54 protein-coding genes and 1 riboswitch (2 of these 55 running past the window's edge) are annotated in these 55,415 nt (G+C 71.2%); of the genes, 33 read left to right on the top strand and 21 right to left on the bottom strand.

Going from position 1 to position 55,415, the window contains the following annotated elements; genetic code table 11:
- Positions 1-241 carry the final stretch of a CCA tRNA nucleotidyltransferase gene (locus ACH4TL_RS15500; RefSeq protein WP_398314276.1) on the top strand. Its footprint begins 1,250 nt before the window's first position, so only the last 241 of its 1,491 coding nucleotides appear in the window; its start codon lies off the left edge, out of view; it ends in the stop codon at positions 239-241.
- Between the two features lie 37 nt (positions 242-278).
- Here ACH4TL_RS15500 and ACH4TL_RS15495 read toward each other — a convergent pair whose 3' ends face one another.
- The 3 genes from ACH4TL_RS15495 to ACH4TL_RS15485 all read right to left on the bottom strand — a co-directional run bounded on the left by ACH4TL_RS15495 (position 279) and on the right by ACH4TL_RS15485 (position 3,569).
- Entirely contained in the window at positions 279-1,616 is a 1,338-nt protein-coding gene (locus ACH4TL_RS15495) for an MFS transporter (RefSeq protein WP_398314274.1), read from the bottom strand.
- 109 nt (positions 1,617-1,725) lie between these two features.
- A complete protein-coding gene (locus ACH4TL_RS15490) occupies positions 1,726-2,808 on the bottom strand; it encodes an inositol-3-phosphate synthase (RefSeq protein ID WP_398314272.1) in 1,083 nt (360 codons plus the stop codon).
- A 50-nt stretch (positions 2,809-2,858) separates the two neighbouring features.
- The gene (locus ACH4TL_RS15485; protein WP_398314270.1) at positions 2,859-3,569 is read right to left on the bottom strand and encodes a helix-turn-helix transcriptional regulator; all 711 of its coding nucleotides are present in this window, start codon (positions 3,567-3,569) and stop codon (positions 2,859-2,861) included.
- A 367-nt stretch (positions 3,570-3,936) separates the two neighbouring features.
- Between ACH4TL_RS15485 and ACH4TL_RS15480 the strand changes: the two genes are divergently transcribed.
- Together ACH4TL_RS15480 and ACH4TL_RS15475 are read left to right on the top strand one after the other, a co-directional pair.
- On the top strand, positions 3,937-6,609 hold the full coding sequence (locus ACH4TL_RS15480) for a transglycosylase domain-containing protein (RefSeq protein ID WP_398314268.1): 2,673 nt from the start codon (positions 3,937-3,939) through the stop codon (positions 6,607-6,609).
- A gap of 205 nt (positions 6,610-6,814) precedes the next feature.
- A complete protein-coding gene (locus ACH4TL_RS15475; protein WP_398314266.1) occupies positions 6,815-8,299 on the top strand; it encodes a glycosyltransferase family 87 protein in 1,485 nt (494 codons plus the stop codon).
- Between the two features lie 34 nt (positions 8,300-8,333).
- Here the strand turns inward: ACH4TL_RS15475 and ACH4TL_RS15470 are convergent, their stop codons facing one another.
- The 3 genes from ACH4TL_RS15470 to ACH4TL_RS15460 all read right to left on the bottom strand — a co-directional run bounded on the left by ACH4TL_RS15470 (position 8,334) and on the right by ACH4TL_RS15460 (position 10,997).
- Positions 8,334-9,365, bottom strand: a complete 1,032-nt coding sequence (locus ACH4TL_RS15470) for an alanine racemase (protein ID WP_398314264.1) — start codon at positions 9,363-9,365, stop codon at positions 8,334-8,336.
- Between the two features lie 78 nt (positions 9,366-9,443).
- Complete coding sequence (locus ACH4TL_RS15465) at positions 9,444-10,562, bottom strand: lipid II:glycine glycyltransferase FemX (RefSeq protein ID WP_398314263.1); 1,119 nt, start codon at positions 10,560-10,562, stop codon at positions 9,444-9,446.
- Between the two features lie 117 nt (positions 10,563-10,679).
- On the bottom strand, positions 10,680-10,997 hold the full coding sequence (locus ACH4TL_RS15460) for a hypothetical protein (protein WP_398314261.1): 318 nt from the start codon (positions 10,995-10,997) through the stop codon (positions 10,680-10,682).
- Between the two features lie 229 nt (positions 10,998-11,226).
- Here ACH4TL_RS15460 and rpsF point away from each other — a divergent pair, with 229 nt between their 5' ends.
- The 4 genes from rpsF (at position 11,227) to rplI (ending at position 12,986) form a co-directional block, all read left to right on the top strand.
- Positions 11,227-11,517: a 30S ribosomal protein S6 gene (rpsF, locus tag ACH4TL_RS15455; RefSeq protein WP_123106135.1), complete on the top strand. Its 291-nt coding sequence runs from the start codon at positions 11,227-11,229 to the stop codon at positions 11,515-11,517.
- A gap of 80 nt (positions 11,518-11,597) precedes the next feature.
- The gene (locus ACH4TL_RS15450; protein ID WP_009716509.1) at positions 11,598-12,188 is read left to right on the top strand and encodes a single-stranded DNA-binding protein; all 591 of its coding nucleotides are present in this window, start codon (positions 11,598-11,600) and stop codon (positions 12,186-12,188) included.
- A gap of 96 nt (positions 12,189-12,284) precedes the next feature.
- Positions 12,285-12,521: a 30S ribosomal protein S18 gene (gene rpsR, locus ACH4TL_RS15445; RefSeq protein WP_003978893.1), complete on the top strand. Its 237-nt coding sequence runs from the start codon at positions 12,285-12,287 to the stop codon at positions 12,519-12,521.
- Positions 12,522-12,539: 18 nt separating this feature from the next.
- On the top strand, positions 12,540-12,986 hold the full coding sequence (rplI, locus tag ACH4TL_RS15440; RefSeq protein WP_398314259.1) for a 50S ribosomal protein L9: 447 nt from the start codon (positions 12,540-12,542) through the stop codon (positions 12,984-12,986).
- Positions 12,987-13,132: 146 nt separating this feature from the next.
- Here rplI and ACH4TL_RS15435 read toward each other — a convergent pair whose 3' ends face one another.
- Complete coding sequence (locus ACH4TL_RS15435; protein ID WP_398314257.1) at positions 13,133-14,473, bottom strand: MATE family efflux transporter; 1,341 nt, start codon at positions 14,471-14,473, stop codon at positions 13,133-13,135.
- A 460-nt stretch (positions 14,474-14,933) separates the two neighbouring features.
- On the opposite strand from ACH4TL_RS15435, the gene dnaB reads away from it, so the two are divergent.
- A complete protein-coding gene (gene dnaB, locus ACH4TL_RS15430; protein ID WP_398314255.1) occupies positions 14,934-16,424 on the top strand; it encodes a replicative DNA helicase in 1,491 nt (496 codons plus the stop codon).
- 26 nt (positions 16,425-16,450) lie between these two features.
- Here dnaB and def read toward each other — a convergent pair whose 3' ends face one another.
- Entirely contained in the window at positions 16,451-17,068 is a 618-nt protein-coding gene (def, locus tag ACH4TL_RS15425; protein WP_398314253.1) for a peptide deformylase, read from the bottom strand.
- A gap of 215 nt (positions 17,069-17,283) precedes the next feature.
- On the opposite strand from def, the gene ACH4TL_RS15420 reads away from it, so the two are divergent.
- Together ACH4TL_RS15420 and ACH4TL_RS15415 are read left to right on the top strand one after the other, a co-directional pair.
- Positions 17,284-17,886 carry a class I SAM-dependent methyltransferase gene (locus ACH4TL_RS15420; protein WP_398314251.1) on the top strand — a complete coding sequence of 201 codons (603 nt, stop codon included), beginning with the start codon at positions 17,284-17,286 and terminating at the stop codon, positions 17,884-17,886.
- A gap of 42 nt (positions 17,887-17,928) precedes the next feature.
- Positions 17,929-18,582 carry a class I SAM-dependent DNA methyltransferase gene (locus ACH4TL_RS15415; RefSeq protein ID WP_398314249.1) on the top strand — a complete coding sequence of 218 codons (654 nt, stop codon included), beginning with the start codon at positions 17,929-17,931 and terminating at the stop codon, positions 18,580-18,582.
- Positions 18,583-18,604: 22 nt separating this feature from the next.
- Here ACH4TL_RS15415 and trxA read toward each other — a convergent pair whose 3' ends face one another.
- Entirely contained in the window at positions 18,605-18,943 is a 339-nt protein-coding gene (gene trxA, locus ACH4TL_RS15410) for a thioredoxin (protein ID WP_398314908.1), read from the bottom strand.
- Between the two features lie 5 nt (positions 18,944-18,948).
- Complete coding sequence (locus ACH4TL_RS15405; RefSeq protein WP_398314247.1) at positions 18,949-19,398, bottom strand: MerR family transcriptional regulator; 450 nt, start codon at positions 19,396-19,398, stop codon at positions 18,949-18,951.
- 89 nt (positions 19,399-19,487) lie between these two features.
- On the opposite strand from ACH4TL_RS15405, the gene ACH4TL_RS15400 reads away from it, so the two are divergent.
- Positions 19,488-20,897 (top strand): serine hydrolase domain-containing protein, encoded by a 1,410-nt coding sequence (locus tag ACH4TL_RS15400; protein ID WP_398314245.1) that lies wholly within the window; start codon positions 19,488-19,490, stop codon positions 20,895-20,897.
- Between the two features lie 18 nt (positions 20,898-20,915).
- Here ACH4TL_RS15400 and ACH4TL_RS15395 read toward each other — a convergent pair whose 3' ends face one another.
- Positions 20,916-21,371, bottom strand: a complete 456-nt coding sequence (locus ACH4TL_RS15395; RefSeq protein WP_398314243.1) for a GNAT family N-acetyltransferase — start codon at positions 21,369-21,371, stop codon at positions 20,916-20,918.
- Positions 21,368-21,925 (bottom strand): DUF2269 domain-containing protein, encoded by a 558-nt coding sequence (locus ACH4TL_RS15390; protein WP_398314241.1) that lies wholly within the window; start codon positions 21,923-21,925, stop codon positions 21,368-21,370. The genes ACH4TL_RS15395 and ACH4TL_RS15390 overlap by 4 nt, the downstream gene beginning before the upstream one ends.
- Positions 21,926-22,024: 99 nt before the next feature.
- On the opposite strand from ACH4TL_RS15390, the gene ACH4TL_RS15385 reads away from it, so the two are divergent.
- The 3 genes from ACH4TL_RS15385 (at position 22,025) to ACH4TL_RS15375 (ending at position 25,595) form a co-directional block, all read left to right on the top strand.
- Entirely contained in the window at positions 22,025-22,657 is a 633-nt protein-coding gene (locus ACH4TL_RS15385; RefSeq protein ID WP_398314239.1) for an HAD family hydrolase, read from the top strand.
- Between the two features lie 352 nt (positions 22,658-23,009).
- On the top strand, positions 23,010-24,515 hold the full coding sequence (locus ACH4TL_RS15380) for a globin domain-containing protein (RefSeq protein WP_398314237.1): 1,506 nt from the start codon (positions 23,010-23,012) through the stop codon (positions 24,513-24,515).
- A 192-nt stretch (positions 24,516-24,707) separates the two neighbouring features.
- Positions 24,708-25,595, top strand: a complete 888-nt coding sequence (locus ACH4TL_RS15375) for a pyridoxamine 5'-phosphate oxidase family protein (RefSeq protein ID WP_398314906.1) — start codon at positions 24,708-24,710, stop codon at positions 25,593-25,595.
- Positions 25,596-25,617: 22 nt separating this feature from the next.
- On the opposite strand, the gene ACH4TL_RS15370 is transcribed toward ACH4TL_RS15375, so the two are convergent.
- From ACH4TL_RS15370 to ACH4TL_RS15355, 4 genes are all read right to left on the bottom strand, one after another.
- Positions 25,618-26,106: an NUDIX domain-containing protein gene (locus ACH4TL_RS15370; protein ID WP_398314235.1), complete on the bottom strand. Its 489-nt coding sequence runs from the start codon at positions 26,104-26,106 to the stop codon at positions 25,618-25,620.
- 60 nt (positions 26,107-26,166) lie between these two features.
- Positions 26,167-27,063 carry a LysR family transcriptional regulator gene (locus ACH4TL_RS15365; protein WP_398314233.1) on the bottom strand — a complete coding sequence of 299 codons (897 nt, stop codon included), beginning with the start codon at positions 27,061-27,063 and terminating at the stop codon, positions 26,167-26,169.
- 222 nt (positions 27,064-27,285) lie between these two features.
- Positions 27,286-28,419 carry a cystathionine gamma-lyase gene (locus tag ACH4TL_RS15360; protein WP_398314231.1) on the bottom strand — a complete coding sequence of 378 codons (1,134 nt, stop codon included), beginning with the start codon at positions 28,417-28,419 and terminating at the stop codon, positions 27,286-27,288.
- 36 nt (positions 28,420-28,455) lie between these two features.
- A complete protein-coding gene (locus ACH4TL_RS15355; RefSeq protein WP_398314229.1) occupies positions 28,456-28,836 on the bottom strand; it encodes a phage holin family protein in 381 nt (126 codons plus the stop codon).
- 66 nt (positions 28,837-28,902) lie between these two features.
- Here ACH4TL_RS15355 and ACH4TL_RS15350 point away from each other — a divergent pair, with 66 nt between their 5' ends.
- The 3 genes from ACH4TL_RS15350 to ACH4TL_RS15340 all read left to right on the top strand — a co-directional run bounded on the left by ACH4TL_RS15350 (position 28,903) and on the right by ACH4TL_RS15340 (position 30,401).
- The gene (locus ACH4TL_RS15350) at positions 28,903-29,220 is read left to right on the top strand and encodes a cupin domain-containing protein (protein WP_398314228.1); all 318 of its coding nucleotides are present in this window, start codon (positions 28,903-28,905) and stop codon (positions 29,218-29,220) included.
- Positions 29,221-29,368: 148 nt separating this feature from the next.
- Complete coding sequence (locus ACH4TL_RS15345; protein WP_398314226.1) at positions 29,369-29,581, top strand: DUF5326 family protein; 213 nt, start codon at positions 29,369-29,371, stop codon at positions 29,579-29,581.
- Positions 29,582-29,966: 385 nt separating this feature from the next.
- On the top strand, positions 29,967-30,401 hold the full coding sequence (locus ACH4TL_RS15340) for an SsgA family sporulation/cell division regulator (RefSeq protein ID WP_398314224.1): 435 nt from the start codon (positions 29,967-29,969) through the stop codon (positions 30,399-30,401).
- 30 nt (positions 30,402-30,431) lie between these two features.
- Here ACH4TL_RS15340 and ACH4TL_RS15335 read toward each other — a convergent pair whose 3' ends face one another.
- Positions 30,432-31,844: a YibE/F family protein gene (locus ACH4TL_RS15335; protein ID WP_398314223.1), complete on the bottom strand. Its 1,413-nt coding sequence runs from the start codon at positions 31,842-31,844 to the stop codon at positions 30,432-30,434.
- A 69-nt stretch (positions 31,845-31,913) separates the two neighbouring features.
- Positions 31,914-32,030: riboswitch (TPP riboswitch) on the top strand.
- Here ACH4TL_RS15335 and thiC point away from each other — a divergent pair.
- The 3 genes from thiC to ACH4TL_RS15320 all read left to right on the top strand — a co-directional run bounded on the left by thiC (position 32,023) and on the right by ACH4TL_RS15320 (position 34,608).
- Entirely contained in the window at positions 32,023-33,783 is a 1,761-nt protein-coding gene (gene thiC, locus ACH4TL_RS15330) for a phosphomethylpyrimidine synthase ThiC (RefSeq protein ID WP_398314221.1), read from the top strand. (Overlaps the previous riboswitch by 8 nt.)
- A gap of 105 nt (positions 33,784-33,888) precedes the next feature.
- The gene (locus ACH4TL_RS15325; RefSeq protein ID WP_398314219.1) at positions 33,889-34,344 is read left to right on the top strand and encodes a hypothetical protein; all 456 of its coding nucleotides are present in this window, start codon (positions 33,889-33,891) and stop codon (positions 34,342-34,344) included.
- A 21-nt stretch (positions 34,345-34,365) separates the two neighbouring features.
- Positions 34,366-34,608, top strand: coding sequence for a maleylpyruvate isomerase N-terminal domain-containing protein (locus ACH4TL_RS15320; RefSeq protein WP_398314217.1), 243 nt, complete (start codon positions 34,366-34,368; stop codon positions 34,606-34,608).
- Here the strand turns inward: ACH4TL_RS15320 and ACH4TL_RS15315 are convergent.
- The 3 genes from ACH4TL_RS15315 to ACH4TL_RS15305 form a co-directional block, all read right to left on the bottom strand.
- On the bottom strand, positions 34,605-35,474 hold the full coding sequence (locus ACH4TL_RS15315; RefSeq protein ID WP_398314215.1) for a hypothetical protein: 870 nt from the start codon (positions 35,472-35,474) through the stop codon (positions 34,605-34,607). The two genes, ACH4TL_RS15320 and ACH4TL_RS15315, sit on opposite strands and share 4 nt — an antisense overlap.
- Positions 35,475-35,676: 202 nt before the next feature.
- Positions 35,677-36,774 (bottom strand): metallophosphoesterase, encoded by a 1,098-nt coding sequence (locus ACH4TL_RS15310; protein WP_398314213.1) that lies wholly within the window; start codon positions 36,772-36,774, stop codon positions 35,677-35,679.
- Positions 36,775-37,005: 231 nt separating this feature from the next.
- Complete coding sequence (locus ACH4TL_RS15305; protein WP_398314211.1) at positions 37,006-38,106, bottom strand: LacI family DNA-binding transcriptional regulator; 1,101 nt, start codon at positions 38,104-38,106, stop codon at positions 37,006-37,008.
- A 403-nt stretch (positions 38,107-38,509) separates the two neighbouring features.
- On the opposite strand from ACH4TL_RS15305, the gene hisC reads away from it, so the two are divergent.
- The 6 genes from hisC (at position 38,510) to ACH4TL_RS15275 (ending at position 48,950) form a co-directional block, all read left to right on the top strand.
- Positions 38,510-39,589: a histidinol-phosphate transaminase gene (gene hisC, locus ACH4TL_RS15300; protein ID WP_398314209.1), complete on the top strand. Its 1,080-nt coding sequence runs from the start codon at positions 38,510-38,512 to the stop codon at positions 39,587-39,589.
- 244 nt (positions 39,590-39,833) lie between these two features.
- A complete protein-coding gene (locus ACH4TL_RS15295) occupies positions 39,834-41,429 on the top strand; it encodes a cytochrome ubiquinol oxidase subunit I (protein ID WP_398314208.1) in 1,596 nt (531 codons plus the stop codon).
- Between the two features lie 25 nt (positions 41,430-41,454).
- The gene (cydB, locus tag ACH4TL_RS15290) at positions 41,455-42,456 is read left to right on the top strand and encodes a cytochrome d ubiquinol oxidase subunit II (protein ID WP_398314206.1); all 1,002 of its coding nucleotides are present in this window, start codon (positions 41,455-41,457) and stop codon (positions 42,454-42,456) included.
- Positions 42,457-42,487: 31 nt separating this feature from the next.
- The gene (gene cydD, locus ACH4TL_RS15285; protein ID WP_398314205.1) at positions 42,488-46,045 is read left to right on the top strand and encodes a thiol reductant ABC exporter subunit CydD; all 3,558 of its coding nucleotides are present in this window, start codon (positions 42,488-42,490) and stop codon (positions 46,043-46,045) included.
- 212 nt (positions 46,046-46,257) lie between these two features.
- Positions 46,258-47,943 carry a GAF domain-containing sensor histidine kinase gene (locus ACH4TL_RS15280; protein ID WP_398314204.1) on the top strand — a complete coding sequence of 562 codons (1,686 nt, stop codon included), beginning with the start codon at positions 46,258-46,260 and terminating at the stop codon, positions 47,941-47,943.
- A 155-nt stretch (positions 47,944-48,098) separates the two neighbouring features.
- Positions 48,099-48,950: a hypothetical protein gene (locus tag ACH4TL_RS15275; protein WP_398314202.1), complete on the top strand. Its 852-nt coding sequence runs from the start codon at positions 48,099-48,101 to the stop codon at positions 48,948-48,950.
- Between the two features lie 92 nt (positions 48,951-49,042).
- Here ACH4TL_RS15275 and ACH4TL_RS15270 read toward each other — a convergent pair whose 3' ends face one another.
- Entirely contained in the window at positions 49,043-49,924 is an 882-nt protein-coding gene (locus tag ACH4TL_RS15270; protein WP_398314201.1) for a Cof-type HAD-IIB family hydrolase, read from the bottom strand.
- 99 nt (positions 49,925-50,023) lie between these two features.
- On the opposite strand from ACH4TL_RS15270, the gene ACH4TL_RS15265 reads away from it, so the two are divergent.
- The 7 genes from ACH4TL_RS15265 to ACH4TL_RS15235 all read left to right on the top strand — a co-directional run.
- Positions 50,024-50,935 carry an LLM class flavin-dependent oxidoreductase gene (locus tag ACH4TL_RS15265; protein ID WP_398314199.1) on the top strand — a complete coding sequence of 304 codons (912 nt, stop codon included), beginning with the start codon at positions 50,024-50,026 and terminating at the stop codon, positions 50,933-50,935.
- Between the two features lie 109 nt (positions 50,936-51,044).
- Positions 51,045-51,953 (top strand): zinc metalloprotease HtpX, encoded by a 909-nt coding sequence (gene htpX / locus ACH4TL_RS15260; RefSeq protein WP_398314197.1) that lies wholly within the window; start codon positions 51,045-51,047, stop codon positions 51,951-51,953.
- A 6-nt stretch (positions 51,954-51,959) separates the two neighbouring features.
- Entirely contained in the window at positions 51,960-52,547 is a 588-nt protein-coding gene (locus ACH4TL_RS15255) for a hypothetical protein (protein WP_398314195.1), read from the top strand.
- 111 nt (positions 52,548-52,658) lie between these two features.
- Positions 52,659-53,222, top strand: a complete 564-nt coding sequence (locus ACH4TL_RS15250) for a hypothetical protein (protein ID WP_398314193.1) — start codon at positions 52,659-52,661, stop codon at positions 53,220-53,222.
- A gap of 103 nt (positions 53,223-53,325) precedes the next feature.
- Positions 53,326-54,360 carry an ABC transporter ATP-binding protein gene (locus ACH4TL_RS15245; protein ID WP_398314191.1) on the top strand — a complete coding sequence of 345 codons (1,035 nt, stop codon included), beginning with the start codon at positions 53,326-53,328 and terminating at the stop codon, positions 54,358-54,360.
- Positions 54,350-55,249, top strand: a complete 900-nt coding sequence (locus tag ACH4TL_RS15240) for an ABC transporter permease subunit (protein WP_398314189.1) — start codon at positions 54,350-54,352, stop codon at positions 55,247-55,249. The genes ACH4TL_RS15245 and ACH4TL_RS15240 overlap by 11 nt, the downstream gene beginning before the upstream one ends.
- On the top strand, positions 55,246-55,415 hold the start of the coding sequence (locus ACH4TL_RS15235; RefSeq protein WP_398314187.1) for an ABC transporter ATP-binding protein. Its footprint extends 757 nt past the window's final position; 170 of the gene's 927 nt are visible here — the first part of the coding sequence; it begins with the start codon at positions 55,246-55,248; its stop codon lies off the right edge, out of view. The genes ACH4TL_RS15240 and ACH4TL_RS15235 overlap by 4 nt, the downstream gene beginning before the upstream one ends.

The raw sequence follows: 55,415 nt of genomic DNA, 5'->3' as shown, positions 1-55,415 counted from the left end.
GCGTGCGTACGACGGGCTGGAGGAGCGGATCGCGAGGCTTCAGGAGCAGGAAGAGCTGGACTCGATCCGCCCGGACCTCGACGGCAACGAGATCATGAAGGTGCTCGGCATCGCCCCTGGGCCTCAGGTCGGCATGGCGTACAAGCATCTGCTGGAGCTGAGGCTGGAGCGCGGCCCCATGGAGCGGGATGCCGCCGTCGCGGCGCTCAAGGAGTGGTGGGCGGCCCAGTCTCAGGACTGATGCCGCGGCTCCCGTTCCATTCGTGTCTTCGGGCGCGTCACGTTTCACGTGAAACATCGAGCCCCGTGCGTTGCGCGGGGCGGTGTTTCACGTGAAACAGGAGCAGTGCGGCGGTCGCCGCGTACAGCACGGCCACCCCGGCCACCAGAGCGGCCGATGTCCCGTCCGGCGGCAGCATCAGGGCGGCCACCCCCGCGGCCCCCACGAAGGCGACGTTGAAGAGCACGTCATAGAGGGAGAAGACCCGCCCGCGGAAGTCGTCTTCGATCGCGGACTGGACGACGGTGTCGGTGGCGATCTTCGCGCCCTGGGTGATGAGGCCGAGCACAAAGGCGGCGATCAGTATCGGGGCGGGTTCGAAGGGGAGCCCCAGGCCCGGTTCCAGAATGGCCGCGGCCGCCGCACACACCATCACCCAGTGCAGCTGGCCGTCCGGCCGGTGGGCATCGAGCGAGGAAAGCCGGCCGATCGCCCAGGGGGAGATGACCGCCGCGGCGAAGAAGCCCGCGCCCGAGACGGCCACCGCGATACCGAGGAGCGCCAGCCCGCCCGATTCAGTGTCGGCCCATGCGTACCGGCAGAGCATCAGCACCATGACGGTCAGGGCGCCGTAGCAGAAGCGCATCAGCGTCATCGCCGTCAGGGCCACGGTGGGATCCCTGCGGTGCACGAGGTGGCGTAACCCGGCGACGAGTCCACGGACGGTGCTCACGAGGGCCGCCCCCAGATGTGGTTGCAGGGCCGCCGGATTGGGCCCCAGGAGGTCGGAGGGCATCCGGAGCGCCGCGAGCCCGGCGAGGAGGTAGAGCGCGGCGCCCAGCAGGACGACCAGCGCGTCCGACGAGGATTCACCAGGGCCGGAGAGCCGGACCACGAACGCCAGGCCGCCGCCCGCGGTGGCGGCGAGCGTGCCCGCGGTCGGGGACAGGGAGTTGGCCATGACCAGACGCTCCTTGGTGTCCACCACCCGCGGCAGCGAGGCCGACAATCCGGCCAGGACGAAGCGGTTGACCGCCGTCACGGACAGGGCGGAGACGTAGAACAGCCACTCCGGGACCTGGGCGAGGACCAGGACCGCGGTTCCGGCGGCCAGCGCGGAGCGCATCAGATTGCCGTGGAGCAGGACCTGGCGGCGGCGCCAGCGGTCCAGCAGCACACCGGCGAAGGGGCCGAGGAGGGAGTAGGGGAGCAGCAGGACGGCCATGGCGGAGGCGATGGCCGCGGCGGACGTCTCCTTCTCCGGGGAGAAGACCACATAGGTGGCCAGCGCGACCTGGTAGACGCCGTCGGCGGACTGGGACAGCAGACGGACGGCCAGTAGATGGCGGAAGTCGCGCAGTTGCAGCAGCACGCGGAGATCACGCACAACGGGCATGACGCCACCTTCACACACCGCACGGGCCTCCGGGGGGATTCCCGGAGGCCCGTGATCATGCGGCGGAGATCAGCCGTGACGGTGCGCCATCACGACGTGATGCGAGGGCTCAGCGCTCGACCTCACCCTTGATGAACTTCTCGACGTTCTCCCGGGCTTCGTTGTCGAAGTACTGCACCGGCGGCGACTTCATGAAGTACGAGGAGGCGGAGAGGATCGGGCCGCCGATGCCGCGGTCCTTGGCGATCTTCGCGGCGCGCAGCGCGTCGATGATGACGCCCGCGGAGTTCGGGGAGTCCCACACCTCGAGCTTGTACTCCAGGTTCAGCGGGACATCGCCGAACGCCCGGCCCTCGAGGCGGACGTACGCCCACTTGCGGTCGTCCAGCCAGGCCACGTAGTCCGACGGGCCGATGTGGACGTTGTCGGCGCCCAGCTCGCGGTCCGGGATCTGCGAGGTGACGGCCTGCGTCTTGGAGATCTTCTTGGACTCCAGGCGCTCACGCTCGAGCATGTTCTTGAAGTCCATGTTGCCGCCGACGTTCAGCTGCATCGTGCGGTCCAGGATGACGCCCCGGTCCTCGAACAGCTTCGCCAGCACCCGGTGCGTGATGGTGGCGCCGACCTGGGACTTGATGTCGTCACCGACGATCGGCACGCCCGCCTCGGTGAACTTGTCCGCCCACTCCTTGGTGCCGGCGATGAAGACCGGGAGCGCGTTGACGAAGGCGACCTTGGCGTCGATGGCGCACTGGGCGTAGTACTTGGCGGCGTCCTCCGAGCCCACGGGCAGGTAGCAGACCAGGACGTCGACCTGCTTGTCCTTGAGGACCTGGACCACGTCGACCGGGGTCTCGTCGGACTCGTCGATGGTCTCGCGGTAGTACTTGCCGAGACCGTCGTGGGTGTGGCCGCGCTGGACCGTGACACCGGTCGACGGCACATCACAGATCTTGACGGTGTTGTTCTCGCTGGCGCCGATGGCGTCCGCGAGGTCCAGCCCGACCTTCTTGGCGTCGACGTCGAAGGCGGCGACGAACTCCACGTCACGCACGTGGTAGTCGCCGAACTGCACATGCATCAGACCCGGCACGCGGGTGTCCGGGTCGGCGTCCTTGTAGTACTCGACGCCCTGCACCAGCGACGCGGCGCAGTTGCCCACGCCGACGATGGCTACACGAACCGAACCCATTCCGGTTGCTCCCTGTGTGTACTCGACGAAGCCCTGCGGGGTGCGGGGCCTCACTTGGCGGTGTCATCGGACGGGTCCGGCCGGGATCCACCCCGGTGCCGGGGCAGGCCGTCCGCATCTCCTGACCGGTCCTGCTCCGGCGACCGGTCCGGCCCCTGCTCAGGCGCCCGGTCCTGCCCGGCGGGCTCGTCGCGCTGGTCGCGCCCGGCCCGCTCGCTCTCGATCAACTCGTTCAGCCAGCGGACCTCGCGCTCCACCGACTCCATGCCGTGCCGCTGGAGTTCGAGGGTGTAGTCGTCCAGCCGCTCACGCGTGCGGGCCAGGGCGGCCCGCATCTTCGCCAGGCGCTCCTCCAGGCGGCTGCGCCGCCCTTCGAGCACACGCATCCTCACGTCCCGCGACGTCTGTCCGAAGAAGGCGAAGCGGACGCCGAAGTGCTCGTCCTCCCATGCGTCCGGGCCGGTGTGGGAGAGCAGCTCCTCGAACCGCTCCTTACCGTCCGCCGTCAGCCTGTAGACGATCTTCGCCCGGCGGCCGGCGAGGGTTGCGGCGACGGCCTCCTCGGAGGCGTTCCCGGGCTCCTCGATCAACCAGCCGTTGGCGACCAGCGTCTTGAGACAGGGGTAGAGACTGCCGTAACTGAAGGCACGGAACACCCCGAGTGAGGTGTTGAGGCGCTTTCGCAGCTCATATCCGTGCATCGGGGACTCGCGGAGCAGGCCGAGGACGGCGAACTCGAGGATGCCGGAGCGTCTGCTCATCGCCTGCCTCTCCCGTCTCCTGGGGTCACTATGCCGAGCTGATGTATCGACTCGATACATCAGGACGATAGAGCCGTGGTCCCGGTGGGACAAGAGCGACCACGGTGAACGGCGTCACATCACCTCTTCGCGGGACTCAGTGGGACTCAACCGGACCGTTATGGAGTGAAGGCGCCGGAGGGACAAGATTTGGCCGTGCGTACTCTGTTCGCCATGCAGACCAAAGGGAACCGTGTGACGCTGTCCTGCGTCCTCGTCCTGGAGGCAGTGCGTCCGGTTACCAGGTGTGGCCGGATCGCACATCGGGGGGACCGGAAGCCACCTGCCGCTTTCAGGCGATAGCGCCTGCCCGAGGAGTAGTCGTTCCATGAGCGAGCACCGTCGCAAGCCGCCGCAGCCCCAGGGCGGCGGCCGAGCAGCGGCCCGGCGTGCCGGACAGCAGTCGTCCGGCCGTCGCGCAGCACCATCGCACAACGCCGCCGAGTCGGGCTCGGCCTCATATGGGGAAGAGCCTTCCCACGGCGGCAGGGCCGAGGCCCGACGCGCCGCGCAACGCAGCGGTGGCGGACGTAGACGAGCGCCGGATACGGCCGCCGGCGGCGCGGGCCGCGGCGGGCGCGGTGGTGGCCGGCGGGCCACCGGTGGTGGCCGCGGACATGGCGCGGGCGGCGACGGGCCGCCCGGCAAGAAGCGGTTCATCGACTACCCGCGCGCGGGCAAGTCGGGCTTCCGCCGCTGGGTCCCGTCCTGGAGGCTCGTCACGGGGACCTTCATCTTCTTCTTCGCGGTGCTCGTCAGCGCCGTGGGCATCGGGTGGATGATCGTCGACGTTCCCACCGCGCAGGCCGCGTCGCAGACCCAGAAGAACGTCTACTACTGGGGCGACGGCAAGCAGATGGTGGTCTCGGGCGGTGGTGATCTCAACCGGCAGATCGTGCCGCTCAACAAGATCCCCAAGAACATGCAGAACGCGGTGATCTCGGCCGAGAACGCCAGCTTCTACCAGGACTCGGGCGTCGACCCGATGGGTATCGCGCGCGCCGTCGTCAACATGGCGCGGGGCGGTGCGACCCAGAGTGGGTCGACCATCACCCAGCAGTTCGTGAAGAACACGTACCTCGACCAGTCGCAGACGGTGACGCGCAAGGCCAAGGAACTGCTCATCTCCGTCAAGGTCGGTACGACCAAGAGCAAGGACTACATTCTCGCGGGGTACCTGAACACCGCGTACTACGGCCGCGGTGCCTACGGCTGTCAGGCGGCGGCCCGCGCGTACTTCGACAAGGACTGCGAGAAGCTCAACCCGAGCCAGAGCGCCTTCCTCGCGGCGACGCTCAACGGTCCCAACCTGTACGACCCGAACGGTGGCTACGGGCCGACCGCCAGCGCGGAGGCGAACACCAAGCGGGCCACGGCGCGCTGGGCGTGGATCCTCAAGCGGGAGGTCCAGGTGGGCCGGCTGTCCAAGGCCGAGGCCCAGCAGTACCTCGCCAAGGGTTTCCCGCAGACGAAGAGCCCGAAGGTGGCGACGAACAAGCAGGGTCAGATCGGTTATCTGACCGACCTCGCCGACAATTACGTGGTCGCCAACACCAACATCTCCAAGACGGAGCTGGACAAGGGCGGCTATCAGATCCACACCACCTTCGACCGCAAGAAGATGGGTCTGCTGAAGAACGCGGTCAACAAGGTGACCAAGGAGAACATCAAGCCGAAACAGCGCGAAGTGGACAAATACGTGCAGTTCGGTGGCGCCTCGGTGGAGCCCAAGTCGGGCAAGATCAAGGCGATCTACGGCGGTAGCGACGCGCTGGAGCACTATCGCAACAACGCGGACTACACCGGTGTCCAGGTGGGCTCGACCTTCAAGCCCTTCGTCCTGGCCGCGGCGATGAGGGACGGTGTCCGGGACCGCAACGGGCCGCGTGAGCAACCGGATTCGGAACGCACCAAGGTCAACCCGTCGAGTGTCTACGACGGTGACAACAAGCTGACCTTGCGCGACTACGACGGATCCGTATGGAGGGACAAGAACAACCAGGAGTGGCACCAGAGCAACGACGGTGACGAGGACAAGGGCAAGATCAGCCTGCGCACCGCGATGCAGTTCTCGGTGAACACGCCCTTCATCCAGCTGGGCATGGACGTCGGCACGGACAAGGTGCGGGACGCCGCCCTGGACGCGGGCCTCAGCAAGGAGCAGCTGGCGTCGATCACCCCGACGTTCTCCCTCGGTACCTCCGCGCCCAGCGCGATCCGGCTCGCCGGGGCGTACGCGACCTTCGCGGCCAGCGGCCAGCAGGCCGATCCGTACTCGGTCGAGCGGGTCGAGGACAAGGACGGTGAGGTCTACAACCACAAGGAGGACGCCAAGCTCACGCAGGCCTTCGACGCCAACGTGGCGAACAACGTCACGGACGTGCTGAAGAACGTCGTCCAGCGCGGCACCGGCACCTCGGCGAAGATCGGCCGCCCGGCCGCGGGCAAGACCGGAACCACCGACCAGAACAAGTCGGCCTGGTTCGCCGGTTACACCCCGCAGCTGTCCACGTCGATCGGCATGTGGCGGGTGAACGACCAGGCCAAGCGGCAGGTCTTCCGCTCCATGCGCGGTGTGGGCGGTCAGAAGACCATCCATGGTGCGTCGTTCCCGGCCGAGATCTGGGCCGACTACATGCGCCAGGCGATGGCGGGGCAGCCGGCGAAGGACTTCCCGGCGGCCGAGCCGATCGGCAACAAGGTCTACGGCGAGAACGCGAGCCCCACGCCGACGACCCAGAAGCCGACGGAGACGCCGTCTCCGACCCCGTCGGAGACGCCGTCGGAGACGCCGTCCGAGACGTCCTCCGGCAGCCCGAGCCCCACCCAGACTTGTGATCCGCTGGACTTCAAGTGCAACAACAACGGTGGTGGCGACAACCAGGGCGGCGGTAACGCCGGCCCCAGTGGCGGCCCGGGCGGACCCTCGCCCTCGCCGACCACGGAGCCACCGGGCGGCGGGATCTTCGGAGGCCCGTCCGGGTCCCGCAAGGACCAATAGGCCCGACAGCCCGCACAACGATCGGCGGCCGCGCCGGAGCATCCCGCTCCGGCGCGGCCGCCGCCGTATCAGGGCCTCCGCGGCCCTCTGGGCGTCTTACCGGCGTGTAGGCGGCCCCGGGCCGGTCAGGACGTTCCCAGGCGCTCAGCGGGCCGCTCAGGCGGTCCTCACTCCTCCCGCCGGGCTCGTACGGCAGGATGGGCCCATGAGCGTGCGCGAGGACCCACAGGCCCAGCCCGTACGGCCGACCACCGAGGATGCGGTGGCCGCGGCCGGGAGCGAGCTGATCGGCGGCCCGGTCGGGCGCCGGGCGCTGCTGGGCACGAGCTGGTGGACCCCGGTGCGGATCATCGCGCTCGTCGCGATCGGGATGTTCGCCCTGGGCATGGTGCAGAAGCTGCCCTGTTACAACGGCGGCTGGTTCTACGGCGCCACCGCCCAGTACACCCACGCCTGCTACTCCGACATCCCGCACCTGTACAACGGCCGCGGCTTCGCCGATGACCTCGTCCCGTACTTCAACCGGATACCGGACAGCGTCTCCGGCGGGATGGAGTACCTGGAGTACCCGGTCCTCACCGGCCTCCTGATGGAGGTCGCTTCCTGGCTGACCCCGCACGGCGGCGACCTCCAGACCCGCGAGCAGGTCTACTGGCTGGCCAACGCGGCCATGCTCATGGCCTGCACCGCGGTCATCGCGGTGTGCGTGTCCCGTACGCACCGCCGCCGCCCCTGGGACGCGCTGCTCGTCGCCCTGGCCCCCGCCTTCGCGCTCACCGCCACGATCAACTGGGACCTCCTCGCGGTCGCCCTCACCGCCGCCGCCATGCTCATGTGGTCCCGCAGCCGCGCGCTGGCCGCCGGTGTGCTGCTCGGCCTCGCGACCGCCGCGAAGCTCTACCCGGTGCTGCTGCTCGGCCCGCTGCTGGTGCTGTGCCTGCGTGCGGGCCGGTGGCGTGCCTTCTGGGCGGCGACGGGCGGCACCGCGGCCGCCTGGCTGGTGGTGAACGTGCCCGTGATGATCAGTACGCAGGGCGGGCTGCACATCCGCGACGGGTGGAAGCAGTTCTACACGTTCAGCCAGGAACGCCCCGTCGACTTCGGGTCGCTCTGGCTGATCATCTCGCAGCGCACCGGCAACCCCATGGACGACGTCAACACCTACGCCATGATCCTCATGGCGCTGGCCTGCGCCGGAGTGGCGGCCCTCGCCCTGTGCGCCCCGCGCCGTCCGCGCTTCGCCCAGCTCGCCTTCCTGGTCATCGTGGCGTTCGTGCTCACCAACAAGGTCTACTCACCGCAGTACGTGCTGTGGCTGATCCCGCTCGCGGCCCTGGCACGGCCGCGCTGGCGGGACTTCCTGGTGTGGCAGGCGTGCGAGGTGATGTATTTCCTCGGGATCTGGATGTACCTCGCGTACACCAACAGCGGCGATCAGCACCGGGGGCTGCCGCCCGAGGGCTACCAGCTCGCGACCGCGCTGCACTTCGCGGGCACGCTCTTCCTGTGCGCGATGGTCGTACGGGACGCGCTGGTGCCGGACCGGGACCCGGTGCGCCGGGACGGCTCGGACGACCCGTCGGGCGGCGTGCTCGACCGGGCGCCGGACGTGTTCGTGCTGGGACCGGCGCGGCGCACGGCGCAGTACGAGGGCGCGGTGCTCGCGGACTGGGGCACCGGCCGGGGGTGAGCTCCGGGCGGGAGCCCACCCCGGGCGGCCGGGCTCAGCGGTCGAGCAGGCGGTCGAACTGCGTGGTGGTGTGGCGCAGATGCGCCACCAGCTCGTCCCCCACCTGGGGTGCCGTGACATCGCCCGGCACGAACAGGATGGACACCTGCATGTGCGGCGGTTCGGCGAACCACCGCTGCTTGCCCGCCCAGACGAAGGGCGAGAGGTTGCGGTTGACGGTGGCGAGACCGGCGCGGGCGACCCCCTTGGCCCGGGGCATCACCCCGTGCAGCGCCTTGGGTGACTCCAGGCCGACGCCATGGGACGTGCCGCCCGCGACGACCACCAGGAAGCCGTCGGATGCGGCCTTCTGCTGGCGGTAGCCGAAGCGCTCGCCCTTGGCGACCCGGGTGACGTCGAGCACCGAGCCCCGGTACTCCGTGGACTCGTGGTCGCCCAGCCACAGCCGGGTGCCGATGCGGGCGCGGAACCGGGTCTGCGGGAACTGCTGCTGGAGCCGGGCCAGTTCGTCCGCCTTGAGGTGGCTGACGAACATGGTGTGCAGCGGCAGCCGCGCCGCGCGCAGCCGGTCCATCCACCCGATGACCTCCTCGACCGCGTCGATGCCGTCGGTCCGGTCGAGCGGGAGGTGGATCGCGAACCCCTCCAGCCGCACGTTCTCTATGGCGGCGTGCAGCTTGGGCAGGTCCTCCTCGGTGACGCCGTGCCGCTTCATGCTGCTCATGACCTCGATCACGACGCGCGCGTTCACCAGGCCGTAGACACCGTCGACGGACGAGACCGACCGGATCACCCGGTCCGGCAGCGGCACCGGCTCCTCCCCGCGGCGGAACGGGGTGAGGACGAGCAGGTCGCCGCTGAAGAAGTCCTTCATCCGGGCGGCCTCGTAGGTGGTCCCCACGGCGAGAACGTCGGCGCCGACGCGGGCGGCTTCCTCGGCCAGCCGCTCATGGCCGAAGCCGTAGCCGTTGCCCTTGCAGACCGGGACTATCCCCGGGAACTGCTGGATGACCATCTGCTGGTGCGCCCGCCAGCGCGCGGTGTCGACATAGAGGGTGAGCGCCATTGGCCGGTCCCGGAACCTTTCTCGTTGCCGCGGTGTATTCGAGGTATGCAGCGTGTGCGGGGAAGCAGGAAATCAGGGTCAGCGGCGGGACATGTAGATGTCGAGCGCCTTGTGGAGCAGCTTGTTGAGGGGGAAGTCCCACTCACCGAGGTATTCGGCAGCCTGCCCACCGGTGCCGACCTTGAACTGGATCAGGCCGAAGAGATGATCGTTCTCGTCGAGCGAGTCGGAGATGCCGCGCAGGTCGTAGACGGTCGCGCCGAGCGCGTACGCGTCGCGGAGCATCCGCCACTGCATCGCGTTCGAGGGCCGGACCTCGCGCTTGTGGTTGGCGGAGGCGCCGTAGGAGTACCAGACGTGGCCGCCGACGACGAGCATCGTGGCGGCCGCCACCGCCTCGCCCTCGTGCATGGCGAAGTACAGCCGCATCCGGTTGGGGTCCTCGGTGTTGAGGGCCGTCCACATGCGCTGGAAGTAGCTCAGCGGGCGGGGCCGGAAGTGGTCGCGCTCCGCGGTGATCTCGTAGAGCCGCTGCCACTCGCCAAGGTGCTCGTAGCCGCCCTGGACGACCTCGACACCGGCCTTGTCGGCCTTCTTGATGTTGCGGCGCCACAGCTGGTTGAAGCTCTTGTGCACGTCCTCCAGGGAGCGGTTCTCCAGGGGCACCTGGAAGACGTACCGCGGCTGGACGTCACCGAAGCCCGCACCGCCGTCCTCGCCCTGCTGCCAGCCCATCCGCCGCAGCCGGTCGGAGACCTCGAAGGCCCGCGGCTCGATGTGGGTGGCCTCCACATCGCGCAGCCGCTTCACATCGGGGCTCTGGATGCCGGACTTGATCGCGGCGGAGTCCCAGCGGCGGATGATGACCGGCGGGCCCATCTTCACGGAGAAGGCGCCCTGCTGTTTGAGATGCGCGAGCATCGGGCGCAGCCACTCCTCCAGGTTGGGCGCGTACCAGTTGATGACCGGGCCCTCGGGGAGGTAGGCGAGATACCGCTTGATCTTGGGCAGTTGGCGGTAGAGCACGAGGCCGACGCCGACCAGCTGGCCGGTGGCGTCGAACCAGCCGAGGTTCTCCGAGCGCCACTCCGACTTGACGTCAGCCCATGCCGGGACCTGCATGTGGCTTGCCGCGGGCAGGCTCTGGATGTACGCCAGATGCTGCTCTCGGCTGATCGTCCTCAGGGTCAGGCTCATTGCGGGGCGCTCCTCGGCAGGTTTGTCCCCAGGGTCGGGGCTCCGGCTCTCGCGCCGAAGCCTACTGCGACCGGGGCGCGCCCCGTTTGGGCCTGGGGGCAACCCGCCCTCGGGGAGTCAGCCCAGCAGCCCGCCGAAGAGCCCGCCGTGTGCCATGCCGAGGTAGAAGCCGACGCCCGACGCAACGAGCCCGATGATCAGCAGGAACCGCTCTCCGGTGGTCACGGAGATCATCTGACCCCAGGCCCCGCCGACCATGCCGACCAGCCCGGTCCACGAGCTGAGCAGGTGGAGGCCCGGGAAGTGGGCCGTGACGAAGGAGATCAGTCCGATCAGCAGCGTCGCCACGGCGATGGCGTTCTCGCGGGGATGCGACTTGCCGTCGGTGTCCAGGAAGGAGAGCAGTCCGTGCTGCGGTCGTGCTGCCTGTGCCATGGGGCACCTCCAGGTAGGCCCATAAAGGCAGGGCGGCGAACTGTAACGCCGCTCACACCCGATGTGTACAGATTGCGGGCCAGGACGCCCGGATTTCAAGCGGGAGGACGGAGCCGGGTACTGTGTACGGTCTGCGGTGGTGTCTGCACAGACGCCACGGCACAACGCATCACGACCCTCCTGCCACGGAACGACCGTGGCCGCTGAGTCCAAAGGAGGTGGGTTCCACATGCGTCACTACGAGGTGATGGTCATCCTCGACCCCGATCTCGAGGAGCGTGCTGTCTCCCCGCTGATCGAGAACTTCCTTTCCGTTATCCGTGAGGGCAACGGCAAGGTCGAGAAGGTCGACACCTGGGGGCGTCGTCGTCTCTCGTACGAGATCAAGAAGAAGCCCGAGGGCATCTACTCGGTCATCGACCTTCAGGCCGAGCCTGCGGTCGTCAAGGAGCTCGACCGCCAGCTGAACCTGAACGAGTCGGTCCTCCGGACCAAGGTCCTTCGTCCCGAGACCCACTGACCGCGTAAGCGTTCAACGGTCACCGGGCCATATCGCAACGAGTAGCAAGCAGCCCAGCAGTACCGCCGAGAGGTTCCCCAATGGCAGGCGAGACCGTCATCACGGTCGTCGGCAATCTCGTCGACGACCCCGAGCTGCGCTTCACCCCCTCCGGTGCGGCGGTCGCGAAGTTCCGCGTCGCGTCCACTCCCCGTACGTTCGACCGCCAGACCAACGAGTGGAAGGACGGCGAGAGCCTCTTCCTCACGTGCTCGGTGTGGCGGCAGGCCGCGGAGAATGTGGCCGAGTCGCTTCAGCGCGGTATGCGCGTCATCGTGCAGGGCCGTCTGAAGCAGCGGTCGTACGAGGACCGTGAGGGGATCAAGCGCACGGTCTACGAGCTGGATGTCGACGAGGTCGGTGCCAGCCTGCGCAACGCCACGGCCAAGGTCACCAAGACCACCGGGCGCGGTGGCCAGGGTGGCTACGGCGGCGGTGGCGGCCAGGGCGGCGGCGGTGGCGGCGGCTGGGGCGGTGGCCCCGGCGGCGGTCAGCAGCAGGGCGGCGGCGCTCCCGCCGACGACCCGTGGGCGACCGGCGCTCCGGCCGGTGGCGGCCAGGGCGGCGGTGGCGGCGGCTGGGGCGGTGGCTCCGGCAGTGGCGGCGGCTACTCGGACGAGCCGCCCTTCTAGGTCACGGCGCGCTGTTTCACGCGGTTTCACGTGAAACATCGCCCTGCCTGGTCTGGGCGACCAGCACAAACTTCTTGATCACACTGGAGAGAGACAATGGCGAAGCCGCCTGCTCGCAAGCCTAAGAAGAAGGTTTGCGTGTTCTGCAAGGAGAAGATCTCCTACGTCGACTACAAGGACACGAACCTGCTGCGGAAGTTCATTTCCGACCGCGGCAAGATCCGTGCCCGCCGGGTCACCGGCAACTGCACTCAGCACCAGCGCGATGTCGCCACGGCCGTGAAGAACAGCCGTGAGATGGCGCTGCTGCCCTACACGTCCACCGCGCGATAAGGGAAGGGTGACCGAGTCATGAAGATCATCCTCACCCACGAGGTCTCCGGCCTCGGCGCCGCCGGTGACGTCGTGGACGTCCGGGACGGATACGCCCGTAACTACCTGGTTCCGCGTGGTCTCGCGATCCGCTGGACCAAGGGTGGCGAGAAGGACGTCGAGCAGATCCGCCGCGGTCGTCGCATCCGCGAGATCGCCACGATCGAGCAGGCCAACGAGGTCAAGTCGCAGCTCGAGGGCGTCAAGGTGCGGCTGAAGACCCGCGCCGGCGACGCCGGCCGACTGTTCGGATCCGTCACCCCGGCCGACATCGCTTCGGCGATCAAGGACGCGGGTGGCCCGGACGTCGACAAGCGCCGTATCGAGGTGCCGCAGCCCATCAAGACCCTGGGCGCGCACCAGGTGTCGGTCCGGCTGCACGCCGAGGTGGCCGCGAAGGTCGGCGTCGAGGTCGTCGCCGCGTAACGCAGCGCTCGGCCGAGCCGAGCATGTGAGAGGGCCGCACCCCCATGGGGTGCGGCCCTTCGCGCTGGACGGAGGCCTGCGTGCCGGACGGGGCCGGGCCCTTCGCGCTGGGCGAGGCCCTTCGCGCCGTGGCCCGGTGTGCGGCCTCAGGCGCGCGTCGCGCCGGTGACGATCCAGCGCCCGGAGCGGGCACGCAGCCAGAGGGTCGCCAGCCGGAGCGACATCATCAGCGCCATGGTCCACCACACGGCGGTCAGTCCCCCGCCCCAGACGGGGACGAGCAGGGCGATCGGGGCGAAGACAGCGAGCGTGACGAGCATGGCTCCGGCGAGATACGGACCGTCGCCCGCGCCCATCAGCACCCCGTCGAGCACGAAGACGACCCCCGAGACCGGTTGGATCGCGGCCGTCACCAGCAGTACCGGCAGCAGCGCGTCCTTCACCGCGGGGTCCGAGGTGAACAGGGGGATGAACAGCGGACGGGAGGCGACCACCAGCAGGCCGAGCACGATGCCCGAGACGATCCCCCACTGCACCATGCGGCGGCAGGCGGCGCGCGCTCCCCCGGCGTCCTCGGCCCCGAGATATCGCCCGATGATGGCCTGGCCCGCGATGGCGATGGCGTCCAGCGCGAACGCCAGCAGGGTCCACAGGGTCAGCACGATCTGGTGGGCGGCGACCTCGGTGTCCCCGAGGCGGGCCGCCACCGCCGTCGCGATCAGCATCACGGCGCGCAGCGAGAGCGTACGGACCAGCAGCGGTGCCCCGGCGTGGGCGCAGGCCCGGATCCCGGCGGCGTCGGGACGCAGCGAGGTGCCGTGGCGCCGGGCGCCCCGGACGACGACCACCAGGTAGACGGCGGCCATGGCCCACTGGGCGATCACCGTGCCCCAGGCGGAGCCCGCGATGCCGAGCCCGGCGCCGTAGACGAGGCCCGCGTTCAGCGCGGCGTTGGCCGTGAAACCGCCGATGGCCACGTAGAGCGGGGTACGGGTGTCCTGGAGGCCGCGGAGCACCCCGGTGGCGGCGAGCACCATGAGCATCGCGGGGATACCGAGGGTGCTGATGCGCAGATAGGTGAGGGCGTGCGGGGCGGCGGTGTCGGAGGCGCCGAAGAGGTCGACGAGGCCGGGTGCGGTGGGGAAGGCGGCGGCGATGACGGCGGCGCCGAGCAGCAGGGCCAGCCAGATGCCGTCCATGCCCTGCCGGATCGCGCCGGGGAGGTCACCGGCGCCGACCCGGCGGGCCACGGCGGCGGTGGTGGCATAGGCGAGGAAGACGAAGATGTTCACCGCGGAGGTCAGCAGGGCGGCGGCGACGCCCAGACCGGCGAGCTGCGGGGTGCCGAGATGGCCGACGATGGCGCTGTCGACCATGACGAAGAGGGGTTCCGCCACGAGGGCGCCGAAGGCGGGTACGGCGAGGGCGACGATCTCGCGGTCATGCCTGCGGGCGGTGCTCCGCGCGCTCGCGGGGGCCTGTGTCATGGAGGCAATGTAATCTTCCACAGGTAAGAGACACAAGACGTGTGTAGTCCTTACATGGCGGCGCTCGCGGTACTCTCCTCTGCGCCGTTTGTCGTGATCTTGCATCGGGTGTGGAAGTTTTTCTTCTGCACAGCCCCTGGATAGAGAAATCGCAGGTCAGAGCCGCGACTCTGGGGTGATTGTGTGTTTGTCCACAGCGCTGTCCCCCGGCCCGTGCACAGGTTCGCGGGACTTCTCCACAGGATGGATCGCATCATCCACATGGCCTGTGGATAACCGAGTTGGCCGGTGGCCCCGACGGGCCTACCGTTATCCGGCGCCCGCCATCTGTTCCGGCCTCGAATCCACCAGAACTCGACGCGTCGTGAGCGGAAGCCGGGCGCCCTGTTTGTCATAGCCGTGCCGTAAGACTGAAGACGTCGCGGCGAGGTCCGCACCGCGGACGGGAGGAGGTGGCGGGGTGAGCGTGCCCGAGCCCATGGACGACCCATGGGCGGACTCCGGCCCGGCCGATTTCCCGTCCCCCCGCTTCCGCCGCGGCGAAGGCGGCGGCCGCGGTGAGGGCGGCCGGGGCCGTGACGACCAGCACGACCGGGGCCGCGACGGCGGTGCCTGGGAAGGCTCCGGCTTCGAGCGCGTCCCGCCGCAGGACCTCGACGCCGAGCAGTCCGTGCTCGGCGGCATGCTGCTGTCCAAGGACGCCATCGCCGATGTGGTGGAGGTCCTCCAGGGCAACGACTTCTACCGCCCCGCCCACGAGACCGTCTACCAGGCGATCCTCGACCTGTACGCGAAGGGCGAGCCCGCCGACCCCATCACGGTCGCGGCCGAGCTGACCAAGCGCGGCGAGATCGCCCGGGTCGGCGGCGCCTCGTATCTCCACACCCTGGTCCAGTCGGTCCCCACCGCGGCCAACGCCGAGTACTACGCGGAGATCGTCCACGAGCGGGCCGTGCTGCGCCGCCTGGTTGAGGCGGGCACCCGCATCACCCAGATGGGATACGCGGCCGACGGAGACGTCGACGAGATCGTCAACAACGCCCAGGCGGAGATCTACGCCGTCACCGAGCAGCGGACCAGCGAGGACTATCTGCCGCTCGGCGACATCATGGAGGGCGCCCTCGACGAGATCGAGGCCATCGGCTCGCGCAGCGGCCAGATGTCCGGGGTGCCCACCGGCTTCACCGACCTGGACTCGCTGACCAACGGCCTGCACCCCGGCCAGATGATCGTCATTGCCGCCCGGCCCGCCATGGGTAAGTCCACCCTCGCCCTCGACTTCTCCCGCGCCTGTTCGATCAAGAACAACATGCCGAGCGTGATCTTCTCCCTGGAGATGGGGCGCAACGAGATCGCGATGCGTCTGCTGTCCGCCGAGGCCCGGGTGGCGCTGCACCACATGCGCTCCGGCAGCATGACCGACGAGGACTGGACCCGGCTCGCCCGGCGCATGCCGGACGTGTCCCAGGCCCCGCTGTTCATCGACGACTCCCCGAACCTGTCGATGATGGAGATTCGCGCCAAGTGCCGTCGGCTCAAGCAGCGCAATGATCTCCAGCTGGTCGTCATCGACTACCTCCAGCTGATGCAGTCCGGCGGCGCCCGGCGCCCCGAGAGCCGTCAGCAGGAGGTCTCGGACATGTCGCGAAACCTGAAGTTGCTGGCCAAGGAGCTGGAGGTGCCGGTGATCGCGCTCTCCCAGCTGAACCGTGGCCCCGAGCAGCGCACCGACAAGAAGCCGATGGTCTCGGACCTCCGGGAAAGTGGCTCCATCGAGCAGGACGCCGACATGGTCATCCTGCTGCACCGTGAGGACGCGTACGAGAAGGAGTCCCCGCGCGCGGGTGAGGCCGACCTGATCGTGGCCAAGCACCGTAACGGTCCGACGGCCACCATCACCGTCGCCTTCCAGGGCCACTACTCGCGCTTCGTGGACATGGCCCAGACCTGATCCCGGTCCCAGACCTGATCCCGGCTCTAGACCTGTTCCTGGTCCGGGCGTAGCCGGGCCGCCTTGAGCGCGCGTCGCGCGAAGACGTCCTCGCGGCGCTCTTCCATCTGCCGCAGGGCGTCCTTGCGGTCCCGCTTGGAGAGCCGGTCGAGGTAGGTGTGGCCCATGAGGTGGTCGGTCTCGTGCTGGAGGCACCGGGCGAAGTACCCCGTCCCCTCGATGACGAGCGGGCCGCCGTCCTGGTCGAAGCCGCGGACGACGGCACGATCGGTGCGGGGGACCTCCATGGAGGCACCCGGCACGGACAGGCAGCCCTCGATGTCGTCGACGAGGCGGCGGTCGCCCGGACCGGGCAGTTCCAGAACCGGGTTGAGGATGTGGCCGACGTGCCGGATCCCGGCGTCGTCCCCGCAGTCGTACACGAACAGCCGCAAGTCGACGCCGACCTGATTGGCGGCCAGGCCCGCGCCGTCTGCCACGTACATGGTCAGGAACATGTCGTCGATCAACGCCGACAGCTCCGGGGTGCCGAACTCGGTGACCTCGCGGCAGGGACGGCTCAGCACATCCTCGCCCACCACCGTGACCCTGCGGACCGAGCCCCGCTCCGCCTCCGGCGGCAGAGCCGGATAGCTGTCAGACATGGTGTCTCCCTGGAGGTGATGGCTTGCCAAGTCCTGTGCACGGTAGTGCCCCCACGGCGGTGGCCGCGCGCACTTCCCATGGCCGATGGCTGTCGGCGCCGCCGCGTCATTTGCCGTTCCGGCAAGAACCTTTGTCGTGGCGGCGTGGGTGCGGCCACGGTGGGTGAACAGGCCGCGGCGGCCGCCGCCATGGGCCCCTACCGAAGGCAGAGTCGATGGACGCACAGTTCTGGGACGACATGTACCGCAGCGCCGACCAGCTCCACAGCGGCAACCCCAACGGGGTGCTCGTCACCGAGGCCACCGATCTGGCGCCGGGGCGGGCCCTCGACGTCGGCTGCGGTGAGGGCGGCGACGCGCTGTGGCTGGCCCGGCGCGGCTGGCGGGTCACCGGGCTCGACATCTCCCCGACCGCCCTGGAACGCGCCGCCGCCGCGGCCGCGGACCTCTCCGGCCGGATGACGTGGTCCCGGGCCGACCTGGCGGTCACGCCGCCTCCGGCCGCCGCGTTCGACCTGGTGTCCGCCCAGTACTTCCCGCTGCTGCGCGAGCCGGACCACACCGCGCTGCACGGCCTGCTGGACGCCGTCGCCCCCGGCGGAACCCTCCTCTACGTCGGCCATGACCTGGCTGATCTGCCCCCGCGCGAGGAGATGGACGTCGACCCCGGCGTCTACTACCAGCCCGCGGAGATCGCCGGGCTCCTCGGCCACGACTGGACGGTCCTGATCGACGAAATCCGCCCGCGCACCGCCGCCGCGCCGCCCGGCACGCGCCACACCCGGGACACCGTCCTGCGCGCGCGGCGCGTTCGGTAATACGGCGGCGGCCGCCCCGCGCCGCCGCTAGTGTCCCCGTCCATGACCGAGCCGAGCGATCTGCTGACCACCCGGACCTTCTACGACACCATCGCCGACGACTACGCGGAGATGTTCAAGTCCGACCTGGACGACAAGCCGCTGGACCGCGCCATGCTCGGCGCGTTCGCCGAACTGGTGCGGCAGGGGGGTGAGGCGGCCGGGCCGGTCGCGGATCTCGGCTGTGGTCCGGGGCGGACGACGGCCTATCTGCACTCGCTCGGGCTGGACGTCTTCGGCGTCGACCTGTCCCCGGGGATGCTGGCGGTGGCCCGGCGGGAGCATCCGGAGCTGCGGTTCGACCAGGGGCAGATGACCGGGCTCGACCTGCCGGACGGTGCCCTCGGCGGCATCGTCACCTATTACTCCCTCATCCACACCCCCGCCGAGCGGCTGCCCGCGGTGCTGGCCGAGTTCCACCGGCTGCTGGCCCCGGGCGGCCATCTGCTGGTCGGCTTCCAGGTCGGCGACGAACCGCTGCGCGTGGCCGAGCCGTTCGGCCATCCCGTGTCGCTCGACTTCCGCAGGCTGTCGCCGGACGCGATCGCCGGGCTGCTCGACGCGGCCGGGTTCGCCATACGGGTCCGCCATGTGCGCGAGCCCGAGGGCAGGGAGGTGGTTCCGCAGGCCATCCTCCTGGCCCGTAAGCCGGAGTAGGCATAGGGGGCCCGGCGGCGGCTCAGAGCACCTCCGCCAGCTCGTGCAGCAGCCGCCGCTTGGGCCGGGCCCCGACCATCGACCGCACCGGCTCGCCCGCCCGGAACAGCATCAGCGTCGGCATCGACAGCACTCCGTACGCCACCGTCGTCTCCGGGTTGGTGTCCACGTCCAGCTGGACGATTTTCAGCCGGTGCCCCTCCTCCCGGGCGATCTCCGCCAGCACCGGCGCGATCATGTGGCAGGGCGCGCACCAGGAGGCGGTGAACTCCACGAGCACCGGCAGCTCCGCCGTCAGCACCTCCTCGGCGAAGGTGGCGTCCGTGACCGCGGGCACGTCCCCGGTCCGCGTCGGTGTCATCTCGCTCATCCCCTGTCTCCCCTTGGTGTCGTCTCCGGTGTCAGCTCGCAGCGCGGCTCCGGCGCCCCGGCGGGCGCCGTGGCCGCCGCCTCCAGCGCCGCCCGGGCCCGCTCCGCCCGGGCGAGCTGCGCCCCGACCTGCTGCCTTACGTCGCTCAGCCGCGCGATGCAGTCGTCCAGTTCGGCCAGCTTGCGCCGGTAGACCTCCAGCGACGCCGGGCAGGAGTCCCCGGCCGGATGGCCCGAGCGCAGGCACTCCACGAACGGACGGGTCTCCTCCAGGCCGAAGCCGAAGTCCTGGAGGGTGCGGATCTGCCGGACCAGCCGGAGGTCGTCCTCGTCGTACGCCCGGTACCCGTTGCCGGAGCGCCGCGCGGGCAGCAGTCCGATCGACTCGTAGTAGCGCAGGGTGCGGGTGGTGGTACCCGCCCGTTCGGCCAGCTCTCCGATCCGCATGGCCCCGACCGTAGACCTTGCCGCCGACGTCAAGGCCAGACCGTAGAAAGGCCAGACCGCAGACAAGGGGCAGACCGTAGGGTGCGGGCATGACCGCATCCGAGGATTCCGCGGAGCTGCTGCCCGCCACCCGCCGCGCCCTGCTCCACCGCGTCGCCGTCGGCCAGTCCGAGGGCCGGGCGCCCTCCCTGGTGGGGGCCGTGATGCGGGAGGGGCGGCTGGTGTGGACGGGGGCCCGGGGCGGTACGGACGGACAGCCGCCCGGCGCCGACACCCAGTACCGGATCGGATCGCTGACCAAGACGCTCACCGCGGTGCTGGTGATGCGGCTCCGCGACGAGGGGCTGCTGGACCTCGGCGACCCGCTGGCCAAACATCTGGACGTGCCCGAGGCGGAGGACGCGACCGTCGCACAGCTCCTCGCCCACACCTCGGGGCTGGCGGCCGAGCCGCGCGGTCCGTGGTGGGAGCGCACACCGGGCGCGCTGCGCCCCGATACGGCGGATCTCTTCGGCGAGCGCCCCCTCGTGCACCCCGCCGGACGCCGTCACCACTACTCCAACACCGGCTTCGCCCTGCTCGGCGCGCTCGTCGAGCGGCTGCGCGGCGCGGCCTGGGGCGACGTCCTCGCCCGCGAGGTGCTGGAGCCGCTGGGGATGACGCGTACGTCCCTCGAACCGCGCGCCCCGCACGCCGGGGGCTGGGCCGTCCACCCCTGGGCCGATGTGCTGCTGCCGGAACCCACCGAGGACACCGGGCGGATGGCGCCCGCCGGGCAGCTGTGGTCGACCGCCGCCGACCTGGCCCGCTTCGCCGCCTTCCTGCTGGACGGGGACGACCGGGTGCTCGGCGCGGCGACGCTCGCCGAGATGCGCATGCCCGCCGCGCCGCCCGAGGGCCGGGACTGGGACGGCGGCTACGGCCTCGGGGTGCAGCTCGCGCGCAGCGAGGGCCGGTTCCTGTACGGCCATGTCGGCTCCATGCCCGGCTTCCTCGCCGCCCTGTGGGTCAGCGCGGACGACCGGCTGGCCGGGATCGCGCTGGCCAACGTCACCTCGGGGGCGTCGATCGCCTCCGTCGCCGCCGACCTCGTACGGATCACGGCGGAGCACGAGCCGACCGTCCCCGCGCCCTGGCGGCCGCTGCCCGAGGCCGATCCGGAGCTGCTGGCGCTGACCGGTCCCTGGTACTGGGGTCCGACCCCGTTCCTGCTGCGGCTGCGCGCCGACCGCGGCCTGGAGCTGTCGCCGGTCAGCGGTACGGGCCGCGGCTCCCGCTTCCGGGCCGAACCGGACGGCACCTGGACCGGCCTCGACGGCTACTACGCGGGGGAGACGCTGCGGGTGGTCACGGGCCGCGAGGACGGCGCGCCCGGCCATCTCGACCTCGGCACCTTCGTGCTGACCCGGGAGCCGTACGCCCCGGAGGACGCGGTGCCCGGGGGCGTCGACCCGGAGGGGTGGCGTCCGCGGCAACCCCGTGACGCCGTAACCCCGTAACCCCGTGACGCCGAGGCGTCAGTCGAGCGGCAGCTTGAAGCCGAGGTGGCTGGCCTCGAAGCCGAGCCGCTCGTAGAAGCGGTGGGCGTCGATACGGGACGCGTCCGACGTGAGCTGCACCAGCACACAGCCCTGGCGGCGCGACTCCTCGACCGCCCACTCGATCAGCTGGGTGCCGAGGCCGCTGCCGCGTGCGTCGGCGTGGATCCGTACGGCCTCGATGATCGAGCGCGTGGCGCCGCGCCGGGAGAGCCCGGGCACCACGGTGAGCTGGAGGGTGCCGACCGTACGCCCGTCCCGGACGGCGACGACCAGATGCTGGTTGGGGTCCTGATCCAGCCGCTGGAACGCGGCCCGATACGGAGCCGGTTCGTCCGGCGACTCCCGCCGGGCGCCCAGCGGGTCGTCGGCGAGCATGACGACGATCGCCGGTATGTCGTCGGCGGTCGCGCGCCGGATCTCGAAGTCGGTCACGCCCGCGAGCTTACGCGGCCCCGTGCGGCCGCCCCGCCGCGGCCGTTCACGGCCCCGCCACGGCCGCGCAGCCGCCGCCCGCGTGCGGTCAGGCCCCACGGCTTGAGCACCGAGATCGCGGTGAGGAAGGCATAGACGCACAGGCTGACCGACGGCGCGACGATCAGATCGGTGGCGGGGCCGACCGCCCGGCCCGCCGAGACGTCGGCCATCGCCGCGTCGATCCGGGCGCGCAGCGCGAAGGCGGTGGCGGCGGTGGTCGCCAGCGTCAGCCAGAACTTCACATACACCCAGCGGTGGCGGGACAGGCCCCAGGGCGTGCCGAGGGACAGCACCACGCCGCTGATCAGGGAGGCCAGACTGATCGGGATGAGCAGCCAGTCCCCGAGGACGTTCACCGACCGGTACGCCCCCTCGGCGGCCTCGGCGGATCCGGCCGTGGCCCCGGTGATGCCCAGGGCCAGCACGCCGAGCGTCAGCCCGAGCCAGCCGACGGAGACGACCACATGCACGACGAGGAGGGCCCGGCGCACGGGCCGTTTCAGCTGTTGCATGGCGTACACGGTCGCGCGCCGGGCCGTTCGCCGCGTCTGACGGCGGGAGTATCCGCGGCTACTCCCGGGGCCGGAAGGCACCGCCTACGCTCGGGCTCCATGACCAGACTGCATCTGTTCGATCTGGACGGGACGCTGATCCACGGGTCGGCCGCGGCCATCGAGATATCGCGTCAGCTCGGTGTGGAGCGGGAGATCGACGCGCTGGAGCGGGAGTTCGCGGCGGGCGGGCTGTCGACGGCGCGGTTCGCGGAGCGGGCCTGTGCGCTGTGGGGTGAGCTGACGGAGGCGCAGGTGGCGGCGGCGTTCGAGGGGGCGCCGTGGCTGATGGGGATTCGGGAGGTGTGGGCGGACATCCGGGCGCGCGGTGAGCGGTGTGCCGTGATCTCGCTCTCGCCCGGGTTCTTCGTGGAGCGGCTGCTGGAGTGGGGCGCGGACGCGACGCACGGGTCGGCGTGGCCGTCGGTGCCGTTCCGGGAGCGGCTTGATCCCGCGGGCATCCTGACTCCAGCCGCTAAGGTGCGGATCACGGACGAACTCTGCGGGAAGTTCGGGTTGACCAGGGCGGACTGCGTTGCTTACGGAGATTCGATGTCGGATGCCGAGCTGTTCGCCGTGGTGCCCTTCTCGGTCGCGGTGAACGCGGATCACCATGTGAGCGAAATCGCATCCAGCCGGTATAGCGGCAACGATCTCCGAGGGGCCTACGAATTAGCGGGAAACTGCATGTAACTACGGGTAATTACGTGCGTTGGCAGGTGTAACGGATGCAGCATCCATGGGGCTTGTGAATTCATCCGGGCCCGGTAGGGTCGGGGCAAGTTCCGCCTCGGGAAGCCGCGACGGGGCCACAATCGGGCAACCCGCTCCAACCAGCATATCGGGAACACAGCCCCCGTTACCCGGACTTCGGGTGAAGTTCTCGGGGTGCGGAAGGAGCGTGGCATGCTGCCCGGAACAGGGTACGGAGCGGGCCGACAGGACCAAACTCACGTGAACCAGTCGACCAGAGCGGGGAATTGCGGGCACATTCCGCCAGCGGAAGTGCGAAGACCGACAGAAAGATGTTCGAGGCGAGGCAACCATGGACGCTCCGACCACCACATCGTCGGCCGGTAACGACGGCGGGGGAGACAGTGGCGACTGGGGTTGGTTCACCCCGAGCAGGAAACAGCCCGAAGACCAGCCCGGTACGGGTACGGAGGCCGAGCGCCGTCCGGCACCGCCCGCACCGGCCCCCGCGTCGCCCGTACCCCCGGCCTCGCCCATACCCCCCGCTTCTCCCATAGCCCCCGCGTCCGCGGTGCCGCCCGCGTCGGCCGTCCCGCCCGCGTCAGCGGTCCCACCGGCGTCCGCCGTGCCGCCCGGGACCGGGCGCGAGGAGCATCAGCGCCCCGACGAGGCATCGCCCCCGCCGGGCGCGCGCCCGGCCGCCGAGGCCGTCTTCACCGCCCCCGAGACCGCCTCGCCCGACGCGATCCTGCTGCGCCGCACCATGGCCGAGATCGAGCCGGTGAGCGACAAGGTCACCTCGTACTTCTACGCGCTGCTCTTCGTCCAGCACCCCGAGCTGCGGCCGCTCTTCCCGGCCGCCATGGACGCCCAGCGCGACCGGCTGTTCAAGGCGATCCTCACCGCCGCCCGGCTCATCGACGACCACGACATCCTCAGCGACTTCCTCTCCCGGCTCGGCCGCGGGCACCGCAAGTACGGCACCCAGCCCGAGCACTACCCGGCGGTCGGCGAGTGCCTGCTCGCCGCGCTCACCCGGTACGCGATCAGCACCTGGAGCGACGAGGCCGAGGCGGCCTGGGTCCGGGCCTACACCGCGATCTCCCAGATCATGATCGACGCGGCGGCCGAGGACGAGCTGCGCGCGCCCGCGTGGTGGCAGGCCGAGGTCGTCGGGCACGAGCCGCGCACGTCCGACATCGCCGTCGTCACCGTCCGCCCCGACCAGCCGTATCCCTTCCTCGCGGGCCAGTACACCTCGGTGGAAACCCCCTGGTGGCCGCGGGTGTGGCGGCACTACTCCTTCGCCTCGGCGCCCCGCGCGGACGGGCTGCTGTCCTTCCATGTGAAGGCGATTCCGGCCGGGTGGGTGTCGTCCGCGCTGGTGCACCGCGCCCGCCCCGGCGATGTGATCAGGCTCGGGCCGCCCGCCGGTTCGATGACGGTCGACCACTCGACCGACAGCGGGCTGCTGTGCCTGGGCGGCGGCACCGGGATCGCACCGATCAAGGCGCTGGTCGAGGACGTCGCCGAGCACGGCCGTCAACGGGCGGTCGAGGTCTTCTACGGCGCCCGCAGCGATCACGATCTCTATGACATCGACACCATGCTGCGGCTCGCCCAGCGGCACCCCTGGCTCTCGGTCCGTCCGGTGGTCTCCGACGGTCCGACGAGCGGGCTCAGCGGCAGGCTTCCCGACGCCGTGCGCCAGTACGGCCCGTGGAACGCGTTCGACGCCTATCTCTCCGGCCCGCCCGGGATGATCCGCAGCGGCGTGGACGCCCTGATGGGCGTCGGCGTCCCGTCCCACCGCATACGCCACGACTCCATCGAAGAGCTGATGGCGGCGGCGGAGTAGGCGACGGAGCAGGCAGGCACGCGCAGACAGACGACTATCGCAGGACGGGGACGAGGGACTGTGGACGATGTCGGGCACGAGCGGGCCGGTGCGGTGGCACCCGGCCACCGCCCGGAGCGCCCTGAGGGCCCGGAGCGAGAGGAGCGCACCGGCCGTCCGGGGAGCGACGGCGAGCATCTGCTCCAGCAGCGCCTGGGCACGGCCGACCGCGCCGACCGCTTCTACGACGAGCAGGTGCTGGACCACCTCAACGTCCGGATGCGGGAGTTCGTCGGGCGCCAGGAGATGTTCTTCCTGGCCACCTCCGACCGGCACGGGGAGTGCGACAGCAGCTTCCGGGCCGGGCCGCCCGGCTTCCTGCGAGTGCTCGACGGGCGCACCCTCGCCTACCCCGAGTACCGGGGGAACGGCGTGCTGGCCAGCCTCGGCAACATCGAGGAGAACCCGCACCTCGGCATCATGATGATCGACTTCTTCCGCGACCGCATCGGGCTGCACGTCAACGGGCGGGCCCGGGTGGTCGAGGACGACGAGATGCGCGCCCGTCACCCCGGACTGCCGGTCGACCCGATACCGGGCCGCCGCGCGGTCGTCTGGGTCGAGGTGGCCGTCGAGGAGGCGTACATCCACTGCGCCAAGCACATCCCCCACCTCCAGAAGGTGCCCTCGGGGCGGCGCGCCCGCGCCGCGGACGGGCCGCGCTCCGACCGGCCCCGCGATCCGCAGCGGGGCCGGGCCTGGGGGACGGACGACGTCAAGCGCAAGGGCGGCGACTTCTTCGGTGCCGCCGCGGAGGCGCGCGAGCGGCACCGTACGCCCCCTGTCGAGCCCCCCGCCGTGCCGAGCCCGCAGCCGCAAGCCCAGGCCCCGCAAGCCCCGATCCCGCAGATCCCGCACCCGCAAGCCCCGGTACCGGCCGCCCCGGCTGCCGCTCCGCAGGCGTCGGACCCTCAGACACCGGCTCCGCAGCAGGCGGCGCGGCCCGAGGAGTGGCTGGAAGAGGCCGAGCGGGTGCTCGCCGACGCCCGGCGGCGGGCGGCCGAGAAGGGCCCGCAGCCGTTCAGCGGCTGGTTCCGCTGACCGCTCCCGGGCGACGGCCCGATCAGCCGAGGTCGCCGGCGAGCAGCGCGAGCACGCCCTCGACGTTGGCGTCGAGATAGGCGCGCAGCGACGGCGGCACCATCCCGACGGAGGCGATGCCCTCGCGGGTGAACGGGATCCGGACCACCTCGTACTCCCCGCAGGGCTCGTCCACCTCCGGGCCGTGCCGCCGGGCCAGGTCCATCGAGGCGAGTCTGCACACGAAGAAGTGCTGCACCTTGACGCCTTCGGGTACGCCCCCCTCCGGGTGCGGGACGGTGTCCACGAAGGCGGGGACCACGTCCGTCACCTTGGCGCCCAGCTCCTCGTCCACCTCACGGTGCAGGGCTTCCACGACGGTGGAGTCCTCGGGCTCCACACCGCCGCCGGGGGTGATCCAGTACGGCTCCTGACCGGGCTTGGTCCGCTTGATCAGGATCATGCGCGGGTCGGTCTCGCCGTCGAGCAGGATGGCGCGGGCGGTGCGTTTGACCACGGGTCGTTCGGTCATGCAGGACATCTGCCGCAGCCGTCCCCGGCTGAAACCCCATACTCACCAGTGGACAGGGGCTCACCAGTCGACAGCGGCGCGCAGCAGCCACTCGTGCGCCCGGGCGACGTGCGGCACCGCGAGCCCGCCGGTCCGCACCACCAGGAAGTAGGTGCGCAGCGGCGGCACCGGCGGGTTGAGCAGTGCGACCACCTCGCCGGCGTCGAGGGCGTCCATGCACAGATAGCGCGGCAGGACGCCGAGCCCCGCGCCCTCCGCGACGCACGCCAGCACCGCCCGCAGATCGGGGGCGATGACCGTGCCGGAGGTGACCGGGCGGGTGTCGAAGACGGCCGACCAGTAGCGGCTGACCAGCGGCAGGCTCTCGTGGACCTCGACCACGGGCAGCGCCTCCAGCGCGCTCGCGCCCTTGACCTGGAGCACCGCGGAGCCGCCGAGCCGGGCCGCCCAGCGCGGGGACGCGATCAGCACGTGCTCCTCGTCGCACAGCGGGGTCGCTGCCAGCAGCCTGCCGCGCGGCCGGGCCGTGGTGATGGCCAGGTCGTGGTGACCGGCCCCGAGCCCCTTGAACAGCTCCTCGGAAGCGCCGAACGCGCACCGCAGCGCGAGCCCCTGGCCGACCAGCGTGGTCAGCGCGGGCAGCGCGCGCAGCGCGGTGAACTCCGGGGGACCGGCGAGATGGAGGGTGCGCAGGGCGGAGTGGTCGTCGAGACCGGCCTCGGTGATCTCCACGAGCGCGTCGAGGTGCGGGGCGGTCTTGTGGGCCAGCTCCTCGCCGACGGTGGTGGGGATGACGCCCCGGGCCGTACGGAGGAACAGCGGCCGCCCGAGCTGCCGCTCCAGGGTGCGTATCTGGCCGGTGACGGCGGGCTGGGAGAGGCCGAGCAGCGCGGCGGCGCGGGTGAAGGACCCGGCGCGGTGCACCGTGACAAACGTGCGTAAGAGGGCCAGATCCATGCGGTTCCCCTCGCCTCGACGCACCCCCGCCGCATGCCAACTATAAATATGCCGATAGGTTCATGTCGCTACTGTGATTGGACACTGACGCTGAGTCAACTAGCCTTGTTCAAGCGGTTCTCCACGAGAAGAACCGGGGCGTCTCAAGCCACGAGGGGGGAGGCTTGAGACGCCCGTCAGGCGTACCCGCGCGCAAGCCGTCACGGCGAGTTTCGGCCGCCTTCAATCGCCCTCGTGTGCCGCGTCCAGCGCGCGCAGCACATCCGCGATCAGATCGTCCGGGTCCTCGGCGCCCACCGAGAAGCGGATGAAGCCCTCGGCCACCGCGTCGCCGCCCCAGCGGCCGCGCCGCTCGGCGGTCGAGCGCACGCCGCCGAAGCTGGTGGCGTCGTCCACCAGCCGCAGCGCGGTCAGGAACCGCTCCGCGTGCTCCTTGCCGGGCAGGGTGAAGGAGACCACACAGCCGAAGCGACCGCCGCGCATCTGCCCGGCCGCGACCGGATGCGCCGGATCGTCGGGCAGCCCGGGGTGGCGCACCCCGGTGACCTCGGGCCGCTCCCGCAGCGCCCCGGCGAGCGCGAGGGCGGTCCTGGCCTGCCGGTCGACGCGGAGCGGCAGGGTGGCCAGGGAGCGGTGGGCGAGCCACGCCTCCATGGGGCCGGGGATCGCGCCGACGGTCTTGCGCCAGCCGCGCACGGCGGCGGCCAGCCGCGGATCGCGGCAGGTGACATAGCCGAGCAGGACATCGCCGTGGCCGGTGAGCGCCTTGGTGCCGCTCGCCACGGAGAAGTCCGCGCCCAGCTCCAGGGGGCGCTGGCCGATCGGGGTCGCGAGGGTGTTGTCGACGGCGACCAGCGCGCCGCGCGCGTGCGCGGCCTCGGCGAGCCCGCGGATGTCGCACACGTCGAGACCGGGGTTGGACGGGGTCTCCAGCCACAGCAGCCCGGTGGAGTCGTCCAGGGCCGCCAGCTGGGCGTCACCGGCGGTCGGGGCGGTGCGCACCCGGACGCCGAAGCTCCGCAGCCGCTCGGCGAGCGCCGGGAGCAGCTGGTAGCCGTCGGACGGCAGGACGGCGGTGTCGCCCTGCCTCAGCTGGGACAGGAGGACGGCCGCGATGGCGCCCATGCCGGACGCGAAGACGACGGTCTCCGCGTCCGCGTCCGGGGACTCCAGCTCGCTGATCGCCGCCTCCAGCCGGGACCAGGTGGGGTTGGCGTCACGGCCGTAGGTGAAGGGCCCGGAGGCGTCGCCGGGGAGGTGGTAGTGGGCGGCGAAGACGGGACCGGGCAGCGCCGGTTCGTAACGCTCCGCCTCGGGCAGTCCGGCTCGTACGGCCCGGGTGCCGTCGCCCGTCATACGCGCTCCTCTCCGGCGACGCGTCTCCGCGCGCGGTCAGTCCTTGTCATCGGGGAGGACGACGTGCAGCGCCCAGGCGACTATGGAAACGATCAGGCCACCGAGGACGGCCGTGCCGAAGCCTTCTACATGGAAGCTGAGATCGAACTTTCCGGCCAGCCACGAGGTCAGCAGCAGCATCAGGGCATTGATCACCAGGGTGATCAGCCCGAGGGTGAGAATGAACAGGGGAAATGCCAGCAGCTTGACGACCGGCTTCACCACCACGTTCACCACGCCGAAGAGCAGTGCGACGAGAATGAGGGTGATCGTCTGACGTCCGGTGTTCTCACCGGTCAGCGTGATGTCCTTGAGCAGCCAGATGGCGACGCCGAGGGCGCCTGCGTTGGCGAGCGTCTTGACGAGCAAATTCTTCATGGTTGAGATCGTCGCAGACAGGCCCGGCGACGGGCAGGGGCACGGCAGGCAGGGGTGGAGAGGCGAATGAAGGCGTTCCGGCTGGACGAGCTGGAGGCGGAGCGGGCCGCGAACGACGGCGCGTATCTGCAATTCCTCCGGGAGCGGAACATGTCGGTCGGGCTGTACGCGCTGAACGCGGGCCAGGCGGACCCGCAGTCGCCGCACGGCCAGGACGAGGTGTACCTGGTGATGAGCGGCCGGGCGTCCATCACGGTGGGCATGGAGACGACCCAGGTGGCGCGGGGCAGCGTGGTCTACGTACCGGCGGGTGTGGCGCACAAGTTCCACCACATCACCGAGGACCTGCGCGTCATGGTGGTGTTCTCTCCCCCGGAAAGCTGACGGGAGCGCTCCGGTCCCCTACGGGTACGGTCAGGGGCGGACGGGGGATGGAAGCCGTCCGTCCGCTTCCTGCCCGCCCTAGCATCGAGGGCAGGGGGACCGGTGTTCATGGACCGGCCCCACCAGCCGGAGAAAGCAGGGATCACACGTGGCCGCGAAGGACATATTCCAGGGCTTGCCGTGGTGGGTGACATGGATCGCGGTGCCGGTTCTCGTCATCGCCGTCTTCGGCGGGCTGATCACGAGCGTGGTGGGCTTCGTCATCGGCCTGCTCTTCAAGGCGCTGCTGCTTGTCGCGCTGATCGGCGGTCTGATCTACGTCGTACGGAAGTTCACCTCCTCGTCGCGCAACGACTGGTGATCCGCGGCGGGTCCCGCGGCGGGTGACCCCGCTGCCCCGCGCGCGGCGGGTACGCCGCGCGAGGGATACCGCGGAGCCAAACATCGGCCCCGCGGCACCACTGTGGTTAGAGTGCGAGTCCGCGACGTTCCCCATCTCGGCGTCTGCCTCGCAACAACACCCCGGGGGTGCCTGTTGACGACAGCGAACATCGACACGGCCGCTGAACCGGCCCTGATCGCCCGCGCACCGGGCCGGCGTCGCCCGGCCCCGTGGGTTCCACCACGGCAACACTGGCCATTTCCGTTCCCTCACATGAGGCAAAGCGACTCCGCCCCGCAATCGAGTCGCTACGCTCCAGAGTCGGCCAAGTCTGAACTACCCGGGGCGGCGAACGATGCGTGACATGCGTGACACAGTCCAGGCGGAAGTGACGATGACCTTTCTGGTCTCGCAGGAACTGTCCTTCCGGATCCCGGTCGAGCTGTCGTACGACAGCGGCGATCCCTACGCGGTCGAGATCACCTTCCACCTGCCCGGCGACGCGCCGGTGAGCTGGGCCTTCGCCCGTGAGCTGCTGCTGGACGGGCTCAGCAAACCCACCGGCGAGGGCGATGTGCGGATCGCACCGGCCTCGCCCGAAGGGCTCTCGGACGTGTTCATCAGGCTTCAGGTGGGGGCCGAGAGGGCCCTGTTCCGGGCCGGGGCGGCGCCGCTGGTGGCCTTCCTGGACCGTACGGACCGGCTCGTCCCGTTCGGCGAGGAGCCCGCGGCCTGCGATCCGGTCGGCGATCTCGACGCGGAACTGGACCGCATCCTGGCCGAGGACCGGTACGCGTAACGCCGGTACGTAACCGCTACGCGTAGTCGGTCAGCGTGCGCGTGTCTTACGGCGCCGTCCGCGGCCCCGGCCGTTACCGCTCGCTCCGCCGCCACTGCCCGCGCCGTCGTCCGGCGTGTGGTCCGCGGAGACCACCAGCACCGCCAGCGCCGTGGTCACCGGCACCGAGGCGACCAGCCCGATGCTGCCCACCAGCGTGCGGACGATCTCCTCCGCGACGATCTCGCTCGTCGCCACCGTTCCCACCCCGCTGTCCGCGATCGAGAAGAGGAGCAGCAGCGGAAGCGAGGCGCCCGCGTACGCCAGCACCAGGGTGTTCACGACGGACGCGATGTGGTCCCGCCCGATGCGCATCGCGGCCGCGTAGAGCTTGCGGCGGCCGCCGCGAGGGTCCGCTTCCCGCAGCTCCCAGACCGCCGAGGTCTGGGTGACCGTCACATCGTCCAGCACGCCCAGCGAACCGATGATCACCCCCGCCAGCAGCAGTCCCTTGATCTCGATGTCGGGATAGAGGCTGTGCACCAGACCCGTCTGGTCGTCGGTGTTGCCGGTCAGCGACGCCCAGCCGATGAACAGCGAGCCGAGCACCCCGATCAGCAGCAGCGAGACCAGGGTGCCGAGCACAGCGACCGACGTCCGGGCGCTCAGCCCATGGCACATGTAGAGCGCGAGCAGCATGATCGCGCTGCCCCCGACGATCGCCACCACCAGCGGATTCGAGCCCTGGAGTATCGCCGGGAGGATGAACAGCGTCAGCACTCCGAAGCTGATGGCCAGCGCCACCAGCGCGAAGATGCCGCGCAGTCGGCCGACGGCCACGACCACGAGCGCGAACACCCCGGCGAGCAGGGCCATCGGGAACGAGCGGTCCACGTCCGAGACCGAGTACTGGAGGTTCTTCGGCGCCTGGGGCGCGTACCTCAGCTTCACCTCCTGCCCGGCGCTGAACTTCCGTGAGGCGTTCGGCTGGACGATCTCGGGGAAGGTGCGGCCCTTGTCCTTGCCCGAGGTGACCTCGATGGTGGCCTTCTCGCAGACGCTCTTGCCGCCGCCGCTCCCGCCGCCCGTGGCGCCGCCGGGGTTCGTGGCGCCGCCCTGCTGACCCGGTTCGGTGGGTGCCTGCGGCTGCGCGTTGACGTCGGCGCAGTCGACCTCCGCCACCTTCACCACCCGCCCGGCGACCGTCTCCTGGTCGAAACCGAGCCCGCTGCGGCCCTGCGCTGTGTGCTCGGAGCCACCCGGCCACAGCGCGACAAGACCGGCCACGACGGCGACGGCGAACGGGATGAGCACCACCGCGATGACCTTGCGCAGCCGCGCGGAGACGGGCGCCGCCGGACCGTGCGCATGGGCATGGCTGTGGCCGTGCGAGTGGGTGTGGCCGGGTGGCCGGCCGGACGCGTGGGGCTGCTCGGGCGGATGGTCCTGCTGTGTCGCGGTCACCGTCGCATCATCGCAAGAGAGCGAGGCCCCCTGTTCAGGTACGCGGGGAAACCGTTAGCGTGGGGGCACCTTTGCAATCGCGGGAGCTCGGAGCACCGGGCTGAGAGGGCGCTGACGCGACAGCTGCGCCGACCGCTGAACCTGTTACCGGGTAATGCCGGCGTAGGGAGTGGGTCTCATGACTCAGCAGGATGCACACATGCGCGAAAACGCTGCCGATTTCGGCTGGCACAAGGGATATGTCACGGGTTCCCGCCCGGACATCCAGGTCCCGGTTCGCCGCGTGCACCTCACCAATGGCCAGGACGTGACGCTGTACGACACGTCCGGTCCGTACACCGACCCCCACATCGACACCGACGTCCGCCGCGGCCTCGCGCCGCTGCGGCAGAACTGGATCGTCGCCCGAGGCGATACCGAGGAGTACACCGGCCGTCCGCTCCGGCCCGAGGACGACGGCCTCAAACACACCGCGCCCCGCGGGGGCCTGCGCAACCTCGACGCGGTCTTCCCCGGACGGCCGCGCCAGCCGCGCCGGGCCCGCGACGGGTCCGCCACCCAGCTCAGCTACGCGCGCCGGGGCGAGGTCACCGCCGAGATGGAGTACGTGGCGCTCCGCGAGAACGTCTCCCCCGAGGTGGTCCGCGAGGAGATCGCGGCGGGCCGGGCCGTGCTGCCCGCCAACGTCAACCACCCGGAAATCGAGCCGATGATCATCGGCAAGCGGTTCCTGGTGAAGGTCAACGCCAACATCGGCAACTCCGCCGTCACCTCGTCCATCGAGGAGGAGGTCGAGAAGATGACCTGGGCGACCCGCTGGGGCGCCGACACGGTCATGGACCTCTCGACCGGCCGCAACATCCACACCACCCGCGAGTGGGTGCTGCGCAACTCCCCCGTACCCATCGGCACGGTGCCGCTCTACCAGGCGCTGGAGAAGGTCGACGGCAAGGCCGAGGAGCTGACCTGGGAGGTCTACAAGGACACCGTCATCGAACAGGCCGAGCAGGGCGTCGACTACATGACGGTCCACGCGGGCGTACGGCTGCCGTACGTCCCCCTGACCGCCCGCCGCAAGACCGGCATCGTCTCCCGCGGCGGCTCGATCATGGCGGCCTGGTGCCTGGCCCACCATCAGGAGTCTTTCCTCTACACCCACTTCGAGGAGCTGTGCGAGATCCTCGCGGCGTACGACGTCACTTACTCGCTGGGTGACGGACTGCGCCCCGGATCCATCGCCGACGCCAACGACGAGGCCCAGTTCGCGGAGCTGCGCACGCTCGGCGAGCTCAACCGCGTCGCCAAGGAGCACGGCGTCCAGACGATGATCGAGGGCCCGGGCCATGTCCCGATGCACAAGATCAAGGAGAACGTCGACCTCCAGCAGGAGATCTGCGAGGAGGCCCCGTTCTACACCCTGGGCCCCCTCACCACCGACATCGCGCCCGCCTACGACCACATCACCTCAGGCATCGGCGCCGCGATGATCGCCTGGTGGGGCACGGCGATGCTCTGCTACGTCACCCCCAAGGAGCACCTGGGGCTGCCGGACCGCGACGACGTGAAGACCGGCGTCATCACCTACAAGATCGCCGCCCACGCCGCCGACCTGGCCAAGGGCCACCCCGACGCCCAGGCCTGGGACGACGCGCTCTCCGACGCGCGCTTCGAGTTCCGCTGGGAGGACCAGTTCAACCTGGCCCTCGACCCGGACACGGCACGCTCGTTCCACGACGAGACGCTCCCGGCGGAACCCGCCAAGACGGCTCACTTCTGCTCCATGTGCGGGCCGAAGTTCTGTTCCATGAAGATCAGCCACGACATCCGCCGCGAGCACGGCGACGCGATGGACGAGGCGGAGGCGGAGGCCGGAATGGCGGAGAAGTCCCGCGAGTTCGCGGCCGCGGGCAACCGGGTCTACCTGCCCATCGCCGACTGACCCGATCGCGGAATCTGGCCGCCGGGCTCCCGGGAACGCTGTTTCCGGGGCCCGGCGGCTTCGCCAGGTGGCGGTCGTCCCGTCCGGCAAAGCAGTATGCGACGCATGGGGACCGACGCGGACGTTCAACGGCGGTGGCGCGATGGACAGGCGCCTGACGGTGACGTGATCGTCTTCGGGGACGGTCGGTTGTCGGTGATGCGGTTCTGGGCGACCGAAGGCTGGTCGCGGGCGGAGGAGGTCCTTCAGGCCACGGAGTGGACCGCCCACCACTGGCTGGACGTCGACTTGGTCCTCGCATCGTGCCGCTATGCCGGATACCGCGCCTTCGGAGGCGAATCCGCGGCCCACGGCAGCATCGGCTGGGTCGCCCTGACCCGGGACGACGGCCGGCGGACCCTGGAGTGGCTCGCGGTGTGCTCCGAGTCGGACCCGTTCGCCGAGGTATCCCTCGACGACACCTGCCTGACCGCGGTCAGCACCAGCCACCACGTGTGGACCTTCCCGCGTGACGCCCCGCAGAAGGTGGAGATCGGTCGGGCCGCCGAACGGAACAGGTGACGGCCTCCTATCTGAGCAGCCATGGACAACTTACGCGCCCTGCGCATCGCCAATCAGCGCTTCGCCCAGCACCTCGACGGGATCGGGGACGACGAGTGGGCGCTCGGCACGCCGTGCAGTGAGTGGACGGTGCGGGAGTTGGTGGGGCATGTGCTGCTGGGGCATGCGCATCTGGTGTCGGCCCTGACGGACGACCAGGTCGCCCCGGGGCCCGGGGACACGTTCGGGGAGTGGGCCGCGCGGGCGGAGTGGGCTGCCGGCTAGTCCGGCTGGTTCTCCGGGCCGCCGTATTCGGGGCTGGTGTAGTCCGGGCTGCTGTAGCGGGGGCGGGCCTTGGGGCCCTCGTCGTCGGTGCTGAAGCCCGGGCGGCTGTAGCCGAGGTGGGGGGTGCGGCCCGCCTCGGAGTGGCCGGGGACGTAGGCCGATGAGGTGTGGGTCGGCGCGGTCCATGGGGTGGGGGCCGACGGATTGGTCAGCGCCTCGCGCAGAAAGGGCAGCACGCCCCGTTCCAGCAGGGCCTGCCGCCATGCCTCTCTGGTGCGGTCCACCTCTTCCAGCTGCTCGGCCAGGGCCTCGCCGCGGATCGCGCTGGAGCCGTTGCGCAGGGCGGTGATGAGGAGGCCGACGGCGGCGAGCAGGATGCCCGCGGCGGTGAGCGCGGCGAAGAACCAGCCCGCGGTGATCATCGGTTGGGAGATGGACGGCGCGGGGTCCAGGACGTGCAGCACATAGCCGACGAGGAGGAAGATGATGGCGGCGGTTCCGGCCAGTACCGGGGCGAGGACGGCGAGCATGGGGACCAGCCCCGCTCCGGAGGCGTCCAGGAGGGCGCCGGTGAAACCGGCGGAGTGCTCGTGGTCGCCGTCGTCCTCCCGCGCCCCGGGGATCGGCAGGGGCGGGGCGGGCTCGCGCAGCTTGGTGCGGGCGAGCACGTAGTCCTGGTACTCGGCGGCCGCGCACGCGGTGATGGCGGCCGAGGCGCTGAGCGCCATGGAGCGCAGCTGCTCGGCGGTGAGCCGCTGTCCTATGCCCTTCAGATCCGGTCGGTGGTCCGCGGTACGCAGCACCTCGTCGAGAACTCGCTCGAACTCCGGGCGGTCCTCGGCGAACAGGTGCGGAGCGCTTTTCATGGTGCATCCCCCGATACTCCGTAGGGCCTTGGTGTCCGGCTTTCGCCGGGCAGTCGGGCCGGAAACGGAGGAGAGCCTGCGACGGATAAACCGATGGTAGAGCCGATCCGGCGCGAGGAGACAGCAAGTTTCGTGATTTGCTCAGCCCCGGTGGGGCCCTCCGTCCGCTTGCGTGCGCGCCCGTATCCCGCTCATGTCGCCCTCAGACGCCGAGCGGGAGTTGGACGACCAGCAGTTTTCCGGCCATGGTGATGCCGCCGTCCATCGCGACCGCGAGATTGTCCGCGTAGACATGCGGGCCCTCGACCGCGGGCGTGCCGTCGTCCTCGCCGTCCTCCGAGCCGACTTCGCCCAGCAGATACGGGATCGGGCTGTGCCCGTGGACGATGCGCTCCCCGCCGTAGGCGCCGAGCAATTCGCGTGCGGCCATCGGTCCGGCGTCCTCGTCGCGGAAGGCGAAGCGCTTGGTGAATTTGCGGAACAAGTCCCAGCACTCGTCCGCGTCACTGCGCTGGAGCGCTTCGGTGACGCTGTCGTTGACGGCCTCGATGGAGTCGCCGTAGTCCAGATAGGCGGTGGTGTCGGAGTGCACGAGCAGATGCCCGTCCTCCTCGGCCATCGCGTCCAGCCGGGACATCCACTGGAGGTGATGGTCCTCCAGCCGCTCCATGTCGGTGCGCTGGCCGCCGTTGAGCAGCCAGGCGGCCTGGAAGGAGGCGGTGCCGGCGCCGGAGTTGACGGGCGTGTCGCCGAACCGCTTGGCGCCGATGAGGAGCAGTTCGTGATTGCCCATCAGCGCCTTGCAGTAGCCGCCCGCGGCGGCGGCCTCGGCGGAGAGCTGCATCACCAGGTCGATGACGCCGATGCCGTCCGGGCCGCGGTCGGTGAAGTCGCCGAGGAACCACAGCCGGGCGTTCCCGGCCGCCCAGCTGCCCTTGTCGTCGATCAGGCCCTGGGCGGCCAGCGCCTCGCGCAGCTCGTCGAGGTAGCCGTGGACGTCGCCCACGACGAACAGCGGGCCGGGGCCCTCGCCGTCGGCGAGCGGATCGGCGTCCGGATCGGTCACCGAGTTGAGCGCGATCGTCGGGCGGTCCTGCGGCGGCACCAGCGGGGTGTCCGCGAGGGTGTGCCCCGGGCCCAGCACCGGCAGCTTCTCGGTGGGGGTGTACCCGTCGGGCAGCGGGGCGGGCGCGGGTGCGGGAGGCACCGGGCCGGGCGGCGTGGACGCCCCGTACGCGGGCACGTGCGACATCGCCGCCGTGGTCCCTGCCGTGGCTTCCAGACCGGCCCCCTGAGTCATCGACCCCTCCACCATCGCGCCGCCGTGCCACCTTGTGGACCTTGCCTGGTCGATGGCGGTCCGCGGTGTCGTCCGCCCATCATAGGAATGACCGTGAGGCATTGTGACGCACCAGGGTGCAGTCAATCGGTGCCCGGTCCCGCTCGGACGTTCTTTTATCCCGGATTGGCCCGGTAGGGGAGGCCCAGAGACTCCAAGTCCTTCTCGGGTCATCCTTGAGTCACTCTCAGATCATCCTCCGGCGCGGCTGCGCGGCGGGCTGACGGTCGTACGCGGCGGACGCCGCTGGGACGACGTCCGCACGATCAGTTCGGTGGGTATCACCTGCTCGACCGGGTGGTCGCTGTCGAGCCCTTCGATGGCGTCGATGAGCAGCTGCACCACGGCGGTGCCGATCCGCCGCGGCTTGAGCGAGAGCGTCGTGATGGGCGGCTCGGTGGTCCGGTAGACCGTGGATTCGCTGCAGCACACCAGCAGCAGGTCCTCCGGGACGCGCAGCCCGTAGCGGCGGGCGGCGGCGAGCAGATCCGTGCCGTTGGGGTCGAAGAGCCCGTAGACCGCGTCGGGGCGGTCCGGGCGGGCGAGCAGCCGGTCGGCGGCGACGGCCCCGGCACAGGGGTCGTGGGCCGGGTACGACTCGTAGACGGGGTCCTGGCCCACCCGCTCGCACCAGTGCAGATACGCCTCGGTCGACAGCCGGGTGTAGGTGTCGGTGCTGGTGCCGGTGAGCAGTCCGATGCGGCGGGCCCCGGCCTCGGCGAGGTGGTCCAGGAGGCCGAGCACGGCCGCCTCGTGGTCGTTGTCGACCCAGGCGGTCACCGGGAGGGTCCCGGCCGGGCGGCCGTCGCTGACGACGGGGAGGCCCTGGCGGAGCAGCTCGGCGACCACCGGGTCGTGGTCGGACGGGTCGATGACGATGGTGCCGTCGAGCGCGACGTTGGACCACACGTCGTGCCGGGAGGTGGCCGGGAGGATGACCAGGGCGTAGCCGCGGGCCAGCGCGGCGGACGTCGCGGCCCGCGCCATCTCGGCGAAGTAGGCGAACTCGGTGAAGGTGAAAGGTTCATCCCCGTACGTGGTCACGGTCAGGCCGAGGAGCCCCGACTTGCCGGTACGGAGGGTACGGGCCGCGGCGGACGGGCGATAGCCCAGCCGCTCGGCGACCTCGCGGACGTGACGGCGGGTGGCATCCGGGAGCCGTCCCTTGCCGTTGAGCGCGTCGGAGACGGTCGTGATCGAGACCCCGGCGGCGGCGGCCACGTCCCGGATGCCCGCCCTGCCTAACCGGCGGCCGGCCGACCGGCTCACCTGGTGCTTCCCTGCTGCTGTCATGGCCAGCCGATAGTAGGGCCCGGGCACCCGGTCTGCGCGATTCCGCCATCGGTATTCGGAAGGCACGTTTCTGCATGAGCGCTCCGGCCAATTCCCTTGGAAGTGAAGCCAGTTGTGGTGTTGGGGAGGGGGGTGGTAGCCCCTGGCATATCCACGCCTGGCGATTGTTCGATGTCTCGAAGAGGTCTCAACTCACCTGCACGAGGGATGCGCGCCACGGCGCTCGCCACCGGCGCGCGCATCTGAGCAAGGCGCTCCCCCGGCGGATACGCGGGCGCCCCCGGCGGGTACGCGGGGTGCTCCGGCGGGTACGCCGGGCCGGGCAATCCTCATAAGGTGTGCAGTATTGCCGTGTGCGAACCTGCGCACGGAGCCGAAGGGGAAGGGCCGAGGAGGACTGCCGGTGAGTGAGAAGAGCCCCAAGCTGCGCGCCGCGCTGGACGGGATTCCGACGTACAAGCCCGGTAAGCCGGCCGCTGCGGAGGGCCCCCGGTCCTTCAAGCTGTCCTCCAACGAGAATCCGTATCCGCCGCTGGCCGGGGTGCTGGAGACGGTCGCGAACTCGGCCGCGTCCTTCAACCGCTACCCCGATCTCGCCTGCACCGCGCTGATCGCCGAGCTGGCGAGCCGCTTCGACGTACCGCTGGAGCACCTGGCCACCGGGACCGGCTCGGTCGGCCTGGCCCAGCAGATCGTCCAGTCGACGGCCGGGCCGGGCGACGAGGTGATCTACGCCTGGCGGTCCTTCGAGGCATATCCGATCATCACTCAGATCGCGGGCGCCACCTCGGTGCGGGTCCCGCTGACCGACGCCGAGGTCCACGACCTGGACGCGATGGCGGACGCGATCACCGACCGTACCCGGCTGATTTTCGTCTGTAACCCCAACAACCCGACCAGCACCGTGGTGCGCCGGGCGGAGCTGGAGCGGTTCCTGGACCGGGTGCCGTCCGATGTGCTGGTGGTGCTGGACGAGGCGTACATCGAGTTCATCCGGGACGATCAGGTCCCCAACGGCATCGACCTCTACCGCGAGCGGCCGAACGTCTGCGTGCTGCGCACCTTCTCCAAGGCGTACGGGCTGGCCGGGCTGCGGGTCGGCTTCGCGATCGCCCACGAGCCGGTCGCCGCGGCGCTGCGCAAGACCGCGGTCCCCTTCGGCGTCAGCCAGCTCGCCCAGGACGCCGCGGTCGCCTCGCTGCACAGCGAGGACGCGCTGCGCGAGCGGGTGGAGGCGCTGGTCGCCGAGCGGGCCCGGGTGGCCGGGGCGCTGACCGGCCAGGGCTGGACGGTGCCGGAGGCGCACGCGAACTTCGTCTGGCTGCGGCTGGGGGAGCGTACGGCCGACTTCGCGGCGGCGTGCGAGGCGGCGGGCGTGGTCATCCGGCCGTTCCCCGGCGAGGGGACGCGCGTGACGATCGGCGAGCGGGAGGCGAACGACCTCTTCCTGCGGGCCGCCGAGGAGTTCCGCAAGGAGCTGTGAGTGCGGCGTCCGGCGCCGTCGGCCCCGCTGTGCGCCCCTGTGTGCCCCGTTCCGGCACGTGTGGTGTCAAGGGGCCGGGCGGTCCCTGACTGAACGGCGAAGGATACCCAAGCGTGTCCCCTTCGGCCCCTCCCACCCCAGGTGGAAGGGGCCGAATGCGTGTGCGTATCATTGCTTGTGAATGTGAATACGTTCACAAGCTCGCCTCCGGGGGAGCACGGCAAGACCGTAAGGAGAGATTCTCGTGGAGCTGGCTCTGGCGCCGGAGACCCTGGCGCGATGGCAGTTCGGGATCACGACCGTCTACCACTTCCTCTTCGTGCCCCTGACGATCTCTCTTGCGGCGATCACCGCCGGGCTGGAAACCGCCTGGGTGCGCACGGGCAAGGAGAAGTACTTCCACGCCACCAAGTTCTGGGGCAAGCTCTTCCTGATCAACATCGCGATGGGCGTCGTCACCGGCATCGTGCAGGAGTTCCAGTTCGGCATGAACTGGTCCGACTACTCGCGCTTCGTCGGCGACGTCTTCGGCGCTCCCCTCGCGATGGAGGCGCTGCTCGCCTTCTTCTTCGAGTCGACCTTCATCGGCCTGTGGATCTTCGGCTGGGACAAGCTGCCGAAGAAGATCCACTGTGCCTGCATCTGGATCGTCTCGCTCGGCACCGTCCTGTCGTCGTACTTCATCCTCGCCGCCAACTCCTGGATGCAGCACCCGACCGGCTACGCCATCGACAAGGCCACCGGAAAGGCCCGGCTGACCGACATCTGGGCGGTGCTGACCCAGGACACCACCCTGGTCGTGGTCTTCCACACCCTCACCGCCGCCTTCCTCACCGGCGGCGCCTTCGTCGTCGGCATCGCCTCCCTGCACCTGTGGCGGGCCAAGCGCAAGCAGCTGCGCGGCGAGGAGCCGGACACCAAGGAGAAGAAGCAGATCGGGGCGATGCGGGCCAGCCTGCGCGTCGGCCTGATCGTGGCCGTCATCGCCGGGCTCGGCACGGCGATCAGCGGCGACTCGCTCGGCAAGGTGATGTTCGAGCAGCAGCCGATGAAGATGGCCTCGGCGGAGGCGTTGTGGGACACCCAGGCGCCCGCGCCCTTCTCCGTCTTCGCGGTGGGCGACGTCAGCAAGGGGCACAACAGCGTCGAGCTGGAGGTCCCCTCGGCGCTTTCCTTCCTCGCCCACAGCAACTTCACCGACGCCGTCCCCGGCATCAACGACGTCGCGAAGAAGGAGGCCGCCGCCTACGGCGGTGAGCCCAAGGACTACATCCCCAGCATCTTCATGACCTTCTGGGGCTTCCGGCTGATGATCGGCTTCGGCATGACCTCGTTCGCCGCCGGAGTCATCGGGCTGTGGACGACCCGGAAGAAGCGCTGGCTCGACCCCGCCTTCCGCACCGGCGAGGACGAGATTCCCCGGCTCATGCTCACCAAGACGCGCGAGATGAGCCCGCTGCTCACCAAGTGGTCCTGGCGCATCGGCATCCTCACCATGGGGTTCCCGCTGATCGCCAACTCCTTCGGCTGGATCTTCACCGAGATGGGCCGCCAGCCCTGGGCGGTGTACGGGCTGATGAAGACCTCCGACGCGGTCTCCCCCGGGGTCAGCCAGACCGAGGTCCTCATATCCCTCGTCGTCTTCACACTGCTGTACGCCGTGCTCGCCGTGATCGAGGTGCGGCTGCTGGCCAAGTACGCCAAGGCCGGGCCGGACACCGACGAGCAGCCGCCCGCCGAGGACCCCAAGCTGCGGCTGCCCTCGGGCGGTCCCGGCGGCCCGGGCGGCGGGTCCGCCGCGGAGGACGACGCCGACAAGCCGCTGACCTTCGCGTACTGACGCGTCACGACGGCCGGAGAGACTCATGCACCTTCACGACTTCTGGTTCCTGCTGATCGCCTTCCTGTGGACCGGCTACTTCTTCCTCGAAGGCTTCGACTTCGGCATCGGCGTGCTGACCAAGCTGCTCGCCCGTGACCGCACCGAGCGCCGTGTGCTGATCAACACCATCGGGCCGGTCTGGGACGGCAACGAGGTCTGGCTGATCACGGCCGCCGGCGCCACCTTCGCCGCCTTCCCTGACTGGTACGCGACCCTCTTCAGCGGCTTCTACCTGCCGCTGCTGGCCATCCTGGTCTGCCTGATCCTGCGCGGCGTCGCCTTCGAATACCGGCACAAGCGGCCCGAGGACCGCTGGCAGCGCAACTGGGAGCACACGATCTTCTGGTGCTCGCTACTCCCCGCGTTCCTGTGGGGCGCGATCTTCGCCAACCTGGTGCACGGGGTGCCGATCGGCCCGGACAAGAACTACGCGGGCGGCCTGGGCGACCTGGTCACTCCGTACGCCCTGCTGGGCGGGCTGGTCACGCTGGTGCTGTTCACCTTCCACGGCGCGGTCTTCGCCGCGCTCAAGACGGCCGGGGACATCCGTGCGCGGTCGCGCCGGTTCGCGGCCTGGCTCGGGCCGGTCGCGGCGGTGGCCGCGCTGCCGTTCCTCGGCTGGACCCAGGCCGACAGCGGCAACGGGCGCAGCCTGGTGGCGGCGGTCCTCGTGGCGGCGTCGCTGGCCGCGGCGCTGGTGATGAACGCGCGTGGCCGCGAGGGCTGGGCGTTCGGACTGTCCGGGGTGGCCATCGCGGCGTCGGTCGCGATGCTCTTCCTGGCGCTCTTCCCGGACGTCATGCCGTCCTCGCTGGACCCGAGGTGGAGCCTGACGGCGGCGAACGCGGCCGCCAGCGCGTATCCGTTGAAGATCATGACGTGGGTCGGGGTCATCATGATGCCGCTGATCATGGCCTACCAGGCGTGGACGTACTGGGTCTTCCGCAAGCGGATCGGCACCCAGCACATCCCCGCCGCCCACTGACGCGGCTGATGCTCCGGGTGGTGTGTTTCACGTGAAACCAATCGATCCACGGCTGCTGCGGTACGCGCGGGCGACCCGGTTCTTCCTGGCGGCGTCCGTGGCGCTCGGGCTCGCCGGGGCCGGGCTCGTCATCGCCCAGGCCATGCTGATCGCCGAGATCGTGGTGGGGGCGTTCCAGCGGGGCGAGGGCACCGGTGCGCTGACCGCGCCGCTGATCTGGCTGGCGCTGATCGCCGCGGGCCGGGCCGCGGTCTCCTGGCTGACCGAGCTGGCCGCGCACCGGGCGAGCGCCGCGGTCAAGTCGGAGCTGCGGGTGCGGCTGCTGGACCGGGCCGTACGGCTGGGGCCCGGCTGGCTGGACTCCCAGCGCACCGGAGAACTCACCACCCTCGCCACCCGTGGCATCGACGCGCTGGACGACTACTTCGCCCGCTATCTGCCCCAGCTCGGTCTCGCGGTGGTCGTTCCGGCGGCGGTGCTCGCCCGGATCGTCACCGCCGACTGGGTCTCGGCGGTCGTCATCGTCGCCACCCTGCCGCTGATCCCGCTGTTCATGGTGCTCATCGGCTGGGCCACCCAGTCCCGGATGGACCGCCAGTGGCGGCTGCTGTCCCGGCTGTCCGGCCACTTCCTCGACGTCGTCGCCGGACTGCCGACCCTCAAGGTCTTCGGCCGAGCCAAGGCCCAGGCCGCCGCGATCCGGTCCATCACCGCCGACTACCGGCGCGCCACGCTGAAGACGCTGCGGCTCGCCTTCCTGTCCTCGTTCGCCCTGGAGCTGCTGTCCACGCTGTCCGTCGCGCTGGTCGCGGTCGGCATCGGCATGCGGCTCGTCCACGGTGAACTGGACCTGTACACCGGGCTGATGGTGCTCGTCCTCGCGCCCGAGGCGTATCTGCCGCTGCGGCAGGTGGGCGCGCAGTACCACGCGGCGGCGGAGGGCCTCGCGGCGGCGGACGAGGCGTTCGCGGTGCTGGAGCGGGAACCGGCCGCCGCCGGGGGGCCGGCCGCGCCCGACGCCCGGGCGGCGGCGCTCACCGTCGACGGCCTGGCCGTCCGTCACCCCGGGCGCGCCGCGCCCTCGTTGGCACCGGTCTCCTTCGAGGTCCGCCCCGGCGAGACCGTGGCGATCACCGGCCCCAGCGGCGCGGGCAAGACGACCCTGCTGAACGCCGTGCTGGGCTTCGCCGAGCCGTCCGAGGGCCGGGTGCTGGTCGGCGGCCACGACGTGGCGTCGCTCGACCCCGAGAGCTGGCGCCGCCAGATCGCCTGGGTGCCCCAGCGCCCGTACCTCTTCGCGGGCACCATCGCCGACAACGTACGGCTGGCGCGGCCCGACGCCGACGACGCCGCGGTGCGCGACGCCCTCCGCCAGGCGGACGCCCTCGGCTTCGTCTCCGCGCTGCCGGAGGGGACCGGGACCCGGCTCGGCGAGATGGGCGCGGGCCTGTCCGCGGGCCAGCGCCAGCGGATCGCCCTGGCCCGCGCCTTCCTGGCCGACCGCCCGCTGCTGCTGCTCGACGAGCCCACCGCGAACCTCGACGGCGCGACGGAGGCGGCGGTCGTCGCGGCGGTACGGCGCTTGGCCGAGGGCCGTACGGTCCTCCTGGTCGTCCACCGCCCGGCCCTCCTCCCGCTGGCCGACCGCGTCATCGCTTTGCCGGGGGCCGCAGGCCCGTCCGGGTCGGCCGCCGGGGCCTTGCCCGCGCCGCGCGCGGGCGGCACGGCGGCGGCCGGCATCCCGCGCGGCCGAGCCGAGGCCGCCGCGTCCACCGCACGGACGGCCGGGCATACGCGCGCCGAGGCACACGTGGCGCCGGACGGTGCGCTCGCCCGGGTGCGGGGGGCCGCGCGGTCCGCTTGGGGGCGGTTCGGGCTGGCCCTGGGCCTGGGGAGTCTCGCGCTCCTGAGCGCCGTCGGGCTGATGGCCGTGTCCGGGTGGCTGATCTCGCGGGCCTCCCAGCAGCCGCCGGTGCTGTATCTGATGGTGGCGGTCACCGCGACGCGGGCGTTCGGGATCGGCCGGGCCGTCTTCCGCTACGCCGAGCGGCTGGTGTCGCACGACGCGGTGCTCCGGGTGCTCGCCGAGCTGCGGGTCGCCGTCTACCGGCGGCTGGAGCGGCTGGCGCCCGCCGGGCTCAAGGAGACCCGGCGCGGGGATCTGCTCTCCCGGCTGGTGGCCGACGTGGACGCCGTCCAGGACTACTTCCTGCGCTGGCTGCTGCCGGTCGGCGCGGCGCTGGTCGTGAGCGCCGCCTCGGTCGGATTCACCGCCTGGGTGCTGCCCGAGGCCGGGGCGGTGCTCGCGGTCGGGCTGCTGGTGGCCGGGGCCGGGGTGCCCGCCGTGTCGGGCGCGCTCGCCCGCCGCGCTGAGCGTCGGCTGTCGCCCGCGCGCGGCGTGCTGTCCGCGCAGGTGGTGGATCTGCTGGCCGGAACCGCCGAGCTGACCGTGGCGGGCGCGCTGCCGCGTCGGCTGGACGCGCTGCGCCGGGCCGACGGCGTGCTCACCGGGATCGCCCGGCGGGGCGCCGCCGCCACCGGCGCGGGCGCCGGGCTGTCCGCCCTCGTCTGCGGGCTCACCGTGGCCGCCGCGGCGTGGGCCGGGGTCGGGGCGGTGGCCGACGGGCGGATCCACGGGGTGTGGCTGGCCGTCGTGGTGCTGACGCCGCTGGCCGCCTTCGAGGCGGTCGCCGGGCTGCCGCTCGCGGTTCAGCACCGGCAGCGGGTGCGGCGGGCCGCCGAGCGGGTGTACGAGGTGATCGACGCCCCGCTTCCGGTACGGGACGGCACCGCCGAGGAGCCGCCCCGGTCGGCGTTCCCGCTGGTCGTGCGCGGGCTGTCGGCCCGCCACGCGGGGCAGCGCACCCGTGCGCTGGGCGGGTTCGACCTGGAGCTGCGCCCGGGCCGCCGGGTCGCGGTCGTCGGCCCGTCCGGCTCCGGCAAGACCACCCTGGCCCAGGTGCTGCTGCGCTTCCTGGACGCCGAGGACGGTACGTACACCCTGGCGGGCCGGGACGCGGCGGCCCTGGACGGGGACGCGGTCCGGCGGCTGGTCGGGCTGTGCGCCCAGGACGCGCACATCTTCGACAGCTCGCTGCGCGAGAACCTGCGGCTCGCGCGCACCGACGCGGACGACGAGCAGCTGCGTACGGCGCTGGCCGGTGCCCGGCTGCTGGAGTGGGTGGACGGGCTGCCGGACGGTCTCGACACCCACGTCGGCGAGCTGGGCGCCCGGCTCTCCGGCGGCCAGCGGCAGCGGCTCGCGCTGGCCCGCGCGCTGCTGGCGGACTTCCCGGTGCTGGTGCTGGACGAGCCCGCCGAGCATCTGGACCTGCCGACGGCCGATGCCCTGACCGCCGACCTGCTGACCGCGACCCGGGGCCGTACGACCGTGCTGATCACCCACCGGCTCGCGGGTCTGGAGGCGGTGGACGAGGTGATCGTGCTCGACGGCGGCCGGGCCGTGCAGCGCGGCACGTACGGGGAACTGGCCGCGGTGGAGGGTCCGTTCCGCCGAACGCTGGAGCGGGAGGCCGCGGAAGCCGGTACGGATGAGGCGCGCCCCCTGCACTCCGGCGCCCCCGCCTGACCGGCTTGCCCTCCTGACGGTGGCTGGGCCCATCGCCGGGTGCGCGTCGTGTCGGGTTGCTGGGTGCCTTCGGCGCGAGGGCAACCCTGGGTCTCGTATCGCGCTGCGGCCCGGCGCCCGAGTCGTCGCGCAGCCTTGGACCTCGACCTGCGGTAGCCGGGGGTTCGGTCGCCCCGGAGGCGGATCCGGGCGTCGAAAAATAGGCTCGGGGCATGGCGGCCTCGGTACCTTCACCGGACCCCCTGGACGTCGCCGCGGAGGCGACTCGTGGGCTCCAGGGGCTGTCCACCGAGCTGACCGCGCGCGTGCCGCGGCTGCTGGAGGCGATGCGTTCCATCGGCACCGGGCTGGAGTTGCGCGTGGTCCTCGACCGGATCGCTGAGACCGCGGCCGAGCTGGCGGGCGCCCGGTGTGCGGCGATAGGGGTGAACGACGCGGCGGGGCAGGGGCTCGCCGACATCATCACGTACGGGGTCACCGAGGCGGACCGGGAGCGGTGCGGCGCGCTGCTCAGCGGACGGTCCGGCGGGGCGGGACTGCTGTCGGCCGAGCCGCTGCCGCGGTCCTTCCTCGGGGTGCCGATCCGGGTCGGGGACGAGGTTTTCGGCCATCTGTGCCTCGCCGAGAAGCGGGACGGCGGGGAGTTCAGCGTGCCGGATCTGCACCTGGTCAAGGTGCTGGCGACGGAGGCGGGGATCGCCATCGGCAACGCCCGTTTCCATGAGGCGACCCGGCAGCGCGAGCGGTGGATCGACGGTTCGGTGGCGGTCACCCACTCCCTCCTCTCCGGCGACGCCGAGGACGCCTTGGTGGTGGTCGCGGAGAAGGCCCGTCAGCTGGCGGGTTCGGCGGCGGGCATCGTGCTGGTGCCGGAGGAGGGCGGCGGGCTGGAGATCGTGGCGGTGGACGCCGCGAACCCTCCGGAAGGGGCCGCGCTGCTCGGCACGGTCGTCCCGGCCGGGTCCCCCGCGGTGCCGCGGCTGCTGTCGGGGGAGCCGGTCTTCGTCGATGATCCGGCCGCCGAACTCCGGCCGGAAGCCGGTGTCCTGGGACGTTACGGGCCGAGCATGATGCTGCCGCTGAGCAGCGGCGACCGGGTGCTGGGCGTGCTGGCCACGCCGCGCGGCCCCGGCGCCCGGCCGTTCACCGCGACCGAGCGCAGGCTCGCCACCCAGTTCGCGGCGCAGGCCGCGGTCGCGCTGGTGCTCGCCGAGGCGCAGGGCGACCGGGAGCGGCTGGCGGTGCTGGAGGAGCGGGACCGGATCGCCCGCGATCTGCACGACCTCGTCATCCAGCGGCTGTTCGCGACAGGGATGCTGCTGGAGAGCGCGCGGCGCCAGGCCCGGGCGCCGGAGGTGGCGGAACAGGTCGAGCGGGCCGCCGCGGAACTGGGCGCCACCATCCGGGAGATTCGGACGACGATCTTCGCGCTCCAGCAGGGCCCGGAGGGGGCGCCGTCCGGGCTGCGCACCCGGGTGCTGCGGGAGGTCGGGGCGGTCGCGGTGCCGCTGGGGTTCCAGCCGTCGCTCAGCTTCGTCGGGCCGGTCGACACGAGGGTCGGCGAAGCGGCCGGGAACAGCCTCATCGCGGCGCTGCGCGAGGCGCTGTCGAACGCGTTCAGGCATGCCAGGGCGGCGCGCATCGAGGTCGTGGTGGACGTGACGGCGCGGCTCGCCGACGGGCGGCCCGCGGTGCGGCTGACGGTCGCGGACGACGGGGTGGGCGTCCCGGCGGGCGGGCGGCGCAGCGGGCTCGCGAACCTGGCGCGGCGGGCGGAGGCGCTGGGCGGGTCGAGTACCTACGGGCCGGGGCTCGCACCGGAGAAGGGGCAGGGGGACGGGCCTGGCGGGGGCGGCACGACGGTGGTGTGGGAAGTGCCGCTGCGGGGGCGCGCGTAGCCCGGGCGGCCCAACTCCTCACCTACGCGGGCGAACTATCTGCTTGTCAGACCGCGCTGCGCCGAAGCGTGGAAGGGATGACCCTCGCGGACCACTCGGTCCTTCGTATCCCCTCACACTCCGCGACAGCTCCTTGCGGGGAAGGAAGTCATCACGTGAACAGCCAGAGCCCCACTCCTCAGCGTTCCCGGACGCGCCGCCGGGTCTTCTTCGCCTCCGTCGCGACAGCGGCGGCCCTTTCCAGCCAGCTGCTGACCATGGCACCTGCCCAGGCGGACGACACCACGATGACCGGTGGCGGTGGTGGTTACCCCAGGCCGCCGAAGCCGCCGACCATCATGCACGGGGTGCAGGAGTTCACCGCGGACGGCACCTTCACGGCGCCCCCCGGTGTCAGCTCGGTGCACATCCAGGCGTGGGGCGCGGGTGGCGGTGGCGGTGGCGGCGGCGGTGGCGCCAGCGCGACGCTGACCGGTACGGGCGGCACCGGTGGAGGCGGCGGGGCCGGCGGTTTCACCTGGTGTGTCCTTCCCGTCACGCCGTTCGCCGTCTACTCGGTGGACCTGGGTACCGGCGGCACCGCCGGTACCTCGGGCCCCGGCGGCCCGGTGGGCAGCAACCCCGGCGGCGCGGGCGGCACCGGGGGCAACGGCTCGGCGACCACCCTGTCCTCCAGCAGCGGCGTCCAGCTCATCGCGGGCGGCGGCGCCGGTGGCACGGGCGGTGGCGGCGGCACGAACGCCCCGGGCATCCCGGGCACCGGCGGCGAGGGGGGCACCGGCGCCTGCAACAGCCTCTCCGTGGTGAACCGCACCGGCGAGAGCGGCGAGAACGGCGTCGACGGCGGCGAGGGCGGGGAGGCGGTCGACGGCATCGTGGAACTCCCGCCGACCAACACCAGCGTGGGCGGCGACGGCGGCGTCGGCGGCCCCGGCGGCAACACCCCCGGTTCCAACGGTGCTCCCGGTACCGCGGGTGGCGACGGCTACCTGGTCTTCTTCTGGTAGATCCGGTGGTGGATCCGGTCAGACGAACCGCCCCCGGCCGTATGGCGGCCGGGGGCGGTTCGCTCGCTTCCTACGGGCTTCCTACGGGCCTCCTACAGGGCCAGAAGCCGCTCGATGACGGCGGCGACGCCGTCCTCGGTGTTGGCGCCGGTGCGGTGGGTGGTCGCGGCGAGCACGTCCGGGTGGGCGTTGGCCATGGCGTACGAGGTGCCCGCCCAGGTCAGCATCTCCAGGTCGTTGGGCATGTCGCCGAACGCCACGACCTCCTCCGCGGCGATGCCGCGCTCGGCGCAGCACCGGGCCAGGGTGGACGCCTTGCTGACCCCCAGCCCGCTGACCTCCAGCAGGGCGGACGGGCTGGAGCGGGTGAAGTCGCCGTGCTCGCCGGCGACGGTGCGGGCCAGCTGGAGGAAGGAGTCCGGCGCCTGCTCCTTGTGGTGCGCGAGCAGCTTCAGAACCGGGGTGTCGGCGTGCGGGAAACCGTCGTCGAGCAGCTTCTCGGCGGGGGCGATGATCGCGCCCGGGTCGAGGTGGAAGGGCGGGTACTCCGGCTCGTAGAAGATGCCGCCGCTGCGCTCGACCGCGAAGGACGTGCCGGGGGCGGCCCGGCGCAGCGCCTCCACGACGGACAGGGCCCGGTCGGCGGCCAGCGGGCGGACCTCGACCAGCAGCCCGCCCTGGTGCAGGTCGACCACGGCCGCGCCGTTCGCGCAGATCGCCAGGCCGTGTCCGTGCACATGGGCGCTGACGACGTCCATCCAGCGGGACGGGCGGCCGGTGACGAAGAACACGTCGATGCCCGCCTCCTCGGCCGCGGCGAGGGCCGCGACGGTGCGGTCCGAGACCGTCTTGTCGTCCCGCAGCAGGGTGCCGTCGAGGTCGGTGGCGATCAGCCGGGGGCGGGGTGTCGCGGAGGCCGAACGGTCAGGGGCCGGGTTCTCGGGCTGCTCGATGGCTGGGGTCACGGCAACCATCCTCCCGCATGGGCCGCTCACCGGTGCGGGAAGGGCGCTCGATCGCGCACCGTACGCACCGTACGCCCGCTGTCAGTGGGACGGCTTAGGCTCGACGTCATGCGAGTGAGCACCGTGATCCTGCCCGTCCACCGCTGGGCCGACGGCGGCAGGGAGCTATGGCAGCGCGCCGAGGAGCTGGGTTTCCACGCGGCGTACACCTATGACCACCTGTCCTGGCGCAGTTTCCGCGACGGGCCCTGGTTCGGGGCGGTGCCGACGCTGACGGCGGCCGCCGCGGCGACGTCCCGGCTGCGTCTGGGCACGCTGGTCACCTCCCCCAACTTCCGGCACCCGGTGACGCTCGCCAAGGAGCTGATCTCGCTGGACGACATCTCCGGCGGCCGCATCACGCTCGGCATCGGCGCGGGCGGCTCCGGCTTCGACGCGACGGCGCTGCTGCGCGGCGGCGAGGAGGCGTGGACGCCGCGGGAGCGGGCGGACCGGTTCGGCGAGTTCGTCGAGCTGCTCGACCGGCTGCTGACGCACGACGTGGTGACCTACGAGGGCGAGCACTACAGCGCGTACGAGGTCCGCAACATCCCCGGCTGTGCGCAGCGCCCCCGGCTGCCGTTCGCGGTCGCTGCCACCGGCCCGCGCGGGATGCGGCTCGCGGCGCGGTACGGGCAGGCGTGGGTGACCACGGGCGATCCGAAGATCTTCGAGACGGGAACGCCCGCCGATTCGCTGGCCGCCATCGGCCGCCAGATCGAGCGGCTGGACAAGGCCTGCGCGGACGCCGGGCGGGAGGCGGACGGGCCGGACAAGATCCTGCTCACCGGCTTCACCCCGGACGGGACCCGTCCGCTCAGCTCGGTGGACGCCTTCGTCGACTTCGCCGGCGCGCACGCGCGGCTGGGCATCGACGAGATCGTGCTGCACTGGCCGATCGCCGATTCGGTCTTCGCGGCCGACCCCGGGGTCTTCGAGAAGATCGCCACGGAGGGCGTGGAGCGGGTCGCCGCTCTGTGACCCCGCCTGTCTGACGCAGCCGCAAACACCTCACATGCCGCAAAAGCCGGAATGAGGAGCAGAATCGGGTAGAGAGGCTCCCGCTGCCGCAGTGACTGTGGAGGCACCCATGCCGCATACCCGTTATGCCCCCGACCGTGGGCTGACCACCCGCATGGTCATGACCATGTTCTTCATCGGCCTGCTCTATGTGGTCTTCGTCGGTGTGCTGATCGCGCTGCTGCGCGGTGCCTGGCCGCTGATCCTGCTCATCGCGGGCGGGCTGTTCGTCGCGCAGTTCTGGTTCAGCGACCGGATCGCGGCGTTCAGCATGGGCGCCCGCGAGGTCACCCCGCAGCAGGCGCCCGAGCTGCACGGTGCGGTGGACCGGCTGTGCGCGCTGGCCGACATGCCGAAGCCGCGGGTGGCGATCGCCGACACCGATGTGCCGAACGCGTTCGCGACCGGCCGCAGCCAGAAGAACGCGCTGGTGTGCGCGACGACGGGGCTGCTGCGGCGGCTGGAGCCGGATGAGCTGGAGGGCGTCCTCGCCCATGAGCTGTCCCATGTCGCGCACCGCGATGTGGCGGTCATGACCATCGCGTCGTTCCTCGGCGTGCTGGCGGGCATCATGACCAGGGCCGCCCTGTGGGGCGGGCTGTCCCGCAGCAGCCGCAACAACAACGTGGGCATCGCGGTCCTGCTGATCCCGCTGGTCAGCGCCGTGGTGTACGTGATCAGCTTTCTGCTGACCCGGCTGCTGTCCCGCTACCGCGAGCTGTCAGCCGACCGGGCCGGCGCCCTGCTGACCGGCCGCCCCTCGGCGCTCGCCGCGGCCCTCACCAAGGTGACCGGGCAGATGGCCCGCATCCCGACCCGCGATCTGCGCAAGGCAGAGCCGTTCAACGCCTTCTTCTTCGCCCCGGCGCTCTCGGGGGAGAGCTTCAGCCGGCTGTTCGCCTCGCACCCGACGCTGGAGCAGCGGCTCGGGCAGCTCGGGCGCATCTCCGCTCAGCTGGGCCAGCCGGGCAGGAGCTGAGGGCGCATGGGACTCCTCGACATCATCCTCGGCCGCAGCAAGCCCGTACGGCCCGACCTCGACCAGCTCTTCGGCCTGCCGTCGGCCGCCGTCACCCTGGAGGCCGGGGCCGGGTTCACCCCGACCGGGCTCGGGTCGGTCTGCTTCGCGAGCGTCGAGGGCGGCGCCTTCGGCCAGCTCCAGCGGGACGTCACGGACCTGCTGGACGCGGACACCGACCGGGGCGGCGTGCCCGTGGAGTTCAGCCGGGACGGATACGGCTACACCTGGCTGCTGGCCCGGCAGCCGCCGGACGACGTGGCGGCCCTGGTGAACGACCTGCACGCGGTCAACACCCTCCTCCAGGACGGCGGTTTCGGCCCGCAGCTGCTGTGCTCGCTGCTCGGGTTCCATGAGGCGGCGGGGCGTTCGCTCGCGCTCGTCTACCTCTACAAGCGCGGTACGTTCTACCCCTTCGCACCGCTGCCGGGCGCCGCCGAGAAGCGGGACAACGCGCTGGAACTCCAGGTGCGGGCGCTGCTCGGGGACGATCTGCGGATCGAGGAGGACCTGAGCCGCTGGTTCCCGGTCTGGGGCGCGCCCGGACTCCAGTGACGGGCGCTCAGCCGGGAAGCGGCGGGTTTTTCCGGGCCGGTCGAGGGGCACGCGGGCTGACAGCCGTACGACGGCGGACCCACCGGCCCGATCGATCACGGGGGAGCGGACATGAACTACCTGCGTGGCTTTGCCCCATGGATCGCCTTCGCTTTCGTTTCGCTGCTGAACTGGCAGTGGGGCGCGCTGGCCGGGCTGGTGCTGGCCGGCTGGCTGCTGGTCCAGTACCGCAGGGAGGGGGTGGCCGCGGACGCCCTGATCCTGGAGGCCAGCACGGTGCTGTTCTTCGCGGCGCTGACCGCCTGGGCCTTCGCCCGCCCCGACAGCGGTCTCAAGGACTACGGCGGCGGTCTTTCCATGGGGTGGCTGGCCGTCACCGCCTGGGCGACGCTGGCGGTCGGGCACCCCTTCACCACCGGTATCGCCCGGCGGCAGGCGCCGCGCGAGGTGTGGCACACCGCGGTGTTCCGGCGGATCAACGTGGTGGTCTCCTCGGTCTGGGCGGTCGCCTTCACCCTGACCGCCGCGGCGCTGGCCGCCTCGGTCGCGGCCGGGCTCGGCAGCTGGGTGCCGCTGGCGGTGCAGGCCGCCGGGTTCGTCCTGCCCGTCCTGTTCACCGCCCGCTACCCGGAGCGCGTCCGGGCCCGGCTCACCCCGGACGCCGCGCGGGCGTGACGACACGCGGCCCCATGGCCCCGACGGTCCCGGAGGTGGTCCCCTTACGGGCGTGTCAGACCCGAGGAGTAGGGAAATCCAGCCGTCTGGGGTGACGTGGACTGTGGCTCACACCACTACGGTCGAACACGTGACTGTGATCGCCACCGAAAGCCTGAGCAAGCGGTTCCCCAGGGTCACCGCGCTCGACCGGCTGTCCGTCGACATCACGCCGGGCGTCACCGGCCTGGTGGGTGCCAACGGGGCCGGGAAGTCGACTCTGATCAAGATCCTGCTCGGGCTGTCCCCCGCCAGCGAGGGCCGCGCCGCCGTGCTCGGCCTCGATGTGGCCACCGAGGGCAGCGCCATCCGCGAGAGCGTGGGCTACATGCCCGAGCACGACTGCCTGCCGCCCGACGTGTCGGCGACGGAGTTCGTCGTCCACATGGCGCGCATGTCCGGGCTGCCGCCGTCCGCCGCCCGCGAGCGCACCGCCGACACGCTGCGCCACGTCGGTCTTTACGAGGAGCGATATCGCCCCATCGGCGGCTACTCGACCGGCATGAAGCAGCGGGTGAAGCTCGCCCAGGCGCTGGTGCACGACCCGAAGCTGGTCCTGCTGGACGAGCCGACGAACGGCCTCGACCCGGTCGGCCGCGACGACATGCTCGGCCTGATCCGCCGCATCCACACCGACTTCGGCATCTCGGTCCTGGTCACCTCGCATCTGCTGGGTGAACTGGAGCGCACCTGCGACCACGTGGTCGTCATCGACGGCGGCAAGCTGCTGCGGTCCAGCTCCACCAGCGACTTCACCCAGGTGACGGCCTCCCTCGCGGTCGAGGTCACCGACACCGACGAGCACCCGGACGGCACCGCGGCGCTGCGTGCCGCCCTCGACCGGGCCGGGCTCACCGCCTCGCCCGCGCGCCGCGGCGCGGACGGGGCACCGGCCTCGGACCATCTGCTGCTCGTGGACGTCGCGGGCGAGGAGACGTACGACGCGGTCCGGGACGCCATCGCCGGTCTCGGCCTCGGCCTGGTCCGCATGGAACAGCGCCGCCACCGCATCGCGGAGATCTTCAGCACCGACGACGGCCACGAGGGCGCCGGAGACGGGACCAGCAAGGGAAACGGAGGTGCCGTCGATGCCGTCTGAGACCGTGCCCCAGCAGCGCGCCGACGTCATTCACAACATCGGCTACCGCCACTACGACGGCCCCCGGCTCGGCCGCGCCTACGCGCGCCGTTCGCTCTTCGTGCAGAGCCTGCGCGGCGCCTACGGCCTCGGCCGCTCCGCGAAGTCCAAGGTCGCGCCGATGCTGCTGCTCGCCGTGATGTGCCTGCCCGCCGCGATCATCGTCTCGGTCGCCATCGCCACCGACCTCAACAAGCTCCCGGTCCAGTACACCCGATACGCGATCATGCTCCAGGCGGTCATCGGCCTCTACATCGCCGCCCAGGCGCCCCAGGCCGTCTCCCGCGATCTGCGCTTCAAGACGATCCCGCTGTACTTCTCGCGTCCCATCGGGACGGCGGACTACGTGGTGGCCAAGTTCGGCGCCATGGCCTCCGCCCTCTTCCTGCTCACCGCCTCGCCCCTGGTGATCCTGTACGCCGGGGCCCTGCTCGCCAAGCTCGATTTCGCCGACCAGACGAAGGGCTTCGCGCAAGGACTGGTCTCCGTGGGTCTGCTCTCGCTCCTCTTCGCCGGTATCAGCCTGGTCATCGCCGCGGCCACCCCGCGGCGCGGCTTCGGCGTCGCCGCCGTCATCGCCGTGCTGACCATCTCCTACGGCGCGGTGTCCACCGTCCAGGCCATCGCGTTCGCCCAGGACTCCACCGCCGCGGTGCGCTGGCTCGGGCTGTTCTCGCCGATCACGATCATCGACGGGGTGCAGACGGCGTTCCTCGGCGCCAACTCCTCGTTCCCCGGCGGCTTCGGCCCGGGGGCCGGGCCCGGCGCCGTCTACGTCCTCGTCCTCCTCGGCCTGATCGCCGGCTCGTTCGGGCTGCTGCTGCGCCGCTACCGAAAGGTCGGGCTGTGACCACGATCGCCATCGACAACGTCTCGCGCTGGTTCGGGAACGTCGTGGCCGTCAACGACGTGACCATGACCATCGGCCCCGGGGTCACCGGGCTGCTCGGCCCCAACGGCGCGGGGAAGTCCACCCTCATCAACATGATGGGCGGCTTCCTGGCCCCCTCCACCGG

This window comes from Streptomyces sp. NPDC021115 (genome assembly GCF_044333065.1).
Classification (GTDB): domain Bacteria; phylum Actinomycetota; class Actinomycetes; order Streptomycetales; family Streptomycetaceae; genus Streptomyces.
Note: the sequence above shows the minus strand (reverse complement) of the source record. Positions and strands in the feature narration are given on the sequence as shown.

Excerpts from the sequence above, each read along its gene's own strand:
- ACH4TL_RS15495 (WP_398314274.1), bottom strand. The coding sequence starts at position 1,616 with ATGCCCGTTGTGCGTGATCTCCGCGTGCTGCTGCAACTGCGCGACTTC.
- ACH4TL_RS15490 (WP_398314272.1), bottom strand. The coding sequence starts at position 2,808 with ATGGGTTCGGTTCGTGTAGCCATCGTCGGCGTGGGCAACTGCGCCGCG.
- ACH4TL_RS15485 (WP_398314270.1), bottom strand. The coding sequence starts at position 3,569 with ATGAGCAGACGCTCCGGCATCCTCGAGTTCGCCGTCCTCGGCCTGCTC.
- ACH4TL_RS15480 (WP_398314268.1), top strand. The coding sequence starts at position 3,937 with ATGAGCGAGCACCGTCGCAAGCCGCCGCAGCCCCAGGGCGGCGGCCGA.
- ACH4TL_RS15475 (WP_398314266.1), top strand. The coding sequence starts at position 6,815 with ATGAGCGTGCGCGAGGACCCACAGGCCCAGCCCGTACGGCCGACCACC.
- ACH4TL_RS15470 (WP_398314264.1), bottom strand. The coding sequence starts at position 9,365 with ATGGCGCTCACCCTCTATGTCGACACCGCGCGCTGGCGGGCGCACCAG.
- ACH4TL_RS15465 (WP_398314263.1), bottom strand. The coding sequence starts at position 10,562 with ATGAGCCTGACCCTGAGGACGATCAGCCGAGAGCAGCATCTGGCGTAC.
- ACH4TL_RS15460 (WP_398314261.1), bottom strand. The coding sequence starts at position 10,997 with ATGGCACAGGCAGCACGACCGCAGCACGGACTGCTCTCCTTCCTGGAC.
- rpsF (WP_123106135.1), top strand. The coding sequence starts at position 11,227 with ATGCGTCACTACGAGGTGATGGTCATCCTCGACCCCGATCTCGAGGAG.
- ACH4TL_RS15450 (WP_009716509.1), top strand. The coding sequence starts at position 11,598 with ATGGCAGGCGAGACCGTCATCACGGTCGTCGGCAATCTCGTCGACGAC.
- rpsR (WP_003978893.1), top strand. The coding sequence starts at position 12,285 with ATGGCGAAGCCGCCTGCTCGCAAGCCTAAGAAGAAGGTTTGCGTGTTC.
- rplI (WP_398314259.1), top strand. The coding sequence starts at position 12,540 with ATGAAGATCATCCTCACCCACGAGGTCTCCGGCCTCGGCGCCGCCGGT.
- ACH4TL_RS15435 (WP_398314257.1), bottom strand. The coding sequence starts at position 14,473 with ATGACACAGGCCCCCGCGAGCGCGCGGAGCACCGCCCGCAGGCATGAC.
- def (WP_398314253.1), bottom strand. The coding sequence starts at position 17,068 with ATGTCTGACAGCTATCCGGCTCTGCCGCCGGAGGCGGAGCGGGGCTCG.
- ACH4TL_RS15420 (WP_398314251.1), top strand. The coding sequence starts at position 17,284 with ATGGACGCACAGTTCTGGGACGACATGTACCGCAGCGCCGACCAGCTC.
- ACH4TL_RS15415 (WP_398314249.1), top strand. The coding sequence starts at position 17,929 with ATGACCGAGCCGAGCGATCTGCTGACCACCCGGACCTTCTACGACACC.
- trxA (WP_398314908.1), bottom strand. The coding sequence starts at position 18,943 with ATGACACCGACGCGGACCGGGGACGTGCCCGCGGTCACGGACGCCACC.
- ACH4TL_RS15405 (WP_398314247.1), bottom strand. The coding sequence starts at position 19,398 with ATGCGGATCGGAGAGCTGGCCGAACGGGCGGGTACCACCACCCGCACC.
- ACH4TL_RS15400 (WP_398314245.1), top strand. The coding sequence starts at position 19,488 with ATGACCGCATCCGAGGATTCCGCGGAGCTGCTGCCCGCCACCCGCCGC.
- ACH4TL_RS15390 (WP_398314241.1), bottom strand. The coding sequence starts at position 21,925 with ATGCAACAGCTGAAACGGCCCGTGCGCCGGGCCCTCCTCGTCGTGCAT.
- ACH4TL_RS15385 (WP_398314239.1), top strand. The coding sequence starts at position 22,025 with ATGACCAGACTGCATCTGTTCGATCTGGACGGGACGCTGATCCACGGG.
- ACH4TL_RS15380 (WP_398314237.1), top strand. The coding sequence starts at position 23,010 with ATGGACGCTCCGACCACCACATCGTCGGCCGGTAACGACGGCGGGGGA.
- ACH4TL_RS15370 (WP_398314235.1), bottom strand. The coding sequence starts at position 26,106 with ATGACCGAACGACCCGTGGTCAAACGCACCGCCCGCGCCATCCTGCTC.
- ACH4TL_RS15365 (WP_398314233.1), bottom strand. The coding sequence starts at position 27,063 with ATGGATCTGGCCCTCTTACGCACGTTTGTCACGGTGCACCGCGCCGGG.
- ACH4TL_RS15360 (WP_398314231.1), bottom strand. The coding sequence starts at position 28,419 with ATGACGGGCGACGGCACCCGGGCCGTACGAGCCGGACTGCCCGAGGCG.
- ACH4TL_RS15355 (WP_398314229.1), bottom strand. The coding sequence starts at position 28,836 with ATGAAGAATTTGCTCGTCAAGACGCTCGCCAACGCAGGCGCCCTCGGC.
- ACH4TL_RS15350 (WP_398314228.1), top strand. The coding sequence starts at position 28,903 with ATGAAGGCGTTCCGGCTGGACGAGCTGGAGGCGGAGCGGGCCGCGAAC.
- ACH4TL_RS15340 (WP_398314224.1), top strand. The coding sequence starts at position 29,967 with ATGCGTGACACAGTCCAGGCGGAAGTGACGATGACCTTTCTGGTCTCG.
- thiC (WP_398314221.1), top strand. The coding sequence starts at position 32,023 with ATGACTCAGCAGGATGCACACATGCGCGAAAACGCTGCCGATTTCGGC.
- ACH4TL_RS15325 (WP_398314219.1), top strand. The coding sequence starts at position 33,889 with ATGGGGACCGACGCGGACGTTCAACGGCGGTGGCGCGATGGACAGGCG.
- ACH4TL_RS15320 (WP_398314217.1), top strand. The coding sequence starts at position 34,366 with ATGGACAACTTACGCGCCCTGCGCATCGCCAATCAGCGCTTCGCCCAG.
- ACH4TL_RS15315 (WP_398314215.1), bottom strand. The coding sequence starts at position 35,474 with ATGAAAAGCGCTCCGCACCTGTTCGCCGAGGACCGCCCGGAGTTCGAG.
- ACH4TL_RS15310 (WP_398314213.1), bottom strand. The coding sequence starts at position 36,774 with ATGACTCAGGGGGCCGGTCTGGAAGCCACGGCAGGGACCACGGCGGCG.
- ACH4TL_RS15305 (WP_398314211.1), bottom strand. The coding sequence starts at position 38,106 with ATGACAGCAGCAGGGAAGCACCAGGTGAGCCGGTCGGCCGGCCGCCGG.
- cydB (WP_398314206.1), top strand. The coding sequence starts at position 41,455 with ATGCACCTTCACGACTTCTGGTTCCTGCTGATCGCCTTCCTGTGGACC.
- ACH4TL_RS15280 (WP_398314204.1), top strand. The coding sequence starts at position 46,258 with ATGGCGGCCTCGGTACCTTCACCGGACCCCCTGGACGTCGCCGCGGAG.
- ACH4TL_RS15270 (WP_398314201.1), bottom strand. The coding sequence starts at position 49,924 with ATGGTTGCCGTGACCCCAGCCATCGAGCAGCCCGAGAACCCGGCCCCT.
- ACH4TL_RS15265 (WP_398314199.1), top strand. The coding sequence starts at position 50,024 with ATGCGAGTGAGCACCGTGATCCTGCCCGTCCACCGCTGGGCCGACGGC.
- htpX (WP_398314197.1), top strand. The coding sequence starts at position 51,045 with ATGCCGCATACCCGTTATGCCCCCGACCGTGGGCTGACCACCCGCATG.
- ACH4TL_RS15255 (WP_398314195.1), top strand. The coding sequence starts at position 51,960 with ATGGGACTCCTCGACATCATCCTCGGCCGCAGCAAGCCCGTACGGCCC.
- ACH4TL_RS15250 (WP_398314193.1), top strand. The coding sequence starts at position 52,659 with ATGAACTACCTGCGTGGCTTTGCCCCATGGATCGCCTTCGCTTTCGTT.
- ACH4TL_RS15240 (WP_398314189.1), top strand. The coding sequence starts at position 54,350 with ATGCCGTCTGAGACCGTGCCCCAGCAGCGCGCCGACGTCATTCACAAC.